This window comes from Pelorhabdus rhamnosifermentans (genome assembly GCF_018835585.1).
Classification (GTDB): Bacteria; Bacillota; Negativicutes; order UMGS1260; family UMGS1260; genus Pelorhabdus; species Pelorhabdus rhamnosifermentans.
On record NZ_JAHGVE010000004.1, the window covers coordinates 1 to 57671 of the forward strand.

At 38.1% G+C, this 57671-nt stretch carries 58 protein-coding genes, 4 riboswitches and 1 other annotated feature (1 of these 63 running past the window's edge); of the genes, 46 read left to right on the plus strand and 12 right to left on the minus strand.

Going from position 1 to position 57671, the window contains the following annotated elements; genetic code table 11:
• The 6 genes from Ga0466249_RS06075 to gvpK all read right to left on the minus strand — a co-directional run.
• The coding region (locus tag Ga0466249_RS06075; RefSeq protein ID WP_246588516.1) for a DUF6143 family protein at positions 1 to 288 on the minus strand (288 nt) is incomplete at its 3' end.
• Positions 289 to 583: 295 nt separating this feature from the next.
• Entirely contained in the window at positions 584 to 1138 is a 555-nt protein-coding gene (locus tag Ga0466249_RS06080) for a hypothetical protein (RefSeq protein WP_215828565.1), read from the minus strand.
• 216 nt (positions 1139 to 1354) lie between these two features.
• Positions 1355 to 2230 (minus strand): DNRLRE domain-containing protein, encoded by an 876-nt coding sequence (locus Ga0466249_RS06085; RefSeq protein ID WP_215828566.1) that lies wholly within the window; start codon positions 2228 to 2230, stop codon positions 1355 to 1357.
• 172 nt (positions 2231 to 2402) lie between these two features.
• Positions 2403 to 2681, minus strand: coding sequence for a gas vesicle protein (locus Ga0466249_RS06090; protein WP_215828567.1), 279 nt, complete (start codon positions 2679 to 2681; stop codon positions 2403 to 2405).
• A gap of 45 nt (positions 2682 to 2726) precedes the next feature.
• A complete protein-coding gene (locus Ga0466249_RS06095; RefSeq protein ID WP_215828568.1) occupies positions 2727 to 3557 on the minus strand; it encodes a GvpL/GvpF family gas vesicle protein in 831 nt (276 codons plus the stop codon).
• A 10-nt stretch (positions 3558 to 3567) separates the two neighbouring features.
• Entirely contained in the window at positions 3568 to 3858 is a 291-nt protein-coding gene (gene gvpK / locus Ga0466249_RS06100; protein WP_215828569.1) for a gas vesicle protein GvpK, read from the minus strand.
• Positions 3859 to 4071: 213 nt separating this feature from the next.
• On the opposite strand from gvpK, the gene Ga0466249_RS06105 reads away from it, so the two are divergent.
• Together Ga0466249_RS06105 and gvpA are read left to right on the plus strand one after the other, a co-directional pair.
• Positions 4072 to 4491, plus strand: a complete 420-nt coding sequence (locus Ga0466249_RS06105) for a hypothetical protein (RefSeq protein WP_215828570.1) — start codon at positions 4072 to 4074, stop codon at positions 4489 to 4491.
• Positions 4492 to 4543: 52 nt separating this feature from the next.
• Positions 4544 to 4804, plus strand: a complete 261-nt coding sequence (gene gvpA, locus Ga0466249_RS06110) for a gas vesicle structural protein GvpA (protein ID WP_215828571.1) — start codon at positions 4544 to 4546, stop codon at positions 4802 to 4804.
• A gap of 82 nt (positions 4805 to 4886) precedes the next feature.
• Here the strand turns inward: gvpA and Ga0466249_RS06115 are convergent, their stop codons facing one another.
• Positions 4887 to 5267, minus strand: a complete 381-nt coding sequence (locus Ga0466249_RS06115; protein ID WP_215828572.1) for an MFS transporter — start codon at positions 5265 to 5267, stop codon at positions 4887 to 4889.
• A 20-nt stretch (positions 5268 to 5287) separates the two neighbouring features.
• Positions 5288 to 5514, minus strand: a binding site (T-box leader).
• A 192-nt stretch (positions 5515 to 5706) separates the two neighbouring features.
• On the opposite strand from Ga0466249_RS06115, the gene Ga0466249_RS06120 reads away from it, so the two are divergent.
• On the plus strand, positions 5707 to 6324 hold the full coding sequence (locus Ga0466249_RS06120; protein ID WP_215828573.1) for a GntR family transcriptional regulator: 618 nt from the start codon (positions 5707 to 5709) through the stop codon (positions 6322 to 6324).
• 39 nt (positions 6325 to 6363) lie between these two features.
• Here Ga0466249_RS06120 and dapB read toward each other — a convergent pair whose 3' ends face one another.
• A complete protein-coding gene (dapB, locus tag Ga0466249_RS06125; RefSeq protein ID WP_215828574.1) occupies positions 6364 to 7182 on the minus strand; it encodes a 4-hydroxy-tetrahydrodipicolinate reductase in 819 nt (272 codons plus the stop codon).
• Positions 7183 to 7435: 253 nt separating this feature from the next.
• Between dapB and Ga0466249_RS06130 the strand changes: the two genes are divergently transcribed.
• The 5 genes from Ga0466249_RS06130 to spoIIR all read left to right on the plus strand — a co-directional run bounded on the left by Ga0466249_RS06130 (position 7436) and on the right by spoIIR (position 11097).
• Complete coding sequence (locus tag Ga0466249_RS06130) at positions 7436 to 8341, plus strand: sigma-E processing peptidase SpoIIGA (protein ID WP_215828575.1); 906 nt, start codon at positions 7436 to 7438, stop codon at positions 8339 to 8341.
• The gene (sigE, locus tag Ga0466249_RS06135; RefSeq protein WP_215828576.1) at positions 8332 to 9069 is read left to right on the plus strand and encodes an RNA polymerase sporulation sigma factor SigE; all 738 of its coding nucleotides are present in this window, start codon (positions 8332 to 8334) and stop codon (positions 9067 to 9069) included. The genes Ga0466249_RS06130 and sigE overlap by 10 nt, the downstream gene beginning before the upstream one ends.
• Before the next feature lie 96 nt (positions 9070 to 9165).
• The gene (locus Ga0466249_RS06140) at positions 9166 to 9351 is read left to right on the plus strand and encodes a hypothetical protein (RefSeq protein WP_215828577.1); all 186 of its coding nucleotides are present in this window, start codon (positions 9166 to 9168) and stop codon (positions 9349 to 9351) included.
• Between the two features lie 342 nt (positions 9352 to 9693).
• Positions 9694 to 10467: an RNA polymerase sporulation sigma factor SigG gene (gene sigG / locus Ga0466249_RS06145; protein WP_215828578.1), complete on the plus strand. Its 774-nt coding sequence runs from the start codon at positions 9694 to 9696 to the stop codon at positions 10465 to 10467.
• 27 nt (positions 10468 to 10494) lie between these two features.
• Positions 10495 to 11097, plus strand: coding sequence for a stage II sporulation protein R (spoIIR, locus tag Ga0466249_RS06150; RefSeq protein ID WP_215828579.1), 603 nt, complete (start codon positions 10495 to 10497; stop codon positions 11095 to 11097).
• A gap of 28 nt (positions 11098 to 11125) precedes the next feature.
• Here spoIIR and Ga0466249_RS06155 read toward each other — a convergent pair whose 3' ends face one another.
• On the minus strand, positions 11126 to 12022 hold the full coding sequence (locus tag Ga0466249_RS06155; RefSeq protein ID WP_215828580.1) for a DMT family transporter: 897 nt from the start codon (positions 12020 to 12022) through the stop codon (positions 11126 to 11128).
• 147 nt (positions 12023 to 12169) lie between these two features.
• On the opposite strand from Ga0466249_RS06155, the gene Ga0466249_RS06160 reads away from it, so the two are divergent.
• The 27 genes from Ga0466249_RS06160 (at position 12170) to Ga0466249_RS06285 (ending at position 41680) form a co-directional block, all read left to right on the plus strand.
• Positions 12170 to 13057, plus strand: coding sequence for a LysR family transcriptional regulator (locus Ga0466249_RS06160; protein WP_215828581.1), 888 nt, complete (start codon positions 12170 to 12172; stop codon positions 13055 to 13057).
• A gap of 17 nt (positions 13058 to 13074) precedes the next feature.
• Entirely contained in the window at positions 13075 to 14919 is a 1845-nt protein-coding gene (locus Ga0466249_RS06165) for a sigma 54-interacting transcriptional regulator (protein ID WP_215828582.1), read from the plus strand.
• A 303-nt stretch (positions 14920 to 15222) separates the two neighbouring features.
• The gene (locus tag Ga0466249_RS06170; RefSeq protein WP_215828769.1) at positions 15223 to 16281 is read left to right on the plus strand and encodes an NAD(P)-dependent alcohol dehydrogenase; all 1059 of its coding nucleotides are present in this window, start codon (positions 15223 to 15225) and stop codon (positions 16279 to 16281) included.
• A gap of 796 nt (positions 16282 to 17077) precedes the next feature.
• Positions 17078 to 17362, plus strand: coding sequence for a flagellar biosynthesis anti-sigma factor FlgM (gene flgM / locus Ga0466249_RS06175; protein WP_246588534.1), 285 nt, complete (start codon positions 17078 to 17080; stop codon positions 17360 to 17362).
• A gap of 586 nt (positions 17363 to 17948) precedes the next feature.
• Positions 17949 to 18212, plus strand: a complete 264-nt coding sequence (locus tag Ga0466249_RS06180) for a YlmC/YmxH family sporulation protein (protein WP_215828770.1) — start codon at positions 17949 to 17951, stop codon at positions 18210 to 18212.
• Between the two features lie 416 nt (positions 18213 to 18628).
• On the plus strand, positions 18629 to 19615 hold the full coding sequence (locus tag Ga0466249_RS06185) for a M23 family metallopeptidase (RefSeq protein ID WP_312889722.1): 987 nt from the start codon (positions 18629 to 18631) through the stop codon (positions 19613 to 19615).
• A gap of 18 nt (positions 19616 to 19633) precedes the next feature.
• On the plus strand, positions 19634 to 20077 hold the full coding sequence (locus Ga0466249_RS06190) for a bactofilin family protein (protein WP_215828584.1): 444 nt from the start codon (positions 19634 to 19636) through the stop codon (positions 20075 to 20077).
• 242 nt (positions 20078 to 20319) lie between these two features.
• Complete coding sequence (locus Ga0466249_RS06195) at positions 20320 to 21558, plus strand: HAD-IIA family hydrolase (protein WP_215828585.1); 1239 nt, start codon at positions 20320 to 20322, stop codon at positions 21556 to 21558.
• Between the two features lie 594 nt (positions 21559 to 22152).
• Positions 22153 to 22680, plus strand: coding sequence for a pyridoxal-phosphate dependent enzyme (locus Ga0466249_RS06200; protein ID WP_281422586.1), 528 nt, complete (start codon positions 22153 to 22155; stop codon positions 22678 to 22680).
• Positions 22641 to 22898 carry a pyridoxal-phosphate dependent enzyme gene (locus Ga0466249_RS27075; protein ID WP_312889723.1) on the plus strand — a complete coding sequence of 86 codons (258 nt, stop codon included), beginning with the start codon at positions 22641 to 22643 and terminating at the stop codon, positions 22896 to 22898. The genes Ga0466249_RS06200 and Ga0466249_RS27075 overlap by 40 nt, the downstream gene beginning before the upstream one ends.
• 254 nt (positions 22899 to 23152) lie before the next feature.
• Entirely contained in the window at positions 23153 to 24415 is a 1263-nt protein-coding gene (locus Ga0466249_RS06205; protein ID WP_215828586.1) for a sn-glycerol-1-phosphate dehydrogenase, read from the plus strand.
• A 100-nt stretch (positions 24416 to 24515) separates the two neighbouring features.
• Positions 24516 to 24755, plus strand: a complete 240-nt coding sequence (locus Ga0466249_RS06210; RefSeq protein ID WP_246588517.1) for a class II aldolase/adducin family protein — start codon at positions 24516 to 24518, stop codon at positions 24753 to 24755.
• Between the two features lie 237 nt (positions 24756 to 24992).
• Positions 24993 to 27875: a sigma 54-interacting transcriptional regulator gene (locus Ga0466249_RS06215; protein ID WP_215828587.1), complete on the plus strand. Its 2883-nt coding sequence runs from the start codon at positions 24993 to 24995 to the stop codon at positions 27873 to 27875.
• Between the two features lie 297 nt (positions 27876 to 28172).
• Positions 28173 to 28619: a PTS sugar transporter subunit IIA gene (locus Ga0466249_RS06220; RefSeq protein WP_215828588.1), complete on the plus strand. Its 447-nt coding sequence runs from the start codon at positions 28173 to 28175 to the stop codon at positions 28617 to 28619.
• Positions 28620 to 28649: 30 nt separating this feature from the next.
• Positions 28650 to 28952: a PTS sugar transporter subunit IIB gene (locus tag Ga0466249_RS06225; RefSeq protein WP_215828589.1), complete on the plus strand. Its 303-nt coding sequence runs from the start codon at positions 28650 to 28652 to the stop codon at positions 28950 to 28952.
• A gap of 57 nt (positions 28953 to 29009) precedes the next feature.
• Positions 29010 to 30416, plus strand: coding sequence for a PTS galactitol transporter subunit IIC (locus Ga0466249_RS06230; protein ID WP_246588518.1), 1407 nt, complete (start codon positions 29010 to 29012; stop codon positions 30414 to 30416).
• Positions 30417 to 30521: 105 nt separating this feature from the next.
• On the plus strand, positions 30522 to 30668 hold the full coding sequence (locus Ga0466249_RS06235) for a hypothetical protein (RefSeq protein WP_246588519.1): 147 nt from the start codon (positions 30522 to 30524) through the stop codon (positions 30666 to 30668).
• A 190-nt stretch (positions 30669 to 30858) separates the two neighbouring features.
• A complete protein-coding gene (locus tag Ga0466249_RS06240) occupies positions 30859 to 31677 on the plus strand; it encodes an HAD-IIA family hydrolase (protein WP_215828590.1) in 819 nt (272 codons plus the stop codon).
• A 293-nt stretch (positions 31678 to 31970) separates the two neighbouring features.
• Positions 31971 to 33023 (plus strand): EFR1 family ferrodoxin, encoded by a 1053-nt coding sequence (locus tag Ga0466249_RS06245; protein WP_215828591.1) that lies wholly within the window; start codon positions 31971 to 31973, stop codon positions 33021 to 33023.
• Between the two features lie 132 nt (positions 33024 to 33155).
• The gene (locus Ga0466249_RS06250) at positions 33156 to 33737 is read left to right on the plus strand and encodes a TetR/AcrR family transcriptional regulator (protein ID WP_215828592.1); all 582 of its coding nucleotides are present in this window, start codon (positions 33156 to 33158) and stop codon (positions 33735 to 33737) included.
• A 165-nt stretch (positions 33738 to 33902) separates the two neighbouring features.
• Complete coding sequence (locus Ga0466249_RS06255; protein WP_215828773.1) at positions 33903 to 34988, plus strand: efflux RND transporter periplasmic adaptor subunit; 1086 nt, start codon at positions 33903 to 33905, stop codon at positions 34986 to 34988.
• Complete coding sequence (locus Ga0466249_RS06260) at positions 34985 to 38041, plus strand: efflux RND transporter permease subunit (protein ID WP_215828593.1); 3057 nt, start codon at positions 34985 to 34987, stop codon at positions 38039 to 38041. Before Ga0466249_RS06255 ends, Ga0466249_RS06260 begins: the two co-directional genes overlap by 4 nt.
• Before the next feature lie 281 nt (positions 38042 to 38322).
• Positions 38323 to 38781 carry an Lrp/AsnC family transcriptional regulator gene (locus Ga0466249_RS06265; protein ID WP_246588520.1) on the plus strand — a complete coding sequence of 153 codons (459 nt, stop codon included), beginning with the start codon at positions 38323 to 38325 and terminating at the stop codon, positions 38779 to 38781.
• 8 nt (positions 38782 to 38789) lie between these two features.
• A complete protein-coding gene (locus tag Ga0466249_RS06270; protein WP_215828594.1) occupies positions 38790 to 39410 on the plus strand; it encodes a LysE family translocator in 621 nt (206 codons plus the stop codon).
• A 37-nt stretch (positions 39411 to 39447) separates the two neighbouring features.
• Complete coding sequence (locus Ga0466249_RS06275) at positions 39448 to 39564, plus strand: hypothetical protein (RefSeq protein WP_246588521.1); 117 nt, start codon at positions 39448 to 39450, stop codon at positions 39562 to 39564.
• Positions 39565 to 39693: 129 nt separating this feature from the next.
• Positions 39694 to 40890 (plus strand): pyridoxal phosphate-dependent aminotransferase, encoded by a 1197-nt coding sequence (locus Ga0466249_RS06280; protein WP_215828596.1) that lies wholly within the window; start codon positions 39694 to 39696, stop codon positions 40888 to 40890.
• 46 nt (positions 40891 to 40936) lie between these two features.
• A complete protein-coding gene (locus tag Ga0466249_RS06285; RefSeq protein WP_215828597.1) occupies positions 40937 to 41680 on the plus strand; it encodes an AAA family ATPase in 744 nt (247 codons plus the stop codon).
• A gap of 63 nt (positions 41681 to 41743) precedes the next feature.
• Here the strand turns inward: Ga0466249_RS06285 and Ga0466249_RS06290 are convergent, their stop codons facing one another.
• Positions 41744 to 42175, minus strand: coding sequence for a hypothetical protein (locus tag Ga0466249_RS06290; RefSeq protein ID WP_215828598.1), 432 nt, complete (start codon positions 42173 to 42175; stop codon positions 41744 to 41746).
• 457 nt (positions 42176 to 42632) lie between these two features.
• On the opposite strand from Ga0466249_RS06290, the gene Ga0466249_RS06295 reads away from it, so the two are divergent.
• Entirely contained in the window at positions 42633 to 42863 is a 231-nt protein-coding gene (locus Ga0466249_RS06295) for a hypothetical protein (protein WP_215828599.1), read from the plus strand.
• Positions 42864 to 43109: 246 nt separating this feature from the next.
• Positions 43110 to 43195, plus strand: a riboswitch (cyclic di-GMP riboswitch).
• A gap of 166 nt (positions 43196 to 43361) precedes the next feature.
• Entirely contained in the window at positions 43362 to 44417 is a 1056-nt protein-coding gene (locus Ga0466249_RS06300; protein ID WP_215828600.1) for an HD-GYP domain-containing protein, read from the plus strand.
• A 50-nt stretch (positions 44418 to 44467) separates the two neighbouring features.
• On the opposite strand, the gene thiM is transcribed toward Ga0466249_RS06300, so the two are convergent.
• Together thiM and thiW are read right to left on the minus strand one after the other, a co-directional pair.
• A complete protein-coding gene (thiM, locus tag Ga0466249_RS06305; protein ID WP_215828601.1) occupies positions 44468 to 45301 on the minus strand; it encodes a hydroxyethylthiazole kinase in 834 nt (277 codons plus the stop codon).
• Positions 45282 to 45815, minus strand: a complete 534-nt coding sequence (gene thiW / locus Ga0466249_RS06310) for an energy coupling factor transporter S component ThiW (RefSeq protein WP_215828602.1) — start codon at positions 45813 to 45815, stop codon at positions 45282 to 45284. Before thiW ends, thiM begins: the two co-directional genes overlap by 20 nt.
• 307 nt (positions 45816 to 46122) lie before the next feature.
• Positions 46123 to 46231, minus strand: a riboswitch (TPP riboswitch).
• Between the two features lie 398 nt (positions 46232 to 46629).
• On the opposite strand from thiW, the gene Ga0466249_RS06315 reads away from it, so the two are divergent.
• The 9 genes from Ga0466249_RS06315 to Ga0466249_RS06360 form a co-directional block, all read left to right on the plus strand.
• Positions 46630 to 49560, plus strand: coding sequence for a sigma 54-interacting transcriptional regulator (locus Ga0466249_RS06315; RefSeq protein WP_215828603.1), 2931 nt, complete (start codon positions 46630 to 46632; stop codon positions 49558 to 49560).
• 92 nt (positions 49561 to 49652) lie between these two features.
• Positions 49653 to 50282, plus strand: coding sequence for a bifunctional 4-hydroxy-2-oxoglutarate aldolase/2-dehydro-3-deoxy-phosphogluconate aldolase (locus tag Ga0466249_RS06320; protein ID WP_215828604.1), 630 nt, complete (start codon positions 49653 to 49655; stop codon positions 50280 to 50282).
• Between the two features lie 2 nt (positions 50283 to 50284).
• Positions 50285 to 50752 carry a PTS sugar transporter subunit IIA gene (locus tag Ga0466249_RS06325; RefSeq protein ID WP_215828605.1) on the plus strand — a complete coding sequence of 156 codons (468 nt, stop codon included), beginning with the start codon at positions 50285 to 50287 and terminating at the stop codon, positions 50750 to 50752.
• Positions 50753 to 50766: 14 nt separating this feature from the next.
• Positions 50767 to 51045 (plus strand): PTS sugar transporter subunit IIB, encoded by a 279-nt coding sequence (locus tag Ga0466249_RS06330; protein ID WP_215828606.1) that lies wholly within the window; start codon positions 50767 to 50769, stop codon positions 51043 to 51045.
• Positions 51046 to 51059: 14 nt separating this feature from the next.
• Positions 51060 to 52424, plus strand: coding sequence for a PTS galactitol transporter subunit IIC (locus Ga0466249_RS06335; RefSeq protein ID WP_215828607.1), 1365 nt, complete (start codon positions 51060 to 51062; stop codon positions 52422 to 52424).
• Between the two features lie 82 nt (positions 52425 to 52506).
• Positions 52507 to 53652, plus strand: coding sequence for a galactonate dehydratase (gene dgoD / locus Ga0466249_RS06340; RefSeq protein ID WP_215828608.1), 1146 nt, complete (start codon positions 52507 to 52509; stop codon positions 53650 to 53652).
• Between the two features lie 325 nt (positions 53653 to 53977).
• Positions 53978 to 54067, plus strand: a riboswitch (cyclic di-GMP riboswitch).
• A 107-nt stretch (positions 54068 to 54174) separates the two neighbouring features.
• Positions 54175 to 56124: a methyl-accepting chemotaxis protein gene (locus Ga0466249_RS06345; protein ID WP_215828609.1), complete on the plus strand. Its 1950-nt coding sequence runs from the start codon at positions 54175 to 54177 to the stop codon at positions 56122 to 56124.
• A gap of 3 nt (positions 56125 to 56127) precedes the next feature.
• Positions 56128 to 56214, plus strand: a riboswitch (cyclic di-GMP riboswitch).
• 106 nt (positions 56215 to 56320) lie between these two features.
• Positions 56321 to 57310: an RraA family protein gene (locus Ga0466249_RS06350; protein WP_246588522.1), complete on the plus strand. Its 990-nt coding sequence runs from the start codon at positions 56321 to 56323 to the stop codon at positions 57308 to 57310.
• Between the two features lie 65 nt (positions 57311 to 57375).
• On the plus strand, positions 57376 to 57671 hold the 5' end (the start) of the coding sequence (locus Ga0466249_RS06360) for a bile acid:sodium symporter family protein (protein WP_215828610.1). 688 nt of this gene lie beyond the right edge of the window; the window shows 296 of its 984 coding nt (coding positions 1-296); it begins with the start codon at positions 57376 to 57378; its stop codon lies off the right edge, out of view.

Consider the following 57671-nt stretch of genomic DNA (forward strand, 5'->3'; position numbering starts at 1 on the left):
CCGGTTCATAAATAATGTCATATTAGACGGCGTTACCAGATTGGAAGCAGTTTCTGTCCCTGGCATTTGGGAATTAATCCAAATTTCGGCCAAAAAATCCGTTCCAGATATGTTAGTAATAGTGAATACATTTACAAATAATTTTACTTGAGAGTCGATTGGGTTTAATAATTCACCCCATGCATTTCTGCCGTTGCCAAAACTTAAGACGTCAGTCTGTCCCATAAAATATCTACCTTGAATAGATTCGCACAGCGAGTTAGGGATACTAACCACCCTTTTTGCCATCAACCTTCCCCCTTATAGCATCTTTAATAATCTTTTCCATCTTCTTAAGTGAAAATTAAGAGCGCCTAAGTCATTGGAATCTTTTACCGCACATTAAAGCGCAAGCTTGTTCAGGATGCAGATTACAATGATCCCGAACAAGCTCGCATGGAAAACGCATACACTTTGCTTTAGGATGGCTAAGCCAGAAGAGCTTGAATCAAAAAATTCTCAAATGCCTTAACTTTATATCCATTCTATAGGTTCCTTTTATAGTGCGACAGCCCTTTGTTTCAGGAATGATGGGCATGGATTTTTAGGCTTTATCAGACTCGGTTCTGCAAGGTTCTATTTCTTCGATGGTCAGAGATACAAGTCCGACGGCGGCTGTTGTAGTTCCGGCCACAGCGGCAGCAGTACTTAGCGGTGCTTGCAAAGTGATATTGGTCGCACGCAGTTCAAATGTGGAACATGAATTTCCAACACAAGAACAAAGCGAGTCGGTACCCAAAATTTGCATTGCAGCAATCTCGTAAGTTGAGACGGCAGTAGCGAAGGTGCCGATGCCGATCAGGGCACCTGTTTGGCCTGCTGTTTGGGTTACGATTTCAATGGGAGTACCATCTCTTAATATTTGAAATTGTACCTGAGCAAATCCAGGCGCGGTAAGCACAATCGGGGTGGCAAGCGGCGTAAAAGTGGCGCCCCAGTTGATTACGGCCCGTACCAGATAGGCGGCATGGTGTACAGGTATGGCAAGGGTGGCTAATGACACCGTACTAGCAGCTGGCAAATTGATAGGGAAGGGCGGAGATATGATAGTATTGGCTTGATAATTAAATACTCTTTCAATACCTTTTAAAATAGGCATGAAAATCCTCCTTTTTGATATAAAATATTTAGAGAAAACTCTATTACATTGTATGCTGTATAATGGCAATGATGAATATTATTCAAGGTTATTCTTTAGCCAAAGTGATGTGTAGATGTGATTTCATATAAGTACTATATATTGTATAATGTAGTATGTGTCGAGTTTTGATCATAGATAATAAAAGTTTTATCGGAGCTTATATTAGTATCAAATTTAGGTTATTCCTTGAATGTAAATTATAAGTTGTGTTTCTTGGCCGAAGCTTGGTGTCTGATAAGATAAACGGGCATATTGCGCTATGACATCAGGAACAAATGTTACTTGTTCCCCAGGGTTAATTATATGTGTGGCGGATTGTATTTCCCAATGAGTGTTATCAGCACTGACCTCAAGATAGGCTTCTGCTGGGGTGGTGGAGCCGACATTGACAACCAGATAAGAATAATTATAAATGAGGATGTCTTGACCTGCGGTATGTTGGATACTATTATTTGCAGTAACAGGATAGCTCTTGTTAATGGTACTTGGCAAAGTAGTAACAGTGTTAAAGCCACAATCAGGATGATCAATTTGGAGATAGGGCCATTTTGAAGAATTAGGATATTTTTTGCTGCGGATAAGGATAAAATTTGGTTGAGCTTCATTCTGCATTTTTAATAGTATGCCAAAATTAGCAGCTGCACCACTCAGCCAATCTTGAACTAAACTCGTGATATCAGCAGATATGAGGCCTAGAAAATTACTGGAGATTGAAATAGTCGCTATTGGAGTATTGGTAATCAGAGGTTGGTTATTCCAATCTATTTTTTCTGGATTCCATGGCGATAGTATTTGGTGAATTTCCAATAGACTGTTTGTGAAATGATTTTCATTTCTAGAAACGTATAAACCTAATAGACCTTGTGAAATAATTGAGCAACTATGTGGGCATGGGAGACGGAACTGTAGTAATGTTCTATGGACATTCCTACATTTTCCGATGGGGAGGACTTGCTCGGGATCCTGACACTCATCTGAACGGTAGTAATAAGAGTGTTTTTGTGTAATATATACGTTGTATTCAGGTGGTTTAATTATTTCTAGAGGCATAGAATCACCTTCTTTTTTTTGATTTTGCAAGTGCATTATATATTATGAACTAGGAATGATTAAAGGTGATAACAAATGTTACCATATGCTGAATATTTAAGAGCGCATTTCCATGCCCTGGAAATGCGCTCTCACCATACTCATCTTCTTGGTAAATCAGTTTTAACCTATCTTATATTGTTTTTAATACCTGATCTGCTGTCTTGGTTAGGCTTGGCAACTCACCTTTCCGCCGCCTGCTTTCTTCACACCGGATTTCTTTATCCCATTGAGTAAACAAGCCGTATTTAGTCATAGTTTCTACGCCCGCTACCACCGCACTTAGACTGACACCCAAGAGCGGCACACCCGCCACAGTAATCAGAAGGTCGGCATTTAGCACTAGACCTTTATCTAAAACACAATCCAGCAAGTCATTGAGAGTTACCTTTTGTTCGCGCGTAGGTTGCATCTTGCCCTCCTGACTGCTCCGACAAATTTTAGACGCTGCAATATATCACATGAAACTGTAAGGTGGCCATGGACCACTGAAACTTACTGTAACGCCAGAATAATGAATTTGCTCCAAAACTTCGCCCAATTTTTCACATTCATTTATTTCTGCCAAACATGACAAATTTAGCAACATCAGTTGGTCTTTTTCCGGCGGCTTAACCTTTTCAACCCGGTATTCTGCAATGGTTTGAATGATACTTGCATAGATATCTTGAAATAATTTATCTGCATGATCGGCCAGTTTTTGTTTTAGCAAGGTTTGAAGCTTTCCCTTCATTAAAAAAGCTTTGCCCTTGGCGCTACCATTCACTTCCTCCTGCAGTGCCTTTAGTTCAAAGTCGGTATTCATAAGTTCATTTGCCGCTATGCAGCAGTTCAAAAGTACTTTCACAATATATTCTTTTTTACCGCGGACGACTCCAAGTTTGTTTTTTAACCGGTTGTAATTTGTTTCTATCCAATGAATTAGACTGTCTGCCGCCGCTTCGCCCGGATTGCCTTTAACAATGGTATTAAAGGCAAAAGGCAAAACATTAGCATAACTGCTCATTGCTGTTTCGATTACTTTCTCATGGCACAATACCCAGTCGATCACCTTTTTTTCATCGTCGGAATTGTACGGTTCCGATTTACAATTATGTGTTAACACAGCAACATCGCGGTATTGTATCGCATAAACATGCGCTTTATCAATACCCAGCATGACCGGTTCTATCAAGCTATCGCCAGTCTCGATCACACAATAAAGATACCGCCCTTCAGGTAAAGCGACAGTAACTCCTTCCAAACTGCCGGAATCATCGGTCAAGGAATAATTCTTGTCGTGAGGCATGATCTTTCACTCACTCCTTTGGGTTAAATATGTCAACCACCTCGTTTATTATGTCATCAAGACCCGTACGGATCTGCTCAACTGCAGACTGTAGGTTTTGCTCAACCTTAATTTTCGTCACGGTTTGCTCCAGGTCCATAAGAGCATTGCCGAGCCGCTCGATTTCCTCATCATCTAAATCGCCTCCCTCGATTCGTCGCAGGGCCTGCGTTTTAAGCGCGTCTTGAATAATTTCAACTAGGGCCATCACTAACCCCAGAACACCGGCCTGTAAATTTCCTTCTTCAATATCAATATGCATACTTACTCCTTTTACATTTCATCTAATTATAAAAACGCCTCCAATTGTATAAGCCTCTCTTTGCTAACATGATATGACGGATTAACAATTTTATTCCTAAATTCCACGTTTTTTTCGATTATATATGGAGACATAAATAATCACCATTTCTTATTAAATTTCATAAAATACAAAGTAATATTCTTATATTAAAATTAGGAGATGTGTGCATATATGTTTGAAAATAAACAAAAACCCACTTTAAAGGGAAGTATTGATTCATGTAATTCTTTTAACTGTTACACTGAACCAGAATCTTGTAAATCACCTATTCATACTCTGCCTAGAACATGCAATTCATGCTTCTTAGAATTACCGCCAATAATCATTGTTCAACCGTGTGATACTCAACCAAGAATATATTGGTACGCTACAGATAAAATAGATAGTTTTATCTGGGTAGTCAACAAAGGGTGCTGTATTATGAAAGTTCTGATTGCAGAAGCCGGATGCAAACCACCTTTAACTGATACTATTCTTCCTGGCCAGGCAAAACTATTTTCTAGTAACTGTTTTAAAAAATTTGCAATTGAATGTTGTGAATGTAGGCCAGTTAAGTGTCTTGGCATGGCAAAAATTATTGTAAAGAATTAAACCTGCCAATAAGCCTATTAGCTATCTTAAGATATCGAAGGAGATGAAAAAAATGGCTGTTAGAACAGCAATGGCATCCTCCAGCCTGGTTGAAGTCGTTGACCGCATCCTGGATAAAGGGATCGTGGTAGATATCTGGGCCCGTGTTTCACTCGTTGGAATTGAACTATTAGCTATTGAGGCGCGGGTAGTAATTGCTTCCGTAGAAACCTTCCTCAAATATGCTGAAGCAATCGGTCTTACCGTAGATGTTGCCTCCCATCACCAGCATGATGAATGCTCCCAGTACCAACATGATGAATGTGCTTTTTAAAACGACGATCTCCAGCCGAGCGTCATAACGAGAAGCACAGTAAATGCTGAGCCAAGCATGGGGCCGACAAAAGCACCGCCGCTCATAAATGAGGAAGCTTTTGCTTTCTCATTGTTATCAGGGGGCCTTCACCAACGCCGACAAGTGTCCGAACAACAGCGAAGGCTAAAAAGCTGTGACACATTCCTGTAAAAAAAGTGAAGACCGACATGCATAATGCAGCCATTGCTACGGTGATCCGATGTTTAAACATTTCAGCAAGCATACCGCCTGGAATTTGCATTAAGGCATAACTGCTAAAAAATAAAGTTTGTAAAAGTCCTACATCAACCTTACTAAAAGAAAATTCTTTCATGAGGGCAGGGGTAGCTGCTGATAAAATAACGCGATCCATATAGGCGGTAAAACTAATAATAAACATGACTAACGCTAGTATCCATCTAAAACGTGAAGCTTTCATCATATACACCATCTCTCAGTAAAAAATTGTGCAATAAAAACGCGGTACCACCCTACATTAGGCTCATAGCTCAACCTCAATTAATAATGCGGTTGATGCCCTTAACGAGGGTATTCGCTTTTGCCTAAATGAGCATTTTCAGCAAAAGAATTCCTGGGCGAGTTTCACAAAAACAGTTGCACCGATTTTCACCAACCATCGGCTCTCTAAAGCGAAGTTATTTTTGCTTTATCCCAATCATCATCTGTATCAAATAGAAATTTTATTAAACAACATCATTATACACCTGCAGTATTAGTGTAACAGTGTTTACACTGTGCCATTAAATGAGCCGATTGTCAAGATTTTTCATTTTAAATTGCAATAGTGCTGTTGATTCTTTCTTCATTTTCGTCTAAGATTAAAAGAGTTCAATGATCAGTTATGAATTTGGAGGAAAATAATGTCTTCTGTTTTTCCGATGTATCATTCCATAGCACTTGATATTGCCCAACGCATTGTCAATAATGAATTTCCCGTTGGCTCAAGAATTTCGGGACGCACCTTATTAGCCAGTAACTATAATGTGTCATCTGAGACCATTCGCAAAGCCATTGCTTTGTTGAAGGATGCCAATATTGTTTCTGTGTCGCAAGGGAAAGAAGTTGTTGTACTATCTGTTAGTGAAGCCTATCCTTTTATTACGCGCCACAAAAGTATGCAATCCGTCTATTCTTTGCAGCAGGAAATAGAAGTATTATTGACGCAGAAACAGGGAATTGATAAACGACTGCAAGAAATATTTAATGAAGTGATTGGATATTCAGACCAGTTGAAAAGTTTGAATCCCTATAATCCGGTGGAGATCAAGGTTCCTGCGCGTTCCCCTGTTATAGGAAAAACGATTGCCGATATTAAACTATGGCAAAATACGCATGCAACGATTGTTGCCATTCGCCATGATAGTGAGATCAATATTTCTCCCGGTCCTTCAGCAATTATTCGGTCCGATGATTGGATTATTCTTGTGGGTAAGGGGGATATATTACAAAAGGTAACTGCCTTTATCGAAAAAAAATAAACAAACACATGATTTTCCATGTGTTTGTTTATTTTTTTCTTAGGCTAAGCTTAAAGTTCGTCTATTTTCATCGGCTAGACGCATTACTAAAGTATTTCTTCTTTTTTCCTTTTCTTGTTTAAAAACATCATCCATTTCGTAGAATCCAGTTTTTTCAGCTATAAATTTAGCTGCTTGATAAGCACCTTTGGCAAAAGCATTTTTTGAATAAGATTGATGGGATATTTCGATTCGATCGAATTCACCGCACAGTAACACTTTATGTTTGCTTAAACTTTCACCGGCGCGAACAGCATGAATAGGAATTTCTTCGTGGGTGATCAGATTTTGCTGTAATTTTTCCGCAAGTTTCTTGGCAGTTCCGGAAGGACTGTCTTTTTTTTGTTTGTGGTGTTCTTCATAGATTTCAATATCATAGCCGTCCATCAATTCTGCTGCAATTTCGGCCAAATGCATGAGCACATTGACACCATAGGTAATATTAGGCGCTACAACAATACCGATATTTCCCATGCGGGCAGTATTTTTTATTTTTTCCAGTTCAACGGCTTCATAGGTTGTGACGGCTGTGATAATATTGATGCCAATGGCTTCAAAAACATGAATATAATCCATTAAAAAGCCAGGATATGAAAAATCAATTAGTACATCCGGTCGGTTTTGAAGTAATTTTTGTTCTAAATGATCGCTTGTTTCGACGCGTATTCCTGTATCTCTTATATTTAATATTTCACCAATATCTTTATTTGCGTTTACACTATTGGGACCGCATAGCACCATGCTGAGCGCGTTTTGCTCAAGTAGATATTTAGCCACGATTTTTCCTGTCCGGCCTAACCCTACCAATGCAATTTTCAATGGCTTCGCCCTCCCTTATATTTACTAACAACTTTATTGTACCATGAAGGTTGTTAGACGGTCAATCCTCCTTTTATTCTATCGTCAGTCATGCAAAACATAGCAGGTTTTTGAGTTTTTTGTTTAAACATTCCTTCTACGGACTTACAAAATTTTGAAATTCATCTGGTTATAATAGGAATAAGTTCATAAGTCCTTCAATAGATTGTCATGTAGAACAGTTTTTACTAGCAAGTAAATGAGGCGGGCCTTAATGGTTGTGTATTATGATGAATTGTTCGTCATTAATTTTATATTGAATAGTGTGATTTTGTATCTGACTGCTTGGTCTATCCATGTGCCTATTTCTAAGCTGCGTATGTTTAGCGGGGCAGGGATTGGCAGTGTCTATGCACTCGGTGAGCTACTGCCTAGTGGCGTTTTATTTTATACTCCTTTAAGTAAGCTACTTTTTATGACTATGCTTATTGCTGGTGTTTTCGGACGCCAGTCTCTTAAACGGTTTGGATTGTTAGTTGTTTTATTTTTTGTGAATTCTTTTATACTAGGGGGAGCAGTGATGGGGTGGTTTTATTTTTTTCAGTCGTTCCCATTGCAATTACATTCGCCTCCCATTGTTATTACAGTTTATCATTTAGTAGGGGGAGTGGTTGTGGGGATGGGATTACTCGGTATTTGGTCGAGAAGCTTTACGAAAACATTTTCGCGAAAAAATATTTCTTATCAACTTAAAATATGCTATGAGGGACGGGTTCTAGAACTTACAAGTTTACTTGATACAGGAAATCGATTATACAGCCCCCTGGGGCATAAACCCGTCATTATTGTAGATATTGAGGCTCTAGCAGGGCTATTATCAAATAAGGTTATGCAATATTTGATAATGAATCACAACAAATTGCCAGAAACGATACAGAATATTCCGGATAGTAGCTTGATGGCTCGTTTGGAAATCATTCCTTATCAAGGGGTGGGGGTGAAAAATTTATTTGTTGGTTTTCGTCCCGATTGGGTAGAAATACAGTCGGTTCGTAGTCAGGTCATCATTGCTTTATCACCTGTTCATTTGTCACCGGAACACGCTTATCAAGCGCTGATTCATCCTGATATTGTGCCTGTAGACAATCATCATGAAAGGGAGGCCCATGTATGCGCATAACAGGAGCGATTATTAAACTCTATCTAAAATTAAAAATAACGGCCCTTATGTTGAAACTGGGGCTACGTAAAGCCGATGAAATTTATTATGTTGGCAGTACTGAAGTTCTGCCGCCGCCTCTTTCGAGTGACGAGGAAGTTTTCTTAATGTCGCGTTTGCAAGAAGGTGATGGGGCGGTAAAAAGTGTTTTTATTGAGCGGAATTTACGATTAGTTGTCTATATTGCCCGCAAATTTGAGAATACAGGTGTAGGTATTGAAGATTTAGTAAGTATTGGAACTATTGGGCTCATCAAAGCCGTTAATACGTTTGATCCAGTCAAACGCATTAAACTAGCGACTTATGCATCACGCTGCATTGAAAATGAAATTTTAATGTATTTGCGCCGTAATTCTAAAACACGGGCGGAAGTATCTTTTGATGAACCCTTAAATATCGATTGGGATGGTAATGAATTGTTACTATCTGATGTTCTTGGCACAGAAAATGAAATTATTTATAAATCTGTGGAAGAAGAAGTTGATAAAACATTACTTTATACTGCCATGGAACGTTTATCTGGCCGGGAAAGAAAGATTATGGAGCTTCGTTTCGGACTGATTGATGATGGAATGGAAAAAACGCAGAAAGAGGTAGCTGAAATGCTTGGAATATCTCAATCCTATATTTCAAGATTAGAAAAGCGCATTATTTTAAAGATGAAAAAATATTTCAAGCAATTAGAGTAAATTTTTACAATGAGTTAGAAAATATAAAGGAAAATTGAAATTAGTATAGAATTGTTATCTTATAATAAATATTAAATAAGAAGGAAGGTGTAGATTATGCCTAGTGCTTTAACGATTTGGATAAGCGGAGATATGAGTGAGCAAATAAATGATTATAATGGTGAATATTTCTTGATAACCATAAGCGATATGAAGCGAATATCGCTCGGGCATACCCTAGATGCTGTTAAAGAAAAATTAAAAGAGCTTGGCAGATACGATATCGTTGAACAGTTGCATTAAGGGCCCTTGGGCTCTCTTTTTTAGTGCCGCAATGTCAAAGCTGCTGTTAAATACGAGTTGGAGGTTCCAGTTTGATTGCCGGACGAAAGATGTTCCAGAAGTTTTTTGAAGAAGACGTGAAAATTACGCTCATCATGATAAAAAGATAATAAAAAATAATTTGAGTCTTTAAGGGACCGTACTTAGCATACAGGCTAGGTATGGTCCCTTTTGATGTTCGCAACATTTGTTTTACTATTCTTGTTTCATTTGGACGAATGGATTGAATAAAAGAAACAGGGAGTGGTGATAATGATGATAGTTAACAAGATACAATAAAGGAATTTTAAGGGAGGCTATCGAGTGATTATCAATAAAGTTGAAATATGTGGTGTCAATACAGCAAAACTCCCAGTACTTTCCGCAAGCAAGATGCGTGATATGTTTGTGCGGCTGCAATCAGGCGAGCTGCCGTTGCGCAATGAACTAATACATGGTAATTTACGGCTTGTACTTAGTGTTATTCAACGATTTAATAACCGTGGTGAATATGTGGATGATTTATTCCAAGTGGGTTGTATCGGACTTATGAAAGCCATTGATAACTTTGATTTATCGCAGAATGTCAAATTTTCAACCTACGCTGTGCCCATGATTATAGGCGAAATTCGTCGTTATCTTCGCGATAATAATCCCATTCGAGTGAGTCGTTCCATGCGTGATGTGGCTTATAAAGCATTGCAAATTAGAGATGCCCTTGTTACCAAATACGCTCGTGAGCCTTCAATCAATGAAATTGCAGCAGAGCTTGAGATTCCCCGTGAAGAAATCATTTTTGCTCTTGATGCGATTCAAGAACCTATCTCGCTATTTGAACCCATTTATCATGATGGCGGCGACCCTATTTATGTTATGGACCAAATTAGTGATGATAAGCATGCTGATGTAAGCTGGTTAGAAAGCGTAGCTATTAAAGAAGCATTGCGTAAATTAAGTGATAGAGAAAAACATATTTTAACACTGCGCTTTTTTGAAGGAAAGACACAGATGGAAGTGGCCGATGAAATCGGTATTTCACAGGCGCAAGTGTCAAGACTAGAAAAAGCGGCTTTGGGCCATATGCGTAAATATGTGTAGAAGTCGCTAAATTGTAAGGAGAGGGAAATGAGAAAAGTTAAGTATGTAAGTGTAGTAAGTATGATCATGATGATTTTTTTAGGCTGGATTTTGTTTACGGTGCGACAGGTGCCATTAACGACAACGACAATGAGTCCTGAGGATGTGATGCGGCTTCATGTGTTAGCCAATAGTGACACGGATGTCGATCAACAAATAAAATATAAAGTTCGCGATGCCATTGTGGCTTATCTTACGCCTCGCTTGGAGAATATTACGAGTCAAGTTGAGGCAAGAGAGGTCATTGTGAATAGCCAGGTACAACTGATTCAATTGGCTAATGATGTGCTTGAAAAAGAGCATGTTTCTTATAAGGCCCACTTTGAAATAGGTCAATTTGATTTCCCCATCCGTTCGTATGGTACGCTATTGTTTCCGGCTGGCCGTTATGAGGCTGTGAGAATACTTTTAGGTCAAGGGGCGGGTCAAAACTGGTGGTGCGTGCTATTCCCGCCGCTGTGTTTTATTGACGGGACTCACACTGACGCGGTGAATGTCGCGAGTTTGCCAGATGAGTCGGCTTCCAGTCAGATGGAAGCCAATCAGATACAATTTAAAAGCAAGCTTGCTGAAATCATCGAAAGCTGGTAAATCATTGCGAACGGTCGTCTTGATAAATTTATAGGGTCAAGTCTTTTGATTTTCTTACTTTTAATGCAGGTAATTGCAAGAAAATGATGCCGCTAATAATGAATAATCCCCCGTTAATTTGTGAATAGGTGATTGTCTCTCCGAGCAGAGCGATGGATAGTAACATAGTAATGAGCGGTTCTAAGGTGCAAAGAATAGCTGCGTTTGCGGGGCCAATTAAATTCAACCCGGAGAAAAAACATAATATGCCAATTACGGTGGGGAAGATGGTAATACCTAAGATAGCCAGCCACCCCTGTGTAGGCAGATGCCAAATGAAACTATGATCTAGTAGTCCATATAAAAATGCGACAATACCTGTAGAGGCGCAAATATAAGTGCTAGCAGTCAAGGGATTAACTCTTTTCAGAATCCGATTGCTGATCACGATATAAACAGAATAGATTACAGCGGCGCCTAGTACAGATAATATTCCTATAAGCGGTGCATCGGCAGATGATACGCCTAACACTAAAGATAATCCAGCTAAACAGATAAATAATGCTATCATTTTCCCTGTGCTGAACTGTTCATCTCCTACCCAAAAAGACAGCAGAGTTACCATAGCTGGATAGGTATAGAGTAGCATTCCTGTTAGTGAGGCCGTAAGATAATGCAAACTGTTGGCAAATAATATTGACATGCCACCATAGCCTATAGCACCCAGCATACACAACTGAACCATCAGTTTAAAATCTATGAAAGGTGAAATATGTCGCAATTTCAGAACAAGCAAAAGAAAAAGAGCGGCTAAAAGAAAACGGACACTAATAATGGTAGTAATATTGGCTCCTGCTGCAAAAGCATATTTAGTAAAAATTGATAAAGTAGCTGAGCCAGTGGCGGAAATCATAATAAATAAAAAACCTTTTAACTGATTATTCATAAGTATTTCTCCCATATCTTTTTACTACAAGCTGCTTTAAGCGGCTTTTTTTTATTGATTATCTATAGTATAAGTATATAATTTGTATTATAAAAGCGAATGTTTATAATAGATTTGTTGAAAAAATTTCATGTAAGAGGGATGATCATGACTCTTTTTAAATATGAAGTATTCCATGAAGTTGTAGAAGCAGGCAGTTTGACGAAAGCAGCAGAAGTGCTCAAAGTAACACAATCAGCCATTAGTCATGCTATTTCCAGCTTGGAAAATGAATTTGGGTTTTCATTATTAACACGAAATCGTTCCGGTATTTATTTAACAAGCAATGGTGAACACATATTGAAACATGTGCGTGAAATATTGCAGCAGGAAGAAAAATTGCGGCAGGAAGTGGCTGCTATTCATAGTCTGGAAATAGGAACAGTGAGAATTGGAACATTTACGAGTGTGTCGACCCAGTGGATGCCCGGCATATTAAGAAAGTTTCAAGCCGATCATCCTGACATAGAAATTAAATTATTCGAAGGTGACTATGATAAAATTGATCAATGGTTAGCAAGTGGTGCAGTTGATTTTGGGTTTATGTCTTTACCGACTGCTAAGTCATTTGAGGTAATTCCATTGAAATTAGATGGGTTGCTGTGTATTTTACCGAATAATCATGAGCTTTGTCAGGCTGAGGTGATTTCTTTTGAGCAAATCAAAACGGAATCATTTATTATGCCGAAATGGGGGGAGCATGGTGATATTAGCAAAATTTTCGTAGAAAATCAGATCGTTCCTCGTATCAAGTACGAAGTGCTGGAAGATCAAGCGATTATTGCCATGGTACAAAATGGACTTGGAATCAGCATTCTTCCTGAAATGGTTTTGCTGCATAACCTACAACAGGTGTGCACTATTCCATTGGAAAAAACCTATCATCGTACCATTGGTATTGCAGCGGCTTCGCTAACAGGCATGTCTCCTGCTGCTCAAACTTTTATTGCTTGTGTGAAAGCCTGGTTAGCAGGTCAACAGTTACTTGATTTTTAGACTGGGAGGATTTTATTGTGAGTCATCAATGTTTGTATTCGACATATTCAGCAGATCAATTAGCCAAAACTCTTCATGCCGGTTTATGGAGCATGACTATTTTTAAGGATTATCCGATAGATTCTGATCATGAAGCTATCTGGACAGATGATTTTCGGAGCATACTTGGTTTTCATGATGAAACGGAATTTCCTAATATGCTTGTGAGCTGGACAGCAAGAATGCATCCTGATGACCGTAAGCGCATAGTAGAAACGTTTACTTCTTATGTATTAGATGATTCAGAACAGAATTCTTTTGATTTGGAATATCAACTGTGTATGAAAAATGGCGAATATCGATGGTTTCGTACTGTTGGGACAATGATACGACAGGAACAAGAACTGCCTTTGCAATTTCTTGGAACCTTATTTGATATTCATGAAAGAAAAATTAAGGAACAGCAAGCCGAATTTTTTTTAACACGATTTGATTTAATTAGTCAGGCATTGACTGAAGGTCCCTGGGACATGGAGGTTGTTTTTGCTGATCCTATTAATGAACAGAATAAATTTTGGTGGTCTCCACAATTTCGGCATGTTTTAGGGTTTAAAGATGAACATGACTTTCCCAATATCTTTAGTAGTTGGAGTAATATCATTCATCCAGATGACAAAGAAACTACGCTGCAAGCTTTTCTGGAGCATTTGAATGATTATTCTGGTAAGACACCTTATTCAATTGATTATCGTCTTCGCAAGCAAAACGGTGAGTACCATTGGTTTCATGCAACAGGTGCAACGGTTCGTGATGAGCAGGGCAAGCCATTGCGGGTGGCTGGAACGATCAGAGATATTGACTATGAAAAACGGCAATTAGAAGAATCCCAAGAGAGGTTGAATCGATATTGTGAGATCTTTCACACAGAACGGACTTTCGTAAGTCCTCAAATGAAAAGCATGGTAAAAAATATTGAAAAATACTCCAAAGTGGATGCGCCTATTTTAATTACTGGCGAATCAGGAGTAGGTAAAGAAGTTGTGGCTGATCTCATTCATCAGTTAAGTGACCGCAAGGCATATCCTTTTTTAAAAATTAATTGTGGAGCCATTCCTGATGCTTTATTAGAATCTGAGTTGTTCGGGTATGAAGAGGGCGCTTTTAGTGGTGCCAAGCGCGGGGGAAAGATGGGCTTTTTTGAATTGGCGAATCACGGTACGGTACTTTTGGATGAAATAGGAGATCTTCCTTTTCAACTGCAGGTAAAAATACTCCGCTTTGTTCAGAAGCGAGATTTTTATCGTCTAGGTGGTAAGAATTTAATTCGCGTGGATTGTCGAATAATTGCTGCTACGAATCGCAACTTGGAAACGATGGTGTTGAATAAAGAATTTCGTGCGGACTTATTTTATCGGTTGCAGGTTTTAGCAATACATATTCCGGCGCTTCGGGAACGACCTGGCGATATTATTCCTTTAACGCAGCATTTCCTGCAAGTATTTAATGATAAATATCATATGCATAAAACGCTTTCAGAGGACAGTTATCGTATTTTTACCCAATACTTATGGAAAGGCAATGTTCGCGAATTGGAGAATTTAATGGAACGGTTAATGATTACTACTGACACAAATCTGATTACAGCGGAGTGCCTACCGGAAGTAATGAAGCAGACGCTGGCAGTAAATTCGGCTCAAGGTTACCGGGGCATATTGAATTATAAAGAAGCAAAAGAACAATTTGAACGGCAATATTTTCAACAGGCGATTGCAATGTATGGCTCGACACGAAAGGTAGCAGAAAAAATTCAGTTGGATCATTCGACTATTGTGAAAAAAGCTGCTAAATATGATATTCCGTTGTTGCATTGGGAAAGACGCTAAGGCAAGTATTTGTATAAAGGTGAATATTTTCACCAACGGTGAATAAAAATAATGTCAATTAAGCTTATATATAGGTTGAAATCGGTGATTTTTATCACCGATTTTTGTTTTATGGCGAAAATGTGTAAGAGATAAATGAATAGCAGATTGTCATAATAATTGGAGTAAGCCCTTGATTTCATTCATATTTATTCTATATGAAAAAGCTAATTTATAAATTGGCACGATTTTTGCAAAGTAAATAAACAGTACGTTGTTTGTGAAAAAATGAACAATCAAATAATGAAAGAGAGGTTTTTTATGATGAAAGGTTTGGCAATGTTACGTATTAATGAAGTAGGATGGATTAATAAGGAAAAACCGGTAATAAATTCATATGATGCGCTTGTTCGTCCCCTTGCTGTTTCACCATGTACGTCTGATATTCATACCGTTTTTGAAGGAGCTCTTGGTGATCGGCACGATATGATTTTAGGGCATGAAGCAGTAGGTGAAATCGTTGAAGTGGGTAGTGACGTAAAGGAGTTCAAGCCGGGTGATAAAGTGGTAGTTCCTGCAATTACTCCGGATTGGCGTTCTTTAGAAGTTCAGGCTGGATTTCATCAACATTCGAATGGATTATTAGCAGGCTGGAAATTTTCCAATTTTAAAGATGGCGTATTTGGTGAATATTTTCATGTCAATGATGCGGATATGAATTTGGCTCATTTGCCAGATGAAATACCGTTAGAAAGTGCTGTCATGATCACCGACATGATGACGACCGGATTCCATGGTGCTGAATTGGCGGATATTCAACTCGGATCAAGTGTTGTTGTTATTGGTATTGGTGCCGTTGGGTTAATGGCAATCGCCGGATCTAAACTCCGTGGCGCAGGGAGAATAGTTGGTGTAGGCAGCAGACCTGTCTGTGTCGATGCGGCCAAAGTCTATGGAGCTACTGATATTGTTAATTATAGAAATGGTGATATTGTTAAGCAAATTATGGATTTAACTCAGGGAAAAGGAGTGGATCGCGTCATTATGGCAGGTGGTGGTACGGAAACGCTTGGACAAGCCATTCATTTAGTTAAGCCTGGCGGAATTGTTTCTAATGTTAATTATCACGGCACTGGAGATTTTCTGGAAGTTCCTCGTTTAGCATGGGGGTGTGGAATGGCACACAAACAAATTAGAGGAGGCTTGTGCCCAGGAGGGCGTCTTCGGATGGAAATGTTAATTGATCTTGTAAAATATCGTCGCGTTGACTTAAAGCCTTTAGTTACTCATGTGTTTAATGGATATAACAATATTGAAAAGGCATTATTGCTTATGAAGGATAAACCGAAAGATTTGATTAAACCCGTTGTCTTGATTGACTGATCTTAATTTTAATAAAAAATCTGTTGATAGCTCAAACATCGGTTCTGTGAATGAGGTTGTACGTAAGCACCCACAAGTAAAGCCATTCTTCGCGATTAGCTAGTATCGCCATGAAAAATCGTTTAAGGTGGCTAGCGATACAATTCAAATAATTAACGACAAAGCATCTACTCTGGCCACAAAGGGGGGTAGGTGCTTTATTTTATAGTATAGGTCTTAAAGGGAATTCCTGGTTATGGAGAAAGACCAGGGGGGAATGACTATTGTCGGCATTACTATGAGGAAATAATACAAGAAATGGTGAAATTCTTCACCATATTAAAGTAGCTTAGACGATTTTCGGGAGCCATAAAAATAGATGAAGCGTTTACTAGAATCCCTATCTCGGTTATGCCGGGGTAGGTTTTTTTATTGTCATATTTTTGGCACATTTACATGTTATAGTTTAAGCAGTGCTATGCCGGATGTAAATGCTCCGCCGCCAGTACTAATGCTTACCGATATTAGATCGCACTGGTTGACGACAAGATTTGCGGATACAGATACACAAAAGTAGCTAATTACCATAATCTCCATTCTCCGGCATATGTTGGGGGATTTTGTTGGCACAACGAAAAATCATTACCTCTCTAAACAGATAGGGAATCTCCTCTCTATTTAGAGAGTACCAAAGTATGTTAAAACTTGCTACGATATAAGTACAATATCAATATGCCAAGGCTATGTATTTTGATGTTGCTATTGTTCAGTTAGCCTGATTTCTAAGTGAAAAAGGAGGGCGCATAAGGTGGATAAAATGATTATCTTAGCAAGTTTAAATCAGCAGGCAATGAAGGCTTACAGTGGTATAAACAAAACACTCAAAGCAGCAAAAACAAATACTCAGGAAGTGGACGAGGTTGTGCTTCCGCTTACTGCGCAAAAATTTAGTCGTATGCTGTGCGACTTGAAGGCGCTTTCTGATGTAAGGCGGGATCGGGTACAGTCTATTAGCGATCGCGTTGCACGAGGCACATATCATGTTGATGCCACTACCATTGCCGATAAAATGTTATCAAACACTCTTAATAAAAATGAGTAATTGAATATAAGTAAGTATTATAGGCTTCCGGTAATTTGTGACGCCTGCCTTTAGCTATTTATATAGTATGAACAAAATTTGATTGGTGGTGTTAGTAATGGGCGGTGATGGTACACCCGATATTGATCCATTAAGTGAAGAAAAATTATCAGTGGAATTAGCAAAAATAATTCATGAATGGTTAGAGATGGATGAATCAACGGAAGAAAAATAGTGAAATGTTATAAAAGTCTGTTCCTCCGCCAACACTGTAGGGGACTATTAAAGTAATCGGTTTATTTGGATATTTCTCTACCTTAGGTGTAATAATCGTCTCGCTTTGCATGTTTGTACATCCTTATGGATTAAAGAATAATTACCACAATCCAGTCCTTTTATTATATAAAAGCTATCTCTGCAGTTTTGGGTCACAACAAAATTAGCACCACTTTAGATATATATGGGCACTTGATGCCAGGTGACACCGATACTATTGTGCAAGGAGTGGCGTCTTATTATGAACATTAATGATAATAAAAAAATATAATTGGAACAGTATCGTCTTGTCCTTCATATACTGTAAGGGAGTTGGAAGGGGGCGGTCATTATTCTTAAAACATCAGATCTAAAATTAAAAGAAATCATTAATGTTCTTGATGGAAAGCGTTTAGGTACTATTACGGATATTGAAATTGATGTTGAAAGTGGACGACTTACAGCTATTATAGTGCCAGGTGCCGGACGATTTTTAGGTATGTTTGGACGCAGTGAAGATATCGTGATTCCATGGGAAAAAATTAATAAGATTGGTTTGGATGTGATACTTGTAGAAGCCGCAGGTATTACAGACTACAAGCGTATTGAACAGTGAAAAGAACTCTAACCTCAGCAAGTCTCGGGTTAGAGTTCTTTTCACTGTTGTGCGCCCGGCATATTTAATTGATATAATAAACGTGAAGATTTCTGCGCTTTTATGGATATTTTCGCTTGATGTTCATAGAAGTAACATCTCCTATTTGGTGCTTTAGGTCGGGTAGGGGATGTTTGTTGAAGTTACAGTAGAACGATTGAATGCAAGAAATTTTGCTTCTATCCTGTTTTGGCTGGGGTGTAAAAAAATACAAAAATCTTAAAAACCTTTTCTTTTGTATAAAAATCGTGTTAAAATTTGATTATATGACATAGTTTAACATTTTATGTCTTGATTTCATGTTAAAGATCTTTTACGTGAAATCCTGGGAAAAGAATAATTTGGAAGCGGAATATTGCTAGAGAAAGGAGAAGACAGTGTTTTTAGTTAAATGTATTCGCTATTATTGCCAAGAAAAATGGCATCGTTTTAGAAAAAAGACAAGTTCTAAACAACTGGCCAAACAGGAAGCGCTACGGGAGTATACTCTAATGCTTGTACCGCATAAAGGTCACAAAGTCATTCGCTTGCGGCTACCAGTCAAATTGGTTAAGGGCACAGGAATTGTTTTGTGTATGCTGTTGGTTATTGTCGGTGGGACAATAATTAATTATAGAAACGCAGCCAGTGATGCAAGTGTAGATAAACAAGAACTGGAGAAACTGCGACAAATCAACCAAGCACAAACCAGCCAAATTGAAGAATTAGCTAAGACAACATCTGTGTTGCAAGAAGACATGAACAGACTGAATAAGCTGGATACCGATATTCGTCAATTGGTAAACAGTGAACAATTGCCAACTTCCCGCGGAGTTAGCGGGCGTTCGGGGTATGGTGGACAAGGCGGACCAGTGGTAAAACCTACATTATTACAGCTCCAAACATTGGTGGGGGAGTTACAGTCGGATGTTCAAGTTAGAGAGGAAAATCTCATATCCCTTAAGGATATGTTAGTTGCACGCAATGCCCGCCTTGCGGCTACTCCAGCTATTTGGCCTGTCACTGGTGAAGTTACTTCGCGCTTTGGTTGGAGAAGTTCACCGTGGGGTGATGGAGGCGGTGATTGGCATCCAGGCATAGATATTGCTGGTGATTACGGAACACCGATTGTTGCCACCGCCGATGGTGTTGTTGATTATAGTGGTTGGTACGGTGGTTACGGCAATTTGGTAAAAATTAGCCATGGAAATGGCATTGAAACGATGTATGGTCATTGCTCTCAAATAGCGGCACATGTAGGTCAGCAGGTTAGAAAAGGTGAAGTGATTGCCTATATGGGAAGTACAGGAAACAGCACAGGAACACATTGTCATTATGAAGTCAGGCTGAATGGAACTGCGGTTAATCCGGAAAGCTTTTTGTAACCATGAAGGAGGAACATAATGTTTGGTAAAAAGGGATCAGTAATTTCTGGTTTTAGTGATGAGACAATGGAAACGGTGATCGGTAAAGATACTAAAATTACCGGCAATATCGAAGCCACTGGCACTATACGGATTGATGGACAAGTAGAAGGAGAAATAATGACGAAAGGTGACGTCATTATCGGCGAAACCGGAGTTGTAAGAGCAAAAGTTAAAGCCCATGGAGCTACCATTGCCGGAAATATATACGGCAATATTGAGATCACGGAGAAGTTTGAAATATCGCCGACTGGGAAAATGTATGGAGATATAAAGACCGGTACCTTAAGTATTGGAGAAGGAGCCATATTTAAGGGCACTTGCGAGATGAATGATGACGAAAATGAAAGTAAGACGAATGAGAAACCGGTGATACTTGTAGAAGCCGCAGGTAATACAGACTACAAGCGCATTGAACAGTGAAAAGAAATCTTATCATCAGTTTGTTGCGGAAAGTGATATAATAGACCTACTAAGCTTGGAATAGGTAGCTAGGGTTCCGCCTGTATCATCAGGGGCAGTGACCAAGCGCTACATACCTGTCTGAATGGAAGATGGGGGCACCTATTGGCACAAAAGGCCTGAGGGGGATAGCTTGGCGTATTTTGTATGCGCTGAGATATCCCTTGTGGGCCTTTTTATTTTTGAAAGGGGCAATGATATATATGCTTGCAGAAGAATATGATGTGTTTTTAATTGATCTTGATGGAGTCATTTACATTGGAAATCGACTTTTACCAGGAAGTAAAGAAACAATAGAAAAACTGAGAAATTGCGGGAAAAAGGTTTATTTTTTGACCAATGATCCTCGATTTTTGCGTCAAGAATTATGTGAACGCTTATCATATCTCGGAATAAACGCTAGTCAAGAAGATTTTATTACATCTGGTTGGGCTACGGCGAATTATTTAGTTCAACATGCTATCCAGGAGGTCTATGTGATTGGTACAGAGAGCTTAAAAAAGGAAATTTTGAATCAAGGCATAAAAGTAGTGGAACAGGGTGATTGTCAGGGGGTGGTAGTTGGCTATTCTGAAAATGCTACCTTTTACGAAGTTCAACAGGCAGTAAGGTATATTGAAAAAGGTGCAAAATTTATTGCTACGAATGATGATAAATCGTTTCCTAGTGCAGACGGACGATGTGTGGCTACAGGTGCAATTGTTCAAGCTGTACAAGTGAGCTGTGAACAGCGTCCCATTATTATAGGTAAGCCTTATTCGCATATGTTCCATATGGCACTGAAGAATGTAGCGTGTAATAACCGGGTGGTGATGATTGGCGATAGCCCAGATACCGATATTTTAGGCGCACATCAATATGGAATTAATGCAATATTAATGGAAGAAAAGCAATTTTGTTATCCAGTAAAATGTGATTATCGTTATCCGAATGCTAAAATTAAAAATCTGATGGATTTGTTTAGCCCTAATCGTAGTTCATTGTGTGGGAACTCGCCGGATTTTCCCTGGCCGGACACCATCGAACCGGGGGTCGCAGCGGTGCTTTTCAACGAACAGGATCAGATTTTTTTGGTTAAACGCGTAGATAATGGGCTTTGGGGCTTGCCGTCAGGTCATGTGGAAATTGCTGAGACGGTTGCTGAAGCGATTAGTCGGGAATTATGTGAAGAAACAGGACTTATTGTAACTGCTGAAAAATTGGTGGGAGTATATTCAGATCCGGTTACACAAGTTTTTAGTTATCCATCAGGTAAAATTACCCATTTCATTACTTTGTGCTTTCTGTGTAGAATCAGGGGAGGAGAGTTGCAAGTGGATCGTAAAGAGATTAGTGAGGCTGCTTTTTTCGATATTGGGCAATTGCCTTCGAATATGATGGTTATGCATCCGCGATGGTTATCGGATGCTTTAGCCCATTTAGATTTGGCATTTATTAGATAGTTTATTCAGTAGTTGTATAGGGTAGACATTTGTAACTGCCAATATGATTTTGCCAGTCTTGAATTAATTAAACAAAAAATGGTCTGGATATAGCTTTATTGACTGGTTGGCTTTTTTGTTCAGTTTTAGGAAATACGCATGTTGGAGGTATAATTTGGTTTAGAGGTATATCGGTACTAGTTGTTGGAATTCTTGAACCAGTTGGAATAGCATTAAAAGCAAAGCTACATGATGAGGTGGAGTATGGACATTCAACTTTTCCAAACTTTTTTGACGGTTTTATTGTTTGAGCGTGTGGATGGTTCAGTCTTTTTTAGATCAGGGGATATTTGTTCAGCTTGTTAATACTAAACCAGATAAGTGCCCAATTTCCGTAGTGCTTCACAAAAACAAAAATATTACACCTCATATTAAGACGTTTCTAATGTCTGCTTTTGCATATATACAAAAGGACGAATTACTGAACAGTTTTATATAAGTATTTTCTATTGAGTTAATCAATTATTACAGTTATCTTTTTTGTGACAAATAGACTACTATGATGTAAGAGTGATTTGTTAAAAAATATGTTAACTAGGATGGTGTACTTTTGCCATGGTGAATAAATTAAAAGAATTAGGTATTAAAGAAGTTGTTGAAGATTCATCTGGTAATGCTGGAGCGGCATTTGCTGGGTATTGTGCTGCGGCAGGAATAAAGGGCAATATCTACTTACCAGAGAACACATCGCCAGGGAAAATTAAACAAGTTAATGCTTATAGAGCAAATGTAGTTAAGGTTCCAGGAATGCGTGAAGACACTGCAAAAGCAATATTAAAAGCAGCAGAAAACACCTATTATGCTTCACATGTCTACAATCCCTTGTTTTTTGAGGGAACTAAATCTCTTGCGTATGAAATTTATGAGCAAATTGATATTCCTGATTATATTGTTGTGCCTGCTGGTAATGGAACAATGTTATTAGGAGTTTATAGAGGCTTTAAGGAACTAGGAAAACTTCCTCGTATTATTGCTGTTCAAAGTAAAAATTGTGCACCTTTATTCAGCAAATTTAAAAATCGGCCAGTTGGTGGAAACAAACTGTGGCTGAAGGAATTGCGATTCAAGAACCAAAGAGAATAGACGAAATGATCGAGGCTATAAAAGAGAGCAATGGCGATGTGATTACTGTTGATGATGAAAATGTAATAGAAACTCAGAAAGTGCTTGGAGAAATGGGTATTTATATCGAGGTAACATCAGGGGCTGCTGTTGCTGGAATGCTGCAATATTTTAATGAAACATATGATGAAAAGCTTAAGATAGTTGTTCCTTTAACAGGTATGGGACTGAAAAAATAGTAAGTAGTAACGAATGCAAAAAAACATTATCTATGGTTGTTTCTTTTTATATAACATTTTGGTCAAGGCATTTGCCCAAATGTAAATAGAGTAGTACAAATGTATGTTTTTTCCTACGATGCGTGAATTAGCAAGGGGTTTAGAATTCTTTTTTTTTGCCTATTTGTTTGGCATGCGAATTGCTTATTGTATTTGTGTAAGAATTTCACGAGCTTTTTTTGAGATAGGTTAATAAAGAGATAAGGGGAGAAAAAATGAAAATTGATGTTAAAGAGTTTGGTAGAGAGTGCAGTTGTGGGCAAAAGCACACGATTTTTGTAAAAGATATTTTTATTGAAAAGAATGCAATTGAAAAATTACCAGCGTTGTTAGAAAGCGAAGGTTATAGTCAATACAAAAACCCGTTGGTAATTTGTGATGAAAATACATTTATTGCGGCAGGTGAGCGGGTTATTGCAATGCTTGGTTGTGGCTGTATCAAATTAACATCAGAAAATTTGCATGCGAATGAAATCGCTGTGGGCAAAGTAGAAAAACAATTGCTACAGGATATCGATCTTTTGATTGCGGTCGGTTCAGGCACGATACATGATATTACGCGTTATGTAGCTAATGAAATGAAAATCCCGTTTATTTCTATACCGACGGCAGCGAGTGTTGATGGCTTCGTATCAACGGTTGCTGCGATGACGTGGCATGGCTTCAAAAAAAGTTTTTCGTCGAGTTCTCCGATTTGCGTCGTTGCGGATAGTGAAATATTTTCCAAGGCGCCGTATCGTTTGACGGCATCGGGGATCTCTGACTTACTCGGCAAATATACGGCACTTGCCGATTGGAAAATATCGCATATCGTTACAGGTGAATATCTTTGCCAACATATATTTGATCTAACGAAGGATGCGGTCAATATGGTTGCTAATTCCTTAGATAATATTCATGCCGGTAAAGCAGAAGCTTGTGAAAAACTCATGTATGGTTTGTTGCTTTCGGGACTGGCCATGCAGATGATGGGGAATTCTCGCCCAGCGTCCGGTGCGGAGCATCATATGTCGCATCTGTGGGAAATGGAAATCCTCAATCCAATAATTGAAGCCTATCACGGCGAAAAGGTTTCTGTCGGTTTGCGGTTAGCAATTTATAAATATCAGCAGATGAAAGCAGATATTCGCGCTGGAAAAGTGCATATTATTGATAAATATAATGGTCTGGAAACGGAAGCTTTACAGCAATCTTTTGGGGCTAAGGGTATGTACGAAACGATTGTTAAAGAAAATGCACCAGATCCATTGGCAAGGGTTGATTTAAAGGTGCTGGCAGAAAAATTGCCAGAGGTATTAGCAGTGCTGGATGATTTGCCAAGTGTGAAAAAAATCGAAGGGATGCTTACCTCCGCTAAATGTGTAATGACAATGAAGGAAATTGGTTTGAACGAAGATTTAGTGGAAAGAACGTTACAATTGTCGCCATATATCCGCAATAGGCTGACATTTATGCGCTTAATAAAATTATTTGTCTGAATTTATGTGAGAAAGGATCTTCGGTTATGTTGGAAAAGTTAAAAGAGGAAGTTTTAGCAGCAAATTTGGAATTGCCGAAAAAGGGGCTCATCACGTATACTTGGGGCAATGTAAGCGGCTCCAAGTATACTGTCCGGCGGTTATTTTTAACGATCACGGACCGTTTAGTTGGGGTAAAAGTGCAGCGGAGGCAGTTCATAATGCGGTCATCTTGGAAGAGATTTCTAAAATGGCATATTATACAGAATTAATGTCGCCAAACAATGTGATAGGTCCTAGTTTAATGAATAAACATTTTTTGCGAAAACACGGAAAAAACGCATATTATGGACAAAAATAATTTATAGTATGTGGTGGCATAGGTTTTTAATGATATACTATATAAATAAGAATTACGATAATTGAAAAATTTAGCATGGAATTGTTTAATAGATTTGAAAACGGATATAGAGATAAGCCGCTTGAGCTTCTCCTGTCACAGGGATAATTCAAGCGGCTTATAGTAGTATGCAAGCGGTAAGATGTTTTTTTGATAAAGGAATAGGCTTTGGTAGCAAATGAGAGAGGAATTTGTGATATGGATTTAAAAAATAAGGTGATCAATCTTGTCGATACAGAAAACAAAAAAAATCCGCTGACGGATGTACAGATTGCAAAGTACTTACATACTACTAGAGAAAATATAACCAATATCAGAAAAGAACTGAATATCAATAACTCGCGCCAACGGCGCTATCCATATTTGAAGGCGGCAATTTTGGCCGTGCGGAAAAATCAACCCAATATTGCCGTATCGGATTTAACGTGCCAGTTAATTGAGCAGGGGTTTGCGATTTCGAGGAAAGTGATTGACGAACTTTTGCCATTGTCGGAGGTTGAAGCAACAACGAAGAGTGACGGTTTACAGGTGAACGGTGCCGATCCATTCAAGCGGCTTATCGGGAGCAATGGTAGCTTGAAAAATTCGATCGAACAGGCAAAGGCGGCGATTTTGTATCCGCCCAAGGGATTGCCAACTTTGCTTACTGGTGAAAGTGGTGTAGGAAAGAGCTTGTTTTCCAAGACAATGTACGATTTCGCGAAGGGAAACAATGTTATTCATGAGAATGGCGTGTTTATTGTGTTCAATTGCGCAGATTATGGGGATAATCCGCAATTGTTGTTATCTCTATTATTCGGGTACAAAAAAGGAGCATTTACGGGAGCGGTAAATGATACACCCGGTTTAGTTGAACAGGCGGACGGCGGGATACTGTTTTTGGATGAAATCCATCGCTTGCCGCCAAAAGGACAGGAAATTCTTTTTTCTATTTTGGACCGTGGGTGCTTCCGTCGTTTAGGGGAAAGCGGTATAGAGCGCGCGGTGAACTTGATGTTTATTGGTGCAACGACGGAAAGTCTTGAAGACAATCTTCTCTTGACGTTTCGGCGGCGTATTCCAATGATCATCCAATTGCCAGCATTAAAAGATTGGTTTTTGAAAGAACGTGTTGAGCTCATTTATACGATATTTCAGGCGGAATGCAATCGCATCAATGCGAAGATTTTTATCGACAAAAGTGTCGTGGAAATTCTTGCCCTTAAGGAGTTTAAAGGGAATATAGGCCAGTTAAAAAGTATGATTCAGGTTTTGTGTGCGCATTCGTTTATGAATTTTCTGCAGAATAAACAGAATAGTCAGGAAAACATAGTATCTATTGAGGTCGCAGGAATTTTGAAACTTAATGATTCCTTTCAGGATACATCATTCGCGGAAATCGAATATTCTGAGATTCGAAAATATCTTAAAAATCTAATTTTGATACCGTTTGGGGTAAATGATTTTGCTGTAGAGGGGGATTTTTACAATACTGCATATCAGATCAATAAGGATATTTATCGTGGTATTGAGACAAAGTACGATGAGTTAAAAAATCTTGATTTGAGTGATTCGGAAATCGAGAATATCTTATGGGCATTTATTTTGAATCGTTTCAGTGATGTGATGGATCCGGTTGAAAATGAGCTTTTTTCATTTAAAGAATTAAAAACCTTTGTGCGCGATAATATTCTTAAGGTCATCAAGGAATTTATGGATGAGATCATTGGCGAAGGACGAGAGAGCAAGGTAAATAAGAATGCATTTAAGTATCTGGCAATTCATTTAGAAGAAGCCATTAAAAAAATCAAGTTGAATCAGCGTATCGTTAATTTGAATATGAGTAAAATAAAAAAAGAATTCGTCCATGAATATAGCATAGGCAAGCAGTTTGCAGAAAAGCTGGAACAGGCGGAAAACATCAAGATTTCAGAGGATGAAATCGCATTTATTGCGTTGTATATGAAGGCGGCACTGCATGAAGAGGAAAAAAAGAAGCGTGTAGGCCTGATTGTTGTATCGCATGGTAATATAGCTAGCGCGACGGTTAAGGTCATTAAAGATTTACTTGGTATGAAGGCTCCGATGGCAATTGATATGCCACTCAATGAAAAACCAATAAATATTTATAATAAAGCTGTTGCTATGGCAAAGGCAGTTAATCAAGGGTGTGGAGTATTATTTTTGGTTGATATGGGATCGCTGACGAATATTGGGGATATCGTAATGCAACGGACAGGCATAAAAACACGGATGCTTGATCGCATGGATTTGTTGATAGCTTTGGAAGCGGCACGCAAGGTCTCAATAGGGGAATCTGATTTGGATGAAATCTATTTTTCATTATGTAAGGAAAATATGAAATACAATTATATTTTAGAAAAAGAAGCGAATAAACAAAGTGCGATTATTACGATTTGCCTTACTGGGGAAGGCAATGCGAAATATATCAGCCAGGAAATCGAAGCGAAATATCCGCAGTTTCGCTGTTATGCAATAAGTGCCCTCGACGAAAATATCATGACGAAAATTAATGAAATAAGAAATGAGAATAATATATTAGCAATTATTGGTACAATTAATCCAAAGATTTCAGGCATCAATTTTATTCCTTACGATAAAGATATATTAAAGAATTTGGAATTGTATTTGTCAATGCAATATATCAATGACTTGGCTTACTTCCTTGATGATGAGTTGATTCTTTATGAACCGGAATTCTATATAAAGCGGGATTTACTGGAATATATTTGTTCGCTTTTAATTAATAAAGGGTATGTCAAGAAGGCATATTTATCCTCGGTTTTACATCGAGAGGAATTGTTGCCAACCTTTTCTAAAGGGAATACAGCAGTACCGCATGGTACGTCAGCAGAGGTTTTACGCACGAAATTTGTTTTTGTGAAGTTGAAGGAACCCATTGATTGGGTTGTCGGTAACGTGAATTTCTTGCTCATGCCGGTATTTACCGCCGATGATAAGGATATTGTTAAAAAAATGTTAACGGTTCTGCAGGATGAAACTTTTATGAAGGCAATTCGCATGTGCACAAATGGAGAAATGTTTAAGCAAATCATTATGGAAAAGGTAAAAAAATTATAATATAGCGATGCAGCGGTTGCTGCATCTTTTTTGCTATTAAGAGCAACAGGGGCGAGCTTTACGTAAAAATTTATACATTTGGCAATACATAAAGTAGTGGCAAAGAGAAAAATGGATTTTTGTATAGATTATGATTGAAGAGCCGGCAAAGCCTTATAAATCAATGGTAAAAGAAAAAATTTAGAGTTGAAATAGTTCGGCACGGTACTTGCTTATATATAAGGTGACAGGAAAAAGAAGGAGCTGGTCAAAACTACTATAAATAAGTTTAAGGTAAAAATTATTAGGAGGATATACATGAATTTTGACTTAATTGAACTGAATTTGGCAGCTGAAACAAATCAAGATGTTATTGTTACATTGGGGAAAAAAATGTTGGCGAACGGTTACGTAAAGGATAGTTACATCAACGCGGTCATAGAGCGCGAAATGAATTTGCCAACGGGATTAAATCTTGGGAGTTTTTCGGTAGCGATTCCACATACGAATGCAGAGCATGTTATTTTGTCGCATATCGCTGTTGCCGTACTCAAAAAACCGGTGATATTTTACTCGATGATTGATCATTCGGATAAATTGCAAGTGGAACTGGTGTTTTTACTGGCAATTAAGGATCCGGATGGGCAGGTTAGTTTGCTGCAAAAATTGATGTCAGTGTTTCAAAATTTGGAACTGTTGCAGCAAATCAAAGCGGCTAAAACGAAAGAAGAAGTCGCAAAGCTATTAGATGTAATAGAATTATAAAATAAAAATATAAAAATGGAGGATTTTACCTTGGGAAAAATCAGTGTTTTATCAGTGTGCGGATCAGGTACAGTTACTTCTTCGATGGTAGCAGGTAAAGTAAAAGAATTTCTGAAGGACAAAGGCTATAATGTTTCTGCGACGGAGGCAAGACCTACAGAAGCATTGAATCTGGCACAATCTGGACGTTTTGATTTTATTACGTTCACAAGTCCGTTGCAATCGGGCGACTACGTTATACCGACTGTCAACGCGTTTGCCTGTCTGACGGGAATCGGTGAAGATGAATTTTTTGAACAGGTTTTGGAAATTGTCAAAGGCTTAAATAAATAAGAAAGCAAGTTGAGGCAGCCATTTGAGAAAATTATAAGATGAATAGGAGAGTGGATTATGTTAGAACTAATGAAAGGAATCATAGATTCTTTTGGTGCTTCTATTATCGTACCTATAATAATTTTTATCATAGCAAAAGCATTTAGGGTTGAAACGAGGAAATCATTTTTATCTGCAGTTTATGCAGGTGTGGGCTTACAGGGTTTCGTACTGCTCCTCAATTCTTTTACACCGATTATTACACCAGTCATCAACCATATGGTGCAGAGTACAGGTGTAAATTTACCTGTATTTGATGTTGGTTGGCAGGCAACGTCGTTAGTTGCATTTTCGACAAGTGCGGGTATGATTTACTTAGGTTTAGGGATTGCATTACAAACGTTGTTGTTCCTGGTAAAATGGACGGACGTATTCCAGCCATCTGATTTGTGGAATAACTATTCTTATATGGTTTGGGGTGCAATGGTCATCGGTGTAACAGGAAATTTCGTTCTCGGTATCGCTTGCATGGTTGTTTTAAACTTGTACAGCTTATTGATTTCTGAATTGGTCGCAAAACGTTGGTCGACCTATTATAACTATCCAAATTGTACAATTATCGCCATGCATAATGTAGAGCCATCTGTTTTTGCTGTATTGATTGACCCTCTATATAATGCATTGGGGTTGAATAAACTTAAGTTGAATCCAAAAGAATTGGAAAGAAAATTTGGCTTTCTTGGCGAACCTATGACATTGGGTCTATTCTTAGGGATGTTTATCGGTATACTTGGTAATGTTGATAGAATCATGACGTTAGCAGCTTGGGGCGAAATCATGAAAGTCGGTATTTCTACAAGTGCTATTATGGCAATTTTCCCTAAAGTTGCGAGTATGTTTGCGCAGGCATTCGCACCAATTACAGATGCTGCAAGGAAAATGATGAGCAAATCGGGTAAACGTGACTGGTATATTGCTGTAAATGATGCGGTTGGATATGGGGAACCGGCTACGTTGATGTCAGGCTTGATTTTAATTCCTATTATGTTAGTTATTGCTATTGCTCTACCAGGAAATCAAGCGCTGCCAGTTGTTGACTTATTGGCTATTCCTTATATGGTGCAAGGCCTTGTGGCCGTGCATAATGGCAATATAGCGAAGATCCTTGTGTCTGGTATAATTTGGTTTAGCTTAGGCCTTTATGTATGTACGGCGACGGCGCCTCTCTTTACGAATATGGCATTGACGGTTGGTGTTGCTATTCCGGCAGGGGCAATGCTGATTACGAGCTTCAATATTTTGGGTAAACCGTTGATGAGCTTAGTATTTTTTGCCTTTCTTACAGCGAGCCCGATTTTGATTGGTCTTACACTTGTAGCGTATTTTGCTTTATGGGTATTTTTCAAAAAGAACAAAAAATCAATATACGATTATCTCGATAGACAAGCGTTGAAAAATGCATCGGAAGAAGAAATTGCTGTTTAATTTTATTATCGGATATATAGTTTTATAGAGGGGCTGTCTTTTCGACAGCTCCGTTTTACAGCCGTGGCGAAAGCTTTCCATCGCAGAATAGCAGTTGTCGCAAAGATGTACATGCCGTCGTATACAGAGGAACTAGCTGAGATTTATTATCGGACGCTTACAATGAATGGTGGTAAAGAACCACCTATAGTGCCGTTGGCGGAATTGCAGAAATGGGAGTATCCGAAAGAAATTCAGTTGCCTGAGCAATAAACACTATTAACAAAGTCAGCGTATTCATTCTTGATGATTCTATAGTGTGCCGCGAACAAAGTGAAAAAACCAAATTCTCTGCTAGAGTTTACGATCCCTGTGGAAAGTATGTGAAATGGTATACGATGCTGATGCTGCGAAAGTTGAGTAATGGAACTGCAAAATAATAAGAAGAGGTGGTTTAGTCTTTATGCAAACTTTAGGGGAAATTAGATGTTTTTTATTAGATATGGATGGTACTATCAATCTAGGACAGAAATTATTACCTGGGGCGAAAGAATTTATTGATTATTTGAAAGAAAGTGATCGTGATTTTTTATTTCTTACAAATAATTCATCAAAAGATAGTACACATTATGTGGAAAAAATGTGTAATTTAGGGATAGAGTGTGATGCGAAAAATGTTCTAACTTCTGGCGATGCTACAATTAGTTATTTAAACAGCTTAAAATCAAAAGCGAGAGTATTTCTAATGGGTACGCCTGAACTAGAACGAGAATTTCAGAAGTTTGGCTTCATATTGACAGATGAAAATCCGGATTATGTTGTACTGGGTTTTGATATGACATTAACCTATGAAAAACTTGTCAAGGGCTGTGATTTTATCCGCAATGGTGCTGCATATATTGCAACTCACCCCGATTTTAACTGTCCGGTAGAAAACGGATATATTCCTGATACCGGTTCCATGATGGAACTTATAAAGGCATCAACTGGAAAGGTTCCGTTTGTTGTTGGCAAACCGAACAAAGAGATTATTCAGAGTGCTTTTAGAAAAATGAAGCAGTATAAACTAAATGAATTTGCTGTCGTGGGCGATCGTGTATATACGGATATTAAAACGGGAGAAAATGCAGGAATTACATCTATTTTGGTATTGTCAGGCGAGTCTACTGTCGAAGACCTTGATAAATATGGTGTGAAGGCAACTTTTGTTTTTGATGGCATAGGAGATATATATAAATCTTTAAAAAAATATGATGAAGAACATAAAAATATTAGCAGCTGATGCGGTACACTTCCTCGTATTATTGCTGTTCAAAGTAAAAATTGTGCACCTCAGGGGCTGCTGTTGCTGGAATGCTGCAATATTTTAATGAAAAATATGATAACAAACTTAAGATTGTTGTTCTTTTAACAGGTATGGGACTGAAAAAATAATAGCAATGAATTCATGATGAATAGTATTAGAGGAAAAAAATCTATCCTGCATTACTTATGATAAGTGGTGCAGGATTTTTATTTCGGTGATAGAAGCTGATATAAATAGTAGTTACTAATGACAAACATGGGGTGAGTATAATGTTTGAAAAGATATCCGTTTATTTTATGACTGGTACAGGCAATTCTTATAAGGTAGCCCTATGGTTTACTGAAATTGCCCAAGAACTTGGTTTGCAAATAAAGATACAACAAATAAAGACAGATAAACTGTGCGTAGAGCCAGATGCGAAAACATTATGTGTGTTTACATTGCCTACCCATGGTTTTACGGCTCCATGGTTAATATTAAGACATATTTTATGTCTCCCGAGGGGAAATGGTGCAGCGGCGGTTGTTCTACCTTCAAGGGCGGGCACGAGAATAAAGGGGGTTTCACTCCCGGGAATGGAAGGAACAGCAGGGTATCTTATTGCCTGCTTATTATTTCTAAAAGGGTATACAGTAAGGGGCGTCATGGGTGTCGATATGCCTAGCAATTGGACGGTAGTTCATTGGGGGCTAAGTAAGGAAAATATTGAATTTATCATTTCAGCGGCGGAGCCGAGAGTGAAACATTTTGCTAAAACAGTTTTGTCGGGGCAAGTATATTTTGACGGTATTATCCCTTTGATCTTAGGTGTATGGTTAGTCCCGATTTCTTTCGCCTATCTTGTTATGGCACAATTTATTCTGTCAAAATTGTTTTTCGCTTCCGATAAGTGTATAGGGTGCGGCTTATGTGCCAGTATTTGTCCTAAACGGGCTATTATTATGACGGGGAAAACAAAACAGCGACCTTATTGGAGCTATTCTTGTGATAGTTGTATGGCTTGTATGAATTATTGCCCGCATCAAGCGGTGGAGGCAAGTCCAATAATAGCAGTTATTTTTTATTATCTAACCACGATACCTGTTTCAGCATATTTATTGAATAATATAGTTAAGTTACCTTTGGAGTGGTTTCCTATAAATTGGGCTGGAATCATACAATATATTTATGTTTTGACGGCAGTCTTTTTGGCATATTTAATCTTACATACTACATTGGGCTGGCGATTATTCAGCAAGATTCTTAGTAGATTATCGCATACTCACTATTTTCGTAAATATCATAACCCCGCTGTATCATTAAAGGAATTGAATAAAAGGTGAGTCATATTTAATCATTCACTCTTGACTTGTGGAAACTGAAACACTATTATAGTATATAGGTGATTGCAGAACAATATATTAAGAGGTAGGTCTAGCTGATGAATATTTTGTTTAAGATAGTGGTGAAAAGTTATGGATGATTTAAAAGATCTTATTCTTGATAAGGCGAAAGAGCGATTTGATCGTTTTGGTTATAAGAAAACGACGATGGACGAAATTAGCCGAGATTGTAAAATTTCTAAAAAGACAATTTATGGTCACTTTAACGACAAAGAGGATTTGTTTATCAGTCTCATGTTAAGAGAAAGTTCCAAAAATCGGGAAATGATTTTCGCCCGCATCGAGGAATTTTCTGATCCTCTTGACAAGTTAACGCAGTTAATTAAAATTTCACTAGCGTATTTTAATGAAGATAATTTTTTAACAAGATTATTAAAAGCGGATGAGACGCTGTTTTCTACCTTTCTAAGCAAAAAATACCATTCTATGATTGGAAAAGATATTATTTTAATTATTGCCGATATCATTATCGAAGGAAAAAAGCAAGGGGAATTTCGAGATGTTGATGAACAGCTTGCAGCCTATGCTGGGGTAAGATTATTCCAAGCTTTTAGTTATATGCGAACGATCGAATTTTCTCAGGAAAAAATGGATCAGGGGTATTATACGGATATGCTAGTTGATTTTATAGTTCATGCTATTGTTAAAAGGTAGTTGACAATCTCTATGCGTGAGTAGATAGCTGTCATTAATTAGTAACTTTTGGCAGCTATTTTTTAGTCTGCGGAAACTACGAAACCGAATTAGTTTATAGTCTTTTTTTCTTTTATGGTGTTTTATAAAATCAGTCGTAACCATGGATGAGGGAGGAAATTTATGATGGGAAAAATTTTTGTTCGAAGGGTTGAACTCGTTATTATGTTGATGAGCTGCTTAATACTCGCAGGTTGCAGCAAAACGGCAACAGTAGTAGAGAAAGCGCCACTGGTTCATTCGCAAGTAATAAAAATGGATGGAATAGGCCAAAGTGCCAGTTATTCCGGTGAAGTGCGGGGAAGGTATGAAAGTCCATTGGCATTCCAAGTCGCAGGGAAGATTATCAAGCGTAATGTTGACTTGGGGAGTGTAGTTCACCCTGGAGACGCTTTGATGGAAATTGATCCTAAAGATATTGAGCAGAATGTAAATATTAGTTCAGCTCAGGTATCTTCCGCTCAATCACAATTGAAGCTTGCCGAGAATAATCTGATTCGCTATAAGCAGTTATACGAACAAGATGCGATCAGTCGTGCCCAACTTGATCAGTATCAAAGTGCCTATGATGTAGCAGTCGCTGCTGTTGGGCAAGCGTCTGCGCAGTATAGTCAAAGTGGTAACCAACTTGGATATAGTACACTTTATGCGAATAGTAACGGCGTTATTTCTAGTATTAGTGCCGAAGCCGGGCAGGTGGTTAGCGCTGGACAATCCGTTCTTACTTTAGTGCAGGACGGCGAGCGGGAAATTGAAATCAGTATTCCTGAGAACCGTATTGAGGAATTGCGTAAGGCGGGGAAAATTGAAGTTGCTTTTTGGGCTTTGCCGGAGACTACTGTGGAGGGGATAGTACGGGAAATTTCGCCTATTGCTGATAAAGTGTCCCGTACATATAAAGTTCGAATTAGTTTAGTGAATCCTCCACAGGAAATAAAGTTGGGTATGACGGCTACTGTGACGGTCGCTCCTTCGGATAGTCAAAAAGCAGCTTATATTCCTCTAGCTGCTTTGTACCAGACTGGGGATATACCGAATGTGTGGGTTATTAATAACGATATCGTTACGCTTAGACCGATAAAAATCGGCGTTTTCGGTGATAACAAAGTTAATGTTCTAGAAGGGTTGCAAGACGGAGATCGAATCGTAATTGCTGGAGTACACAAGTTGCAGGAAGGACAAAGGGTACGGACAATAGGTGATGACCAATGAAACAGCATAATTTGACAGAGTGGGCACTTAATCATAAACAGATTATCTATTATTTCATCATTGTAACTTTTGTAATGGGAATATTTTCATATACTCATTTAGGAAGAATGGAAGACCCCGATTTTGTCATTCGCCAAATGGTTGTTTCCGTGGCTTGGCCAGGTGCCAGTGCCAGTCAAGTGGAAGAACAGGTAACAGACAAAATAGAAAAAAAGCTCCAAGATACGCCTGGAATAGATTACTTAAAAAGTTATTCCCAGCCGGGGCAGGCCGTGATCTATGTAAACTTAAAAAGTGAGGTAAGTGAACAAGATATTAGGCCAACCTGGTTGGAAGTACGTAACATGGTCAATGATATAAAGGGTACGTTACCGCAGGGGGTAGTCGGACCTGCATTTAATGACAGGTTTGATGATGTTTTTGGCTCAATTTATGCGCTTACAACGGATGGGTTTACCTATGAAGAAATGCGCGATAGAGCGGAGAAAATACGCAGGACTTTACTGGGAGTTCCCAACGTAAAAAAAGTTGAATTGCTTGGTGTGCAGGACGAAAAAATTTATATTGAAATGGAGAGCAGCAAGTTAGCTCAACTTGGTATTGATCCCAATCTAATTATCAATACTGTGAAAACACAGGATGCCATGACAGCATCAGGAATGATCGAAACATCGTCTGACGATGTGTACTTACGTATTAGCGGCATGTTTGATGACATAGAAAGTATCCGCAATTTGCCCATTCGTGTCAATGATCGCACCTTTAGACTGGGGGATATTGCTAATGTGCGGCGTAGTTATGCTGATCCGATGGAGCCTAAAATGTATTTTAATGGTCAACCTGCCATCGGAATCTCCATATCGATGGATAAAGGGGGGAATATTCTTACACTGGGGGCAGATATAAGCAAAACGATTGATCAAATTAAGCAGGATTTACCGCTTGGTTTTGAAATCAGTCAAGTATCCAATCAGCCAAAAGTAGTCGAAGAATCTATTGGTGAATTTATAAAATCATTGCGTGAAGCAGTAATCATTGTGTTGATTGTCTGTTTTATAAGCCTTGGTATACGTTCTGGTGTAGTAGTTGCTCTATGTATTCCACTGGTAATAGCTGGTGTATTTGCTTGCATGCAAGTCATGGGGATTGATTTGCATAAGATTTCATTAGGTGCGTTGATTATTGCGTTGGGATTACTAGTTGATGATGCAATTATTGCGGTAGAAATGATGAGCGTAAAACTGGAGCAAGGCTGGGATAAGTTTAAGGCTGCTTGCTTTGCTTACACGGCTACTGCTTTTCCAATGCTGACGGGAACGCTGATTACATGTGCCGGTTTTATACCCATCGGGTTTTCCAAAGGGAGTGCTGCGGAGTTTACCAGTAGTCTGTTCAAAGTGATCACCATCGCTTTATTGATATCTTGGCTTGTGTCAGTTTTGATAACACCACTTTTGGGACAGCTATTGATAAAGGTAAAACCTGCAGCAAAAAGCGGGCATGATATCTATGATACAAAGTTTTACAGAATGTTTCGGCGGGTATTGATCTGGTGTTTATGTCGTAAAAAACTGGTACTTGGCGTAACAATGTTATGCTTTTTGAGTTCGATTTTCCTTTTGAAATTCGTAAAACAAGAATTTTTTCCGCCATCTATACGTCCTGAGCTTATTGTGGAACTGACTTTACCTGAAGGATCTTCTCTCAAGGCAACAGAGCAGGAGGCCAAGCGGTTTGCTGAGAGCCTTGCTGACGATGCTAATATTGATAATTACAGTTATTATGTGGGAGAAGGTGCTCCACGGTTTGTGCTAACTACTGACCCTAAGCTTCCGGCTAACAACTATGCTCAATTTGTTATTGTGGCTAAAAATACACAAGCGCGAGAAGTATTAAATAAGAAAATAGATAACTTATTTGCTGAGAAATTCGTAAATGTGCGTGGAAATGTAAAGTTAATACAGACAGGGCCGCCTTCGCCCTACCCGATTATGCTGCGCGTTGCAGGATATGACCATGATAAAGTGCGGGAAATTGCTCAACAAGTTAGTACAGCCATGGCAGCAAATCCTAACATTACGGATATTAATTTTGATTGGAATGAAAAAAGCAAAATTATGCATTTGTCTGTTGATCAAGACAAAGCAAGAATGCTGGGTATTGATAGTCAAACATTGGCAACTAATTTGCAAACGCAGTTGTCAGGTGCCGACATATCTGAGTTTCGTGAGAAAGATAAAACGGTTGATGTAGTATTTCGTATTGATTCTCAGAACCGAAATAATTTAGCTCATATTAAGGACCTTAATATTCATATTGGCAATGGAAAATTTGTTCCTTTGGGACAGATTGCCAAAATAAGCTATGAAGCCGAAGACGGACTGATTTGGCGGCGGGATCTTAAACCAGCGATTACGGTACAGGCTAATGTAACTCAGGGAGTAACTGGCAATGATGCTACGAAGCAGGTGTACGAAAAGCTTAAGGATCTGCGTAATAACTTGCCGCCAGGCTACAGCATCACCATTGGCGGATCTCTCGAAAATAGCCAAAAAGCGATTGGATATTTGCTTCAACCAGTGCCAGTCATGCTCATCATTATTTTTACACTTCTGATGTTCCAGCTGCAGAAGATGTCTTTGATGATATTAACAGTATTGACGGCACCCCTTGGAATCATTGGAGTCAGCATATCCATGCTATTGACGCAGCGACCCATGGGATTCGTTTCTGAACTGGGGATCTTGGCTCTTAGTGGCATGATTATACGAAACTCAGTTATCTTGATTGATCAAATTGAGCAGCATATAAAAGATGGTGAGACGGTGTGGGATGCTATTATCGATTCAACCATACTAAGATTTCGCCCGATTATGTTAACTGCCGCCGCTGCCATATTAGGCATGATTCCTTTAATGGCGAGTACTTTCTGGGGCCCCATGGCAGTGGCTATTGCTGGTGGATTATTTGGTGCTACTGTGTTGACGTTACTTGTTTTACCAACGATGTATGCGGCATGGTTTAAAGTGAAACCAGATGTGGAAAATGATTAAATTGTTTAATAAAATAGTTGGCAGTATGAATTCTGTAAACATAAAGTCAACTCACTTTAATTGCATATTATAAAAAGCTGATTAGAAAACTCAAGGCTTCGACTTATCCTATTACAGGGGTCGAAGCCTTGTTGCATGCTTTCATTTATCTACCATCTAAATTTCGCTATAATTGTTAGGTAGAAGTAAAAAGGTACAAGCGATTTTTTTAACTTTTACTTTATTTTTTTACGAATAAAATGTATTATTTATATAAAACATTCGAAAGAGAGGTTTTTATATTGGATAGTAACGATTTCAAAGTAATCAAACAACTTATGGAACAAGCTCGTACAACATGGGCAGAGTTAGGAACACTTCTTGGTCTCTCAGCTCCTGCCGCGGCCGAGAGGGTACGCAAGTTGGAAGAACTCGGGGTAATAAAGGGCTATTCAGCACTAATCAATCCAGAAGAGATAGGTTGTGGGTTAGCTGCTCTCATCTCTGTTACGTTGGAACGACCTGAACAGAAGAAAGAGTTTCTCACTAGGGTGAATAATCTGCCAGAAATACTGGAGTGTCATCATATAGCTGGGGCAGAAGATTACATTCTTAAAGTACGTTGTTCAGGTACTCGTGATCTTGAAAGGTTAATAAGTGAAAAAATAAAGTCTTTGTCAGGCATAAAAACTCGGACAACTGTCATTTTATCGACTGTTAAAGAAACTCCAATATTGCCAATAAAATTTGAAAGAGGGTAGAAATAACGATGGAACTGCTTTTTTTGATTAAAGGAGTGATACTAGGCTTTTCTATCGCTGCCCCTGTGGGACCTATGGGAGTTCTTTGTATCAGGCGCACCCTGTCTAGTGGTATGTTAAGCGGTTTCCTTTCCGGTTTAGGGACAGCAACAGCAGATGCTATATACGGTTGTATCGCTGCTTTTGGTGTAACAGTGGTTTCCGCTTTTTTACTCGATCATCAATCCTATTTGCGTTTGATTGGCGGACTGTTTTTACTTTATTTAGGTTATAAAACATTTCAATCTATTCCAGCAGAAGAAGCTGTAAAAGCGGGGGGCAAGAGCTTTTTAGGTGCTTATACATCTGCTTTTTTCTTAACTTTAACGAATCCGCTGACTATCCTATCTTTTGCAGCAGTTTTTGCAGGATTAGGGGTAGGTACAATGGATGGAAACTACATATTAGCGGGATTCTTAGTTCTTGGGGTTTTTAGTGGTTCTATGTTTTGGTGGCTTATATTAAGTGGAATGGTAAATATGCTTCGCTCCAAATTTGATCAAAAGCGACTCAAATGGATTAACTGGCTTTCAGGGTTCATAATAGGTGGGTTTGGTATATTGAGCTTAATATCCAGCAGCTTCACTTAACCTTCAATATCAAGACATGGAAGGAAAGCAACAGGTTATGCAATTAGAAGGAGACTTATCAGAATTAGTAAAGAGAGAGGACGACCATTTGGATAGTATTTTAGCGATTGTTCATACGATAGGTACTAGGTCTTTTGCCGTGAAATTAATGTAATTAAAAAGGAGCACATCTGTGTAACAAATCAGTAGCTTTATTGTAATTATAAAGTAACTTATGTATAATATTAATGAGAGTGCTTCTGTACTGTTCTTTAGATAGTAGAGCTTAGGAGGATTGGTATATATGGATTTATCTATAAAAGGATTATCAATAAGTCCATCATCTACTTTAGCTATAGATGCGAAGGCAAAGAAAATGAAAGCTGAAGGACTGGATATTATTGGATTTGGCGCAGGCGAGCCCGATTTTGATACGCCAGAGCATATTAAAAGGGCTGCAATCGCAGCTATTGAGTCTGGTTTTACGAAATATACTCCTGCATCAGGTATATTGGAGTTAAAGCAGGCTATTTGCAATAAGTTTAAGAAAGATAATGGGTTAGACTATACGCCTGAGCAAATTATTGTTAGTAATGGTGCAAAACATTCTTTGGTAAATATATTTCAAGCGCTATGTAATCCTGGAGATGAGGTTATTATACCTGCACCTTATTGGGTTAGTTATCCAGAAATGGTAAAAATGGCAGATGCCACTCCTGTAATCATAAGAACATCAGAACATAGTGGATTTAAGTTTAGTGTTCAACAGATTAAGCAGGCATTAACTAGAAAAACAAAGGCAATCATAATCAATAGTCCCTGTAATCCTACGGGAATGGTTTATTCTCACAGAGAACTTGCGGAAATCGCTGATTTAGCAGTGGAACATGGAATATTTGTTGTTTCTGATGAAATATATGAAAAACTAATTTATGATGGATATGAGCATGTTAGCATTGCGTCGATTAATGACAAAATAAAAGAGCAGACCATTGTTGTTAATGGTGTTTCGAAAACATATGCGATGACTGGCTGGCGAATAGGCTATACGGCATCGAATAGTGAAATCGCTAAAATTATGGGTAATATGCAAAGCCATGCGACATCAAATCCTAATTCGATAGCACAAAAGGCAGCAGAAGCGGCTATTAATGGTGAGCAAGATATAGTAAATGATATGGTTTCTGCATTTATTACTAGAAGAAATTATATGGTAAAGCGAATTCACTCCATACCTGGCTTGTCCTGTGTTACTCCAAACGGAGCGTTCTATGTACTGATGAATATTTCGAAATTTATCGGAGCTGAAATTGATGGTATAGAAATTAAAGGCTCGAATGATTTTGCCGATGCATTGCTTGAGAAAGCCAAAGTTGCACTTGTTCCGGGTTCAGGTTTTGGTATAGATACGCATGTGAGGTTGTCTTATGCGACTTCCCTGCAGAATATTACTGAGGGATTAAATCGAATTGAAAATTTATTAAATAAGGTAAATAGGTAAGTAAAAATTGTTCGTAAGAGTAATGAGTAAATGCTAGGAGATTTAAATGGAAGTATTAAATACAGGGCATTATTTGCGTTCCGTAAAATTGTTGCGAGATAAAATAGATTATTTCAATCAATATCCCTTTTCTCTACCTGCTTTTCGTGATTTACATTGTTTGGAGTTTCATCCACAGGTTACATTCATCGTAGGGGAAAACGGTACAGGAAAATCTACACTACTGGAGGCAATTGCTATTGCATGGGGATTTAATCCTGAAGGGGGAACTTGTAATTTTAATTTTTCTTCAAGAAATTCTCATTCGGAATTGCATGAATACATTCGTTTAATTCGAGGAGCAAGAAAACCTAGAGACGGTTTTTTCTTGCGCGCAGAAAGCTTTTATAATCTTGCAACCCAAATAGATGAGCTTAAGGTCAGTGATTTTTATGGAGGACGGTCATTGCATGAGCAGTCGCATGGGGAAGCTTTTTTTTCGACTTTTATGAACAAATTTAAAGGCAATGGGCTATATATATTAGATGAGCCAGAGGCAGCCTTATCTCCCATGCGGCAAATGGCAATGATTTCAATAATACATGACTTAGCGAATAAACACTCACAATTTATTATTGCAACTCATTCACCTATTATCATGGGATATCCGAATGCAATAATTTTACAAATATCCAATAAAGGGTTTGATGTTGTTGAATATGAAAAAACAGAGCACTATGTTGTAATGACAGAGTTTATTAATAACCGTAAAAAAATGCTGGACGTATTGTTGGATGAAAAAAAGTATTAGCATAATGCTAATACTTTTTTTTGATATATTACCGAATATGGATTTGATAATCATGGAGCAACATTATTGCTGGGTACGTTCGATGGTTAAAGGTCGAATGCTGGTATCTGCTCCAATTGTATACGTGAGAGTCTGTCCGTTATTTTTAACTTTCTCTATTGTTTGATAGACTAAAGCACCAGGGCCAGCCCAAAAGGGGATTTTTATTTGGTAATCTGAATCCTCGACGCCAGTGTAGTTTAAGTCTAATTCATTTTGTCCTGGAGTAAGTGTTTTGAATATCTGCGGTAGTCCTTTGTCAAGTATTACGATGCCGATGCCGTTAATTTCTGCCTTATTGCCATTCGGAAATGTAATTTTGCTATTCCAAAAATCTTGATTTACAATAATTTTTACACTGAGTGTTTTATCAGCTGCATAAACATTGGGCGTGTATATCCCTAAACTAAACAGCATTAATCCGGCTAATATGAGTATCATTTTTGCTCTTTTCATTCAAATACCTCCATTTGTTAATTTTACTATTAATTATGTTCAGCATCTTAGACAATGCTTCCTGCTCCAAAAGGCTTGATTTTTTATGAAAATAAAGCGTATAGTGCTCATTCGGTAGAAATGTTATTTGTTTCAATAGTATAATAACTAAGAGTTTCTACAGAACATCATAAACGTAGGAACTTTTATATACGTGAATATAGACTATCTAATTAAAAAGAATGAGGTAATAGAATTTAAAAGAAAAATTTATTATGAGAGCGTGAGTGGCATTAAAATATGAATGAAATTAGTTATTAGGTCTGTAGACTAGAAGCCAAAAAAGACGTATAATTACGTTATACGTCAATAAATTACATATAAAGACAAGATCATTAGTGAGAAGGAGGCCAACAATCTAATAATGTTTGAATAGTTCTGTTATCATTACACAACATTTTTGGGAGAGTGATTGGGTATGAGAACACTTAACAGAAGAACTTGTGGTTTACTTAGAGCAGCAACTATTGAAGCTCAAATGCGTAGAAGAACGACAGCTATTGGTGGTTTTGTTACTCATGATCGAAGAGAATACAGACAACCGGAAGTAAAAACGATTAAGATGACACCTGCTGAGTTGGATCTATACATTACAGAACAATCTAAACATTGGGGGCATCCATTAAAACCATTAACGAAAATAGTATGAAAAATAAACCTTTATTATAAATAGATTTGAGATCTAGGCGTCAGCATTATGCTGGCGCCTGATTTTACGCCCATAACCTACCCAGTAGGTTATGGGCGTATTGCAATTTAGTAGCATTTAGCGAATTGCTTGCTAAGTATTTGCTTTTTTAGTAGAATCAGTAACGAAAATTTAACCTGATATTACATATTATAAATGACTGATTTATAAAAATGTGCTATTATTAGTATATTCTAGAATTATAGAATTAAACATGGGCAAACTTATCGAAAGATAGGGACGCAAAGCCATTGGGTCTAATGATTTTTATCAACGACTGCCGGGTTGCATCATTAAAATAATATGATGTATTACTTGGTAGTTTTTTATTTGTTATGATTAATTAAATTTTTAATTAACTGTGTACTTCTAATAGTGTCACAGGTATTTTTGCATGTCTATGGATGATTTTTTACTGACCGCATAACTATGAAGATAAAATTTAAGGTGGCGATCTTGGTGTTTATTAGAAAATGCAGCATTTTACAAGCTAAACCTGGGATGAAACTGGGGAAATCGATTATGGCTGAGAATGGAATGATATTATTAGATAAGGACGTAATTTTAACTGATAAGTTAATTGCTAAATTAGCATATTGGAGAATTCCCGAGATCTTTATTGCTGAAGAGGAAACATTCATATTTTTTGATGATCTAAAAAATGAACGGAGGGAATTTGTGAAAGAACGCGATAAAATGATCGTAGCAGTATCAGATATTTTTGATCAATTTAATGGATTTGATCAATTATCGGTTACACAGCTTCATGAATTTACTGATGAAACGCTTATGCCGCTATTGCTTAAATCAGACTCTGTATTCAGTTATTTGCATGTTTTTAATCATACGGGTGATTATCTTTTCAGGCATAGCATCAATGTGGCAATTTTTGCAGGAATTATCGGAAAATGGCTAGAATGGACGGAACTACAGAGTAAACAGCTTGTAACGGCAGGGCTGTTGCATGATATAGGAAAGGTGTGTATTCCTTTAGCTATTTTGAATAAGCCCGGCAAATTAGTGCCAGAGGAAATGGAGCTTATGAAAAAGCATGCTTTATTTGGATATGAAATTTTGCAAGGGGCAGATGATATTGATGATATAGTTAAGAATGGAATTTTACAGCACCATGAACGATTAGACGGGAGTGGTTATCCTTCATCACTGCAGGCAGGCGATATTTCGCAAGTTGCAAGGATTATTGCTGTCGCCGATGTTTATGATGCTATGATTTCCCAACGTGTATATCGTCAAGCGATTTCTCCAATTTTGGCGCTGAAGGAATTATGCCAAATGATGTATGGTATGATGGACCCCAAAATATGTATGACTTTTATTCAGCACGCTAAGAAATGTTTGGTAGGTTCTTTAGTCAAGTTAAGTAATGGTTTGATTGCTAAAATTATTTATTTGAATGAACAATATTTTACACGGCCTGTCGTTCAAACGTTGACTGGACAATGTATCGCGTTGGAAGAGGAATTGGAAATAGATATTATGGAATTCGTTTGCTAACAGTTGCCTATATACTAGCGGATTTTTGGGGAGTGGAGTCAGCGTAGTACCTATTTGCAAAAATGGTATTTTATTTTTTCTTTAAATTGGTGGTCTGATAGGCTGAATATATAGTCTAAAAGTGTTGTTTTAAACTTTCCGAGAAGTTCCACGTTTTGGGAAAGTTCTCCGCATATTCCCATAAAAGCTGTCGCTAGAACCGTTCCGCCAATGATATCTTTATTTGAGATAAAGGTTGCAGCCAAGACATTCAGCATACAGCCCGTTCCTGTTATCATTGAAAGCATTTCACAGCCGTTTTCAATAAGGTATGTATCCGTTCCGTCGGTGATAATATCAACCACTCCTGTTGCTGCAATAACAGAACCTGTCTTCGAAGACAGCGATGTTAGCAGGGCTAGGCTATTAGCTATATTATCCTCCGTAATCTTATCTTTTTCACCGACATCAATGCCTTTTGCACCGCTTTCAACGCCACAGAGAGCTTTCAATTCCGACATATTTCCTTTAATAACGCTTGGATGACATGCGAAAATAAATTTCTTTGTAAAATCAAGACGAAGGTTACTGCATCCGACTCCAACAATATCAATGATCGATGGAATGTTTTTTTCAAGGGCCGTTTTGCCGGAAATCAGCATTGATTCCATGCGAGTGTCTGTTATGTTACCGAGATTTACGGCCAGTGCCTTAGAAGATGCTGTGATATCGGAAACCTCGGCGGGATGTTCTGCCATAATCGGTTTTGCGCCAACAGCAAGTACAACATTTGCACAGTCATTAATTGAAATGTGATTTGTTATACAGTGAATAAGCGGTTTTTTTGCTTTAATTTGGTGTCTTATTTCTAATAGATCAGTTATGTTAAGCATTTGGTTTATCATAAATTTTCGCTCCCAAGCTTTTCTGAAGATTTGCCAGCATACCCGACTTCCTTAGCGCGGTAAGAAAAAAATAGGCAATCGTTCCGCCAATAAGCGTTCCGCAAATAAACAGAGGAACATAAAACAGCCATGTAAGCCCTGCTTTTCCAAAAATAAAGGCCATAATTGGGTAAGAAACAATTGCTCCGATGATGCCTGTTCCGATAACTTCTCCTATCACAGCGCAAATCAGTTTTCCGTTAGAAATTCTGTAAAGAATTCCTGATAGCGTTGCGCCAAAAACGGCACCAGTCAGAGCCAAAGGCGGAATACCCATGAACATCATTCTGATTATGCCGATTAGAGTTGCACAGAGTAGGGCATACCACGGTCCCAGCAAGACGGCACACACGATGTTAATAAAATGAGCCATAGGGCACATTCCTTCGATACGAAGAATCGGTGAAATTACTACGCCAAGTGCTATCATCATGGACAGCATGATCATTTTTAAAAGCCCGGATTTTCTTTCCATAAAAAATACCTCTCAAACATATTTATTTTTAAGCATAAAAGTGCTTAAATATCTGCTATTTGACAGGGTATGTCATATAGAAGGATAAATATTGTTATTAAGGTATATTTCTCGTGTAACTAAATAGCATCCCCCTATATGGCATAAACCATGTCAGGTCGGTCGAAGCTGAAAGCTTCCTCTCATCTCGAAACACGAGCTCCCTCGCTATTTAGTTGTTTTTTTGTTATAAGGTAAGGTGCAGGACGCTCCTCCTTCACCTCTTCGGACTCAAATCCCGAAAACAAATATAAATGGGATACACCCATAGCGGCATATCCCCTTATTTCTACGTTGGCATTATCCAAATCAGGTATATGGGTCAAAGTTTGATTACTTTTTCTCAGCCTGCTAAACAAGCTCCCCCAAATATTTAATTGCATTTATTGTATCATAAGTAATAAATTTTATCAAACAAGTCCTAATTTGCATTAGATATAATTGAGCGGTCACACCTTCAGGAACGAGCAGGTGATAAAGTGAAGAAAATAATTTGTGTTCTTTCACGGGTTTGATCATTATGAATAAATAAAATGGATCTTAGTCAATTTGCTGATTAAGGTTCATTTTGTTTGTTCTGGCATAATTCCATCATGTATTTCCTTAATCATATGCAGTTTTTTCGCAAGTGGAGGTGGACTTGACAATTTGCTCAATTAAGAAAAGAATTAAGAGAGAAGTTTTAGAAAATTTTGTTTTAAATTTTTTAATTAATAAATCCGTGTTATAGATTTATAAGGGGATTTTAGATAAAATATTCTTAGTAGGTGAAAACATGATGGATGAAATACTGAATATTATAAAAGGTGAAGACAAGAAAAATCCTTTAACAGATTTGTCAATAGCAAAAATGATTGGGATACGCAGGGAAAAAGTGATTGAATTAAGATGCAATCATGGTATACCCGATTCTAGAGAACGCCGAAAAGAAAGTATTATTCAAGAAGCTATGTTGATCTTATCAAGGAATGAAAATATTTCAGAACGAAAATTTACAGAGTTACTCCAAAAGGCTGGCTATAAAATATCTCGTTATACAGCTGGAAAGTTACAGAAAGAAGTTACGAAAAAATATTCTGCTGAAATAGAAGACCATAGAAAAAATGATTTTTTAAGTGAGCAGACAGCGAAGCTTGATTATTCAGGAAACAACAAGAAAAAGGAAAGTGAAGCATTTAATCATATTATCGGATATCAATCTGGCCTGAGAGTTCAGATAAATCAAGCGAAAGCAGCCATGCTTTATCCACCTCACGGGTTGAATACCTTAATTATTGGACCATCAGGAGTGGGAAAATCTTATTTAGCCGAAAATATGTATAAATTTGCTGTCGAATCTTCCATTTTGTCGGCAACAGCTCCTTTTGTTGTGTTCAATTGTGCGGATTATGCGGATAACCCGCAACTACTTCTTACCCAGCTTTTCGGTTATGTAAAGGGTGCTTTTAGCGGGGCCGACGCAACCAAATTCGGTTTAATTGAAAAAGCAAATCAGGGGATTCTCTTCTTGGACGAAGTTCATCGTTTACCAAGTGAGGGACAGGAAATTCTTTTTTCTATATTGGATAGAGGGGAATTTAGGCGCTTGGGAGAAACGTCGGTACGGCGAATTAATGTACGGATTATTGCTGCAACGACGGAAAATATCGAGTCTTCCTTGCTATTGACATTCAGGCGTCGAATTCCGATGATTATTGATATTCCGATTTTATCGGAGCGATCTGCGAAGGAACGGTATGAAATTATCAAAAAAATTTTTACAAGCGAGGCAGCGCAGACAAAACAGCTTATAAAAGTAGATACTGCAGTTATAAAATATCTGATGTTATATAAATGTCCAGGGAATATTGGCCAATTATTTAGTGATATTAAAGTGGCCTGTGCAAATGCCTTTCTCGTATCAGTATCATCAGGAAATGCTGAAATAACCGTTAGGGCGCAAGATTTAATGAAATATGAAAATTTTAATACACTAGAGAATACGAATCGAGTTGAAATAGAAAAATATATTAAAAATCCATTGTTTATAGATCCAACAGCTTCCATAGAAAATGTTGACGATAAAATGCAAGATTGGTCATTTGACACCATTTATTCGACAATAGAGCATAGTTTTCAAAAATTAAAGAACAGTGGAGTGGATGGAAGAGAAATTAATAAAATTATTCAATCCCAGATAAGAGATACATTTAAAGAACATTTGGGGACAGAAGAAACGTTGGATAAGGCCATTGTGGAATTACAATCGATTGTTGACGAAAAAATCATCAGAACTGTAAAAAAGGCGGTCGACATTGCTAAAGAATACATACCAGAATTAGAAGAACGTGTATATTATTTTTTGGCAATACATTTGAGTACATTATATGAAAGAATCTGTAAAGGTGTATATAAATCTTTTCAGGTCGATATTGATAATATTGCAAGTAATTATAAGAAGGAATATGGAATCGCTAAAATTCTGATTTTAGAAATAGAAAAAAATTTGCAAACGAAAATTCCAAAAGAAGAAATTGCTATGATCGCAATGTATTTAAGAACTTTTTCTCGGCATGAAAAGATGCAGGAAGGAAAAGTTAAGATTATTGTTTTAACACATGGAAGAGTTGCCTCGGCTATGGTGGAAGTGGCTAATAAATTTCTTAATATGAATTATGCAACGAGTATAGATGTAGATTTTAACGAAACACCCGAGGCTGTATTAAAAGAGACAATCGAACTTGTAGAAAAAATAGATGAAGGAAAAGGTTGCTTGTTGTTGGTTGATATGGGATCTCTAGTATCCTTTGGAGAAATTATTACAAAGAGAACAGGGATTAAGACAATCAGTATAGATCGCGTGGATACAGCGATGGTATTGGAGGCTGTTCGAAGAGCGGCTTTGATGGATATTACGCTGGATAATATTGTATCCGCAATCTATGAAGATAAATATTTATCGAAAAACATGGATATAGGTGAGTTGGCGCAAAAAAAGGCAATCTTATTTATTTGTATGACAGGAGAGGGGACCGCTTGTAGTCTAGCGGCTTATGTTAAAAAAAAGTTTATGCATATAGAAGATGAAGTACGTTTATTTACAATTGCTGCGTTAAATGAAACGAAGCTGAAGCAAAATATTTATGAAATTCAGCGCAGCTATCATATTATAGCCATTGTAGGAAGCATTAATCCGCAGGTCAAAAATATCCCCTTTTTATCAACAGATGAGGTTTTCAGGAGTGCAGGGATTAGGCGAATTCATAAAATACTATACACGGATCATGAAAATAAAGCAGTTTTGTATAAAATAATGGATGATAAGTTGATTCTTTGCAATTTAGTTTCATCGAATAAAACACAGGTCATTGACAAATTATCGCAATTATTAGTAGACTTTGGTGCTGTAAGCGATCAATTTGTGTTGAGTGTATACAAACGGGAAAGTATTGGAGCAACTTATTTAAAAGGGGGTATAGGAATACCGCATGGAGATTCAGCGTATGTTACTAAAACTGCCATGGCAATGGCTACTTTAGTGAAACCTATTGCATGGGAAAATGACTTTATGGCAGATTTAGTGTTTTTGTTTGCATTTCAAGATAGGGATCAAAAATATATAAGTGAATTTTATGACATTATATCAAATGAAAAAGCATTAAAGGAATTGAAAAAGGCGACATCTATGGAAAGAATCAAAGAAATTTTGTTTGAAAAACAATTTTAGCCAAATTGGTTGGCATGGTAATTGCAATAAAAAGTAGGTATAAACCTTATTGTGGTTTATACCTACTTTTTATTTAAGGAGCATAGAGGGATATGAAACAAAGGTTGACGGACTTTTCAAAAGTGATAGTTATTTTGAGAGGTTATAATTATCAGCAAGTCGAAGCCGTTGTTGAAGTCATGAAAAACAGTAAAATTAATGCCGTAGAAATTACTTTGAATCGAGGTGATTCCAAAACTATTATTAAAAAGATTGTTCAGAAATATGGTCAAGAGATTTCTGTTGGTGCAGGAACTGTTTTAAATGAAGCAGATTTAAAGGATGTAGTTAATATTGGAGTAGACTTTGTTTTAGCGCCGAATATGTTTTCTAAAAAAATGCTGGAATTTTGTAGAGAACATCAGGTTATTAGTGTACCAGGTGCATATTCACCTACCGAGATTTATCAAAGCATTAAAGATGGTGCGGATATTGTCAAGGTATTTCCGGCAGATATCGTTGGCAGTAAGTTTTTTAAAGATATAAGGGCTCCTTTTGGGGAGTTACCATTGATGGCTGTCGGAGGAATTAATATACAAAATGTACGAGAGTATTTTTTGGCGGGAGCAAAATATGTTGGGATAGCATCAGGTATTTTTCAAACCGAAGATATCGTAAATAGTAATAAAGATTCTTTAAAAAATTCGTTGAAGAACTTTGAAGAAAAAATTGAGGGTGCTTAAATATGGAAGAACCATTGAATATAGATAAGAAAATGATTTTTAAAATTGAAAGTAACGGAAAAACCAGAGAAGATATTCTAAGTTTTCTGGCAGGTAAACTTTTGAATGCCGGTTATGTAAAAAATGATTATGAAAAAGGAATTTTAAACCGAGAGAAAACATATCCGACGGGATTATTGACGGGTGGAATTAATGTAGCTGTTCCACATACTGATTGTATTTATGTAAAAAAAAGCGCTTTGGCTGTAGGAATTTTAGATACGCCGGTGATCTTTAAATCTATGGATGATCCGGACAAGGATATAGAAGTCAGTATAGTGATAATGATTGCCTTAAATCAACCACACGGACAAATTGAAATGTTGCAAAAGATTATTCAATTGATCCAAAAACAAGACGAATTGGAAAAATTGCTTAAAAGTAATAGTCTGGATAATATCCATGCAACGATATTATATTATTTAAATTGAAGGAGTAGATACAAATGAAAAAAGTATTGGTAGCATGCGGAAATGGAATTGCAACTTCAACGGTAGTTGCACAGAAAATTCGTGAAGCTTGTGAAGAAAAAAGGTTATCTGTCTCAGTATCGCAATGTAAATTATTAGAGGTTGAATCTAAAGCAGAAGATTATGATTTGCTTGTTACTACAGGAAAATTTGCTGGCGGTAATGTTAACATTCCAGTCATTGGAGCCATTGCTTTGCTTACGGGCATTGGTGAAGAAGAAACTATAGAAAAAATTATCAATGCGATTAAATAGAGGGGCTGTGAAAAATGGATATTGTATATGCTGTTTTTAATACACTGCTAAAAGCAGGGCCGATTGTTCTTCTACCAATAATTATAACGATTATCGGGCTTATTTTTCGGGTGAAATTAATAAAAGCTTTTAGATCAGGATTAACGATTGCTATCGGTTTTGCCGGAATCAAATTGGTCATCAATTTATTGTCTGATAATTTGGGACCGGCGGCAAAAGCTATGGTTGAGAATTTTGGCATTCATTTAGATATTCTAGATGTTGGCTGGGGCGCTATAGCGGCAGTTACATGGTCTTCACCCATTATCCCATTATTGATTTTTGGAATTTTGATTACAAATATTATTTTGCTTTTTTTCAAACTGACTGATACCTTAGATGTTGATATATGGAATTACCATCATATGGCTATTGTGGGTATTATGGTTTATTTTGTAACGGATAATGTTTTTCTTGGCTTAGGGGCAGCGTTAGTAATGGCTGTCATATCCTTTAAACTAGCAGATTGGACAGCGCCGGTGGTAGAGAAATATTTTGAGATACCAGGGGTATCTTTACCAACCATGTCGGCATTATCCTCGATTATTATAGCGGTACCATTAAATAAATTGATCGATCATATCCCCGGAATAAATAAAATAGATTTTTCAGCAAAAGATGCGCAAAAATATTTAGGATTCTTTGGTGAACCCATTTTTATGGGCCTGATTTTAGGTTGTGGTATTGGTGCTTTGGCAAAATATCCATTAACAGGTATATTTTCTCTGGGAGTAAATATGGCAGCTGTTATGGTTTTAATTCCTAAGATGACTGCGTTATTTATGGAAGGTCTGATGCCGATATCTGCAGCTGCTCAAAAATTAACGAAAGAAAAATTTAAGGGAAGAAAGTTTTTAATTGGATTGGATGCGGCGATTGTTGTCGGTAATCCAACTGTTATTACTGCAGCGCTTATTGTTATTCCTTTGACAATTCTTATGGCAGCCGTTATTCCGGGCAACAGAGTATTACCATTTGCTGACTTAGCCGTTATTCCGTTTAGAGTTGCTTTGGTCGTGGCTTTGTGTAATGGAAATCTATTTAGGAGTATATTAATCGGTTTGGTTTGTACGAGTGCCATATTATTGGCAGGAACAGCTACGTCGCCAGTCCTTACTAGTTTAGCTACATCGGTTGGTATTGATTTGGCAGCCAGTGGTGGAATATCATCTTTTGCAGCCACCAGTTTGACGGTTAGTTATTTAGTTTACACTGCTTTTATCAGTAATTTGTGGATTAGTCTTCCAGTGTTAATTGTCGCTATTATTGCCATATGGCTATATATTGAAAAATTCAAGGCCAAACCAACGGGTAATGCTACCATTGCACAGGAAGAATAAGTATGGATAATGATGGAATGCGTTATCATGTTTTCCTGTCATTGTTGATAAATTCTTTGTTAATGAAATGGAGAGATTTGCTATGAAAATTAAAGAAATTAAGATTTATCGCGTCAAACCGAGATGGATTTTTATAAAAATTTCGACGGATGAAGGAGTAGAAGGTTGGGGTGAAATGATATCTGGCACCAAGACAGAAACAGTTGTGGCTGGTGCTGAAGAAATGGGACAATATCTTATTGGAAAAAATCCTTTTGCTATTGAAAGCTTATGGCAGGAATTGTATAAGACGTTTTTTAGAGGTGGGCCGATCAATACTACTGTTGTATCTGGTATTGAGATGGCACTTTGGGATATCAAAGGCAAGTTCTGCAATATGCCTATCTATGAGTTGCTAGGTGGACGAGCGAGAGACAGAATAAAAGTATACTCATGGATCGGTGGCGACCGCCCAGACGATGTTGTAAAAGAAGCATTGGATAGAAAAAATAGAGGCTTTGATGCTGTAAAAATGAACGCAACTGAGGAACTGCATTATATTGATTCTTATGCAAAAATCCAAGCTGTGGTAGATCGTGTAGCATCTATTCGGGATGCACTTGGTGAGGACTTTGGTATAGGCGTAGATTTTCATGGAAGAGTCCATAAGCCAATGGCAAAGGTATTAGCAAAAGCCTTAGATTCGTATAAGCTGATGTTTCTAGAAGAAGTTGTTTTACCAGAGAATGAAGAGGCTTTTGAGGAAGTTGCTAAACATACTTCTACGCCCTTGGCTACAGGTGAAAGGCTTTGTACTCGTTGGCAATATAAAAATATATTTAAGCAAGGGGTTATCGATATTATTCAACCTGATGTAGCTTTGGCTGGTGGTATTTTAGAGACGCGAAAAATCATTGCAACAGCAGAAAGCTTTGATATGGCAGCAGCTCCCCATGCTCCATATGGTCCGATTGCTTTAGCTGCTACGTTACAGATTGATGCATGTTCACCAAATGTTTTTATTCAGGAACAAAGCTTAGGAATACATTATAATAAAGGGTTTGATTTATTGGATTTTGTAAAAAATAAAGAGATATTTCAATATCAAAATGGCTTTGTTAATTTACCAGATAAACCAGGATTAGGACTCGAAATTGATGAAGAGTTGGTAAAAAAGGTTTCGGAGGAAGGACTTGTTTGGAAAAATCCTAAATGGAAGAATTATGATGGAACACAAGCCGAATGGTAATATACATGAAATCAAGTATATTTAATGTGAGAAGGGATGCTCATGCATTTATGTGTGAGTATTCCTTCTTTTTGCTATGCATGTGGTTCCAAAAATTTTGCTTAAAATTTAGTCGAGATGACCGTATCACTGATTATGGAAAAAACGGAAGTAATTGATAAGGATAGTCTATATTCGCGCTTCACGACCGTTTTGTTAAATTAGACTGCCTAATTGTTAAGACTTGCTAATGTTTATTGACTGGGTATGTAGATTTACGCTACTCTCTAAGAGAAGTGTTTTGATAATCTTTGGCGGATATCACTTGTTGTTTCTGGTAAGTGAAAAAAATATTTAGCAAACTTACTGAAAAGTAAGGGCGCAAAGCTATGGGTCTAAGGATTAATTATCAATCTATGATTGCCAGGCTGCCCTTGTACAAGGTATTAAACTCGGGCTTTTGTTCGGGTTTTTATTGTTTCATTTCCAGCTAATAAATCTAACATCACACTTCTTAGAACTTCTAAAGGGGGCAATAAATCAATGAAAAAAAATATTATTATATTACTTATGCTCGTGAGTAGTATTCCCTTACTTATCTCCACTTTTATTTCCCATTCACTAGTTTCTAAACCGCTAGAGGCAGATTATCTGGCGATAAATTCCGGAAAAGTTGACGTTTTTAGAACGGAGGTACAATCGTATGTCAATAAACGCATGGAGATTGTCAAAGCGATTTCCCACACTACTGCCGTCAAGAATTTCGATCTTCCGGCTTCTAAGCAACTAATCGCTGACGTTCAAACAATATATACCGATATTGGTATGGCTCTTTCTAACGATAAAGGCAACCAAGTTGTAAGAGGCGATGACATTAAATTGGGCAAAGTATCTCAACGGGAATTTTATAAAGAAGCCATGAGCGGTACAGACGAGGTTGCTTCTAAATCGATGATAAGCATGACAACAGGAAAGCCTATCGTAATACTGGCTTCTCCTGTACGATCGGATAACGGAAAAGTTGTTGGGGTGTTACAAGCGACGATTAACCTGGAGGCTTTTAAAGAGGTTGTTAAAAAATGGTCAGTAAACGGGGTTACAGCATACATACTGGATCAAGATGGCAAAGTCATCGTTTACCCTGATGGCGATGGTTCAACAGAAGTCAAAGATATGAGCAGCATTCCCTTTGTCCAAAAGGCGATTAGCGGAAAAAGCGGATCAGAAGAGATCGCTGGGGAAAACGGTGTTCGCAAATTAGTAAGTTATGTTTATGATCCTCAAACGCGTTGGATTATCTGTATGGAAAAAAACTATGAGGAGTATAATGCCGTCAGTAATAGGATGCTGTTGACCAATTTAATGGTTTTAGCTGTTACGATGTTAATGGTCATTTTAATCAGTATTGTCGTTGCCAATCGGATGACCAAGCCTATTACTCAATTGGTAACTGCGACAGAAAGCCTAAAAAGCGGTAATTTAAATATAAATATAAATAACCAAGGGAAAGATGAAATCGGCAAGCTAGCGCAAAATTTTGACGCAATGGTTGGCGGACTTCAAGAACTGCTTAGGAACGTCATCGTTTCCACTGAAGTAGTTTCGGCAGCTTCCGAAGAACTGACAGCGAGCGCACAGCAATCGGCGGCTACAGCCGAACAAGTGACAAGTGCAATTGAGGCGATTACAGCAGGCGCTGAAAAACAAGTGAGTTTTGCCAATGCTGCCACAGATCTCGTGACTCAGATTGTTTCCGATATTCAACAAATTGTTTCAGATTCTACAACCGTTGCTTCAGTATCGGAAGGGACTGCCAAGTTGGCGACAAATGGCGGAGAATCGATAAACAATGCTGTTGCTCAAATGCGCAGCATTGAAACGAGTGTCATAGATTCGGCGGCAGTCGTTGCGAATCTGGGAGAAAGGTCCACCGCAATTGGTCAAATTATCGATACCATCTCTGGCATCGCCAGTCAAACTAATTTGCTGGCCTTGAATGCGGCGATAGAAGCGGCGCGTGCAGGGGAACAGGGACGCGGCTTCGCGGTGGTGGCCGAGGAAGTACGCAAACTGGCCGAACAATCGGAGAATGCGACTAAACAAATTGCTCTCTTAATTGGTGAAATACAGACAGATACCGATAAAGCAGTTGCAGCTATGAACAAAGGTTGTACCGAGGTGAAACTGGGAACCGATATAGTAAGCGAAGCTGGACAGACGTTTAATGAAATTATTACAATGACCAATCAAGTGTCTGAACAAATCAAGGATATTTCCGCCGCTATAGAAAATATGTCAATGAATAGTCAAAGAGTTGTGACCGCGATCAGGGATATTGATAGTATGAGCAAAAACAACGCCAACCAGACCCTTCAGGTTTCAGCCGCTACCCAAGAACAAGTTGCGTCGGCAGACCAAATAAGTAAGGCTAGTCAAGCATTGGTAGATACGGCTGATGAACTGCAAAAAGCGGTTAATAAGTTTTCTTTATAATAAGTTCAGATTAGGCAAACTTATTGAAAGATAAGGGCGCAAAGCTATGGGTCTAAAGGTATGAATGCCTATGATTGCCAGGTTGCCATTTGGTGTTAATGCCAAACGCAAAACCAGCCATAGGGCTGGTTTTGTTTTTTGAAAAAGGTTTTATTAGTAGACCGACAAAAAAATAATAGAAATGGAGTGATGTATTTTGTCAAATGTAGGATTACGCATTTTTATGCAAATTAATCGGCCGCCCCAAGCGCTAATAGATGGTTTTGCCGGGATACCTGTAGCCAATATAGCGGACAACATGAACCGCATGTCATGCATGGATGCCAAAATACGCCCAATCAACGACGTCCCCTTACTTGGACCAGCCTTTACTGTTAGGTCCCGTCCTGGTGATAATCTTATGCTGCATAGAGCACTTGATCTTGCGCAACCTGGCGATATTGTGGTAGTGGATGCCCAAGGTGACTTGACAAACTCCATTATGGGAGAATTGATGGCTTTGTGGGGGAAGAAGCGGGAGATCGGTGGCTTTATTATTGATGGTGCTATTCGCGATATAGGAGCATTAAAAAAATTGGGTATTCCTATTTACGCGGCAGGAGTTACTCCGGCTGGGCCTTATAAAGACGGACCTGGCGAAATCAATGTTCCTGTCGCTTGCGGAGGAGTCGTTGTTCATCCCGGAGATATCTTAGTCGGCGATGAAGACGGTATTGTCGTCATTAATCCGCGTGATGCTGAGAATTTGTTGGAAAAAGCCAAAGCTAAATCCCGAGCAGAGCTGAAAACAATAGAAAATATTGCAAATCTGGCCTGGGATCGCACATGGGTTGAGCAAGCTCTTGAAGAGCGAGGAGTCGTAGTTGTGAAAGAAAATCGAGATTTTCCTCGTGCCGATGTTGATGTGCCGGTGAAAATCTTATTGGGAGAAGAAGACGAGCATTATATAGATGCCATTGCAATGAATATTAGTTTAGAAGGAATATTGCTGCAAGCCAAGCAGTATTTGGAGCCTAATTCGCTAATCCGGTTGCTTTTGCCTCAGGAGTTAGGATGTATTCATATCACAGCAAGAGTCATTTGGCAACAGGGCAATAACTTTGGCTGTAATTTTGTGGAGATACCTGAAGATGTTCGAGCGATATTGAATTGTGTTTTATATTACCAATTGCGGTTAAATCCTTGAGTAAGTATTAAGACAGTTTGTTAAATTAATAATATCGGCAGATGTTTTTTATTGGGAGGTTGATTATGAGAATAGAATGTACTTCGACCAACGCTTGGTTGGGGAAAAAAATGTTCTTGTTGGTACTGTCAGCACTGATCATTGGTTTCATACTGAAAGTTCCGGATAGTACATTGGTGCGTGGTCTCCTTGTTTCATTGTTTGCTTATATGACTTTTGTTACCTCGCTTGGTACAAGTTTGAAGAGCTTTATTCAGGTGATAGGCAAACCGTGGATTCCGTTATTCATTTTGCTGCTTATTCATATTGTGACGCCGCTAGCTGCTTGGCTATTGGGGAACCTGTTTTACTCAGACGCACC

What these genes read in the sequence shown, in the direction of transcription:
- Ga0466249_RS06080 (WP_215828565.1), bottom strand. Translation starts at nt 1,138, where the DNA reads ATGCCTATTTTAAAAGGTATTGAAAGAGTATTTAATTATCAAGCCAAT.
- Ga0466249_RS06085 (WP_215828566.1), bottom strand. Translation starts at nt 2,230, where the DNA reads ATGCCTCTAGAAATAATTAAACCACCTGAATACAACGTATATATTACA.
- Ga0466249_RS06090 (WP_215828567.1), bottom strand. Translation starts at nt 2,681, where the DNA reads ATGCAACCTACGCGCGAACAAAAGGTAACTCTCAATGACTTGCTGGAT.
- Ga0466249_RS06095 (WP_215828568.1), bottom strand. Translation starts at nt 3,557, where the DNA reads ATGCCTCACGACAAGAATTATTCCTTGACCGATGATTCCGGCAGTTTG.
- gvpK (WP_215828569.1), bottom strand. Translation starts at nt 3,858, where the DNA reads ATGCATATTGATATTGAAGAAGGAAATTTACAGGCCGGTGTTCTGGGG.
- Ga0466249_RS06105 (WP_215828570.1), top strand. Translation starts at nt 4,072, where the DNA reads ATGTTTGAAAATAAACAAAAACCCACTTTAAAGGGAAGTATTGATTCA.
- gvpA (WP_215828571.1), top strand. Translation starts at nt 4,544, where the DNA reads ATGGCTGTTAGAACAGCAATGGCATCCTCCAGCCTGGTTGAAGTCGTT.
- Ga0466249_RS06115 (WP_215828572.1), bottom strand. Translation starts at nt 5,267, where the DNA reads ATGATGAAAGCTTCACGTTTTAGATGGATACTAGCGTTAGTCATGTTT.
- Ga0466249_RS06120 (WP_215828573.1), top strand. Translation starts at nt 5,707, where the DNA reads ATGTCTTCTGTTTTTCCGATGTATCATTCCATAGCACTTGATATTGCC.
- Ga0466249_RS06130 (WP_215828575.1), top strand. Translation starts at nt 7,436, where the DNA reads ATGGTTGTGTATTATGATGAATTGTTCGTCATTAATTTTATATTGAAT.
- sigE (WP_215828576.1), top strand. Translation starts at nt 8,332, where the DNA reads ATGCGCATAACAGGAGCGATTATTAAACTCTATCTAAAATTAAAAATA.
- Ga0466249_RS06140 (WP_215828577.1), top strand. Translation starts at nt 9,166, where the DNA reads ATGCCTAGTGCTTTAACGATTTGGATAAGCGGAGATATGAGTGAGCAA.
- spoIIR (WP_215828579.1), top strand. Translation starts at nt 10,495, where the DNA reads ATGAGAAAAGTTAAGTATGTAAGTGTAGTAAGTATGATCATGATGATT.
- Ga0466249_RS06155 (WP_215828580.1), bottom strand. Translation starts at nt 12,022, where the DNA reads ATGAATAATCAGTTAAAAGGTTTTTTATTTATTATGATTTCCGCCACT.
- Ga0466249_RS06160 (WP_215828581.1), top strand. Translation starts at nt 12,170, where the DNA reads ATGACTCTTTTTAAATATGAAGTATTCCATGAAGTTGTAGAAGCAGGC.
- Ga0466249_RS06170 (WP_215828769.1), top strand. Translation starts at nt 15,223, where the DNA reads ATGAAAGGTTTGGCAATGTTACGTATTAATGAAGTAGGATGGATTAAT.
- flgM (WP_246588534.1), top strand. Translation starts at nt 17,078, where the DNA reads ATGATTATCTTAGCAAGTTTAAATCAGCAGGCAATGAAGGCTTACAGT.
- Ga0466249_RS06190 (WP_215828584.1), top strand. Translation starts at nt 19,634, where the DNA reads ATGTTTGGTAAAAAGGGATCAGTAATTTCTGGTTTTAGTGATGAGACA.
- Ga0466249_RS06195 (WP_215828585.1), top strand. Translation starts at nt 20,320, where the DNA reads ATGCTTGCAGAAGAATATGATGTGTTTTTAATTGATCTTGATGGAGTC.
- Ga0466249_RS06200 (WP_281422586.1), top strand. Translation starts at nt 22,153, where the DNA reads ATGGTGAATAAATTAAAAGAATTAGGTATTAAAGAAGTTGTTGAAGAT.
- Ga0466249_RS06205 (WP_215828586.1), top strand. Translation starts at nt 23,153, where the DNA reads ATGAAAATTGATGTTAAAGAGTTTGGTAGAGAGTGCAGTTGTGGGCAA.
- Ga0466249_RS06215 (WP_215828587.1), top strand. Translation starts at nt 24,993, where the DNA reads ATGGATTTAAAAAATAAGGTGATCAATCTTGTCGATACAGAAAACAAA.
- Ga0466249_RS06220 (WP_215828588.1), top strand. Translation starts at nt 28,173, where the DNA reads ATGAATTTTGACTTAATTGAACTGAATTTGGCAGCTGAAACAAATCAA.
- Ga0466249_RS06230 (WP_246588518.1), top strand. Translation starts at nt 29,010, where the DNA reads ATGTTAGAACTAATGAAAGGAATCATAGATTCTTTTGGTGCTTCTATT.
- Ga0466249_RS06235 (WP_246588519.1), top strand. Translation starts at nt 30,522, where the DNA reads ATGTACATGCCGTCGTATACAGAGGAACTAGCTGAGATTTATTATCGG.
- Ga0466249_RS06240 (WP_215828590.1), top strand. Translation starts at nt 30,859, where the DNA reads ATGCAAACTTTAGGGGAAATTAGATGTTTTTTATTAGATATGGATGGT.
- Ga0466249_RS06245 (WP_215828591.1), top strand. Translation starts at nt 31,971, where the DNA reads ATGTTTGAAAAGATATCCGTTTATTTTATGACTGGTACAGGCAATTCT.
- Ga0466249_RS06250 (WP_215828592.1), top strand. Translation starts at nt 33,156, where the DNA reads ATGGATGATTTAAAAGATCTTATTCTTGATAAGGCGAAAGAGCGATTT.
- Ga0466249_RS06255 (WP_215828773.1), top strand. Translation starts at nt 33,903, where the DNA reads ATGGGAAAAATTTTTGTTCGAAGGGTTGAACTCGTTATTATGTTGATG.
- Ga0466249_RS06260 (WP_215828593.1), top strand. Translation starts at nt 34,985, where the DNA reads ATGAAACAGCATAATTTGACAGAGTGGGCACTTAATCATAAACAGATT.
- Ga0466249_RS06270 (WP_215828594.1), top strand. Translation starts at nt 38,790, where the DNA reads ATGGAACTGCTTTTTTTGATTAAAGGAGTGATACTAGGCTTTTCTATC.
- Ga0466249_RS06275 (WP_246588521.1), top strand. Translation starts at nt 39,448, where the DNA reads ATGCAATTAGAAGGAGACTTATCAGAATTAGTAAAGAGAGAGGACGAC.
- Ga0466249_RS06280 (WP_215828596.1), top strand. Translation starts at nt 39,694, where the DNA reads ATGGATTTATCTATAAAAGGATTATCAATAAGTCCATCATCTACTTTA.
- Ga0466249_RS06285 (WP_215828597.1), top strand. Translation starts at nt 40,937, where the DNA reads ATGGAAGTATTAAATACAGGGCATTATTTGCGTTCCGTAAAATTGTTG.
- Ga0466249_RS06290 (WP_215828598.1), bottom strand. Translation starts at nt 42,175, where the DNA reads ATGAAAAGAGCAAAAATGATACTCATATTAGCCGGATTAATGCTGTTT.
- Ga0466249_RS06295 (WP_215828599.1), top strand. Translation starts at nt 42,633, where the DNA reads ATGAGAACACTTAACAGAAGAACTTGTGGTTTACTTAGAGCAGCAACT.
- thiM (WP_215828601.1), bottom strand. Translation starts at nt 45,301, where the DNA reads ATGATAAACCAAATGCTTAACATAACTGATCTATTAGAAATAAGACAC.
- thiW (WP_215828602.1), bottom strand. Translation starts at nt 45,815, where the DNA reads ATGGAAAGAAAATCCGGGCTTTTAAAAATGATCATGCTGTCCATGATG.
- Ga0466249_RS06315 (WP_215828603.1), top strand. Translation starts at nt 46,630, where the DNA reads ATGATGGATGAAATACTGAATATTATAAAAGGTGAAGACAAGAAAAAT.
- Ga0466249_RS06320 (WP_215828604.1), top strand. Translation starts at nt 49,653, where the DNA reads ATGAAACAAAGGTTGACGGACTTTTCAAAAGTGATAGTTATTTTGAGA.
- Ga0466249_RS06325 (WP_215828605.1), top strand. Translation starts at nt 50,285, where the DNA reads ATGGAAGAACCATTGAATATAGATAAGAAAATGATTTTTAAAATTGAA.
- Ga0466249_RS06330 (WP_215828606.1), top strand. Translation starts at nt 50,767, where the DNA reads ATGAAAAAAGTATTGGTAGCATGCGGAAATGGAATTGCAACTTCAACG.
- Ga0466249_RS06335 (WP_215828607.1), top strand. Translation starts at nt 51,060, where the DNA reads ATGGATATTGTATATGCTGTTTTTAATACACTGCTAAAAGCAGGGCCG.
- dgoD (WP_215828608.1), top strand. Translation starts at nt 52,507, where the DNA reads ATGAAAATTAAAGAAATTAAGATTTATCGCGTCAAACCGAGATGGATT.
- Ga0466249_RS06345 (WP_215828609.1), top strand. Translation starts at nt 54,175, where the DNA reads ATGAAAAAAAATATTATTATATTACTTATGCTCGTGAGTAGTATTCCC.